Here is a 57,671-nt window from a genome sequence, read left to right as displayed (position 1 = left end):
GTAAAAAGTACACAAACCAATGAAAATACGATGAATAAGCTTTTTTTGAACATGATATTCGTATTAAATTTTAATATTTTGAGAGTATTTTTTCGAAAAATCACTAATTGACGCTGAACGAATAATTGCCAGAATTTACTTCTAAAATCAATTGTTTGCCTTCTGTTTTTACAAATTTGATTCCTTCAATTCCTACTATTTTCTTGCCTCCTTCTGTTACTTTTTCTAAAGAATTGGCAGGCAAGTAAACTAAAGATTTAGTATTAGCAGGAATACTGATATTCCATTGGAATTTGTTTCCGTCTTTTTTCCAATCTGATTTTATCGTTCCGTACATGGAATGATAAGATGCTTTTCCAGCATTTAAACCATCAATCATTTCAGGTTTCATGATTATTTTCTTAAAAGCCACGTCATCTTTTGCAGATTTAATACCTGCGATATTTTCATAATACCAAATAATCAAATCACCCAAAAGCATAACATGATTTCCAGAATTCATTTCAGGATTGGCTTTATCGCCATTCCAAAGCTCCCAAATCGTTGTAGCACCATTTTCTGCCATATAACCCCAACTTGGATAATCACGATTGGAAGAAATTTTATAGGCAATATCTGCACGACCATTTTGGCTCAAACCACGCATCAACCATTGCGTACCAATTACGCCAGTACTGATGTGACCTTTATTATCGACCAAAATCTTATTGACAATATTATTCCAAACTTTAGTTTTTTCATTCGCAGGAATCATCTCATAGACCAAAGGCAAAAGATTGGCTGTAACCGTTCCGTTGCTGTATTGTCCTTTTTGAGGATTCAAGAATTTTTGATTGAAAGCTTTTTTAATTTCCTCAGCAACTCTTGAATATGCTTTTACATCTGCTGGTTTATTCAACAAACGAGCAAATTGTTGCATTACATCCAATAGTCTCACATAAGTAGCCGATGCTAACAAAATGCCATCTGTTTGTAAAGCTGGGTCTTTTGCATGAATCAATTCTAAAGATTCTGGCGGAACGCACCAATCGCCATACTTATCTTTGGTAATCAAACCATCGACCAAGTATTTTTCTTGCATATAATCTATCCATTTTTTCATGGAAGGATAATGCTTTTTAATGGTTTCTTTATCGCCAAATTGGTGATATAACATATCAGCAATCGTGATATAAGTACCAGGCCAAGTAACATTATCGCCATAATATCGCCAAAAAGCTGGCGCAACATCTGGAATGCTTCCATCTGGTTTTTGGGCTTGTTCAATATCATTCAACCATTTTGAGTAGAGACGAACATTGTCGAAAATAAAACTTTCGCCATAAGCTCCTGTAGTTCTATCTCCCAACCACGGCTGACGTTCATTGCGTTGCGGGCAATCAACAGGCATTCCTTTATAATTACTCCTGATTCCCCAATACGCATTTTGATAGATTTGGTTGATGGTTTTATCAGACGTTTCAAATTCACCAATCGTAGCCATGTCGTCATAAACTACTCTTCCATCAAAATCATCAATCGTTGGAACAATCGGAAAACCCGTAATTTCAACATATCTAAAACCATGATATACAAATGATGGCTCCCAAATTTCTTGCCCTTCGCCTTTCAAAGTATAAACATCTGTTACTTTAGCATCTCGTAAATTTCTGACGAATAATTCTCCGTTACTTTGTAAAGTTTCGGAAAAACGTAAAGTAATCTTATCTCCTTTTTTTCCTTTTACTTTCAATCTTAACCAGCCAGCCATATTTTGTCCCATGTCCAAAATATAAGTATTCGCTTTCAGATTTTTAATTGACACAGGTTTGATGTTTTCCATTACTTTCATGTTCTCCGTCATCTGTGCTTCAAACATTCCTCCCGCTTCTTGCACCAATTGAGCTTTTAGCCAATTGCTATCAGAAAAACCAACTTTGTTCCAGTTGGGCATTTCTTTGGTTGCATCATACTCTTCACCATCATATTCATTATTGGTTCTGATTGGACCATCGGCTGTTACTTTCCAACTTTCATCAGTAGAAATCGTTTCTTTTGTCCCATCTGTATATTCTACATCCAAATTCAACAACATTTTCGGATAACCAAAAGTCTTGATTTTATATGGTTTATAATCTTGACGCATCGTATAAAAACGTCCATTTCCCAACACTGTTCCGATGGCATTATTGCCTGTTTGCAACAATTTTGTCACATCGAAAGTATTGTATTTTACTCCTTTTGTATAGTCTGTTGGCACAGGTGCTAATACTTGGTCGCCTACTTTTTGTCCGTTTAAATACAATTCGTACATGCCCAAGCCTACGATATAAACTGTTGCTTGTTTGATGGTCTTTTTCGCCTGAAATTCTTTTCTAAAATACCTTGCTGAAAGTCTTGAAAATTGTGTTTCATTATCCCATTCAAAAGAGCGGTCGAGCCCAATCCATCTGCCTTTCCAATCTACATAATTCAATAAACCGATACTCCAAAAAGCATTTTCCGACCAAGTAGATTCACCTTTGTTTGTCCAGATTTTTACTTTCCAAAATACTCTTTTTTTACTTTTCAAAGTCGTTCCAGCGTATTTTACATGAATTGATTCATCAGAATTTACTTTTCCAGAATTCCATAAATCAGCTTCGTTATTGGCTAATTTTTCTGGACTAGAAGCTACTAATATTTGATAAGCAATTTGCTGAACATTTCTTTGTGGACTAATAATTTCCCAGCTTAAACGTGGTTTTACAACATCAATTCCTTCTGGATTCACGAGCATTTCGCAACGCAAATTTTGTAATTGAATACCTTCCTCTTGCTTTTTAAATGAAGCAAAAAGTAAGATGGCGACCAAAAGGAAGATGTGTTTTGTAATTTTCATTCTTTTAAAATCAATTGATAAAAATCTTGTGGTTTTTATTTACAGATTAAACTAAACTACCTCCCCAAACAAAATCTCTGAAATCGTTAGGAGATTGATGTCTTCCAACTAAATAATACTCGTCTAATCCTAAACTTTTGGCTCTATTTTTCAATATTTGTTCATCGTGTGGTGTAGGTGTTTCTTTTACTTCTATTGCTTTTTTCCCTTCTAAAATAAAATCTATCTCTAACCCTGTTTTCTTCTGATAATACTGAATCAAGCCTAGATGACTTAATTGTAAAGCAATCGCATTTTCAAAAACTTGTCCGCTACTTACTTGTGCCAATGCTTGTAACAAACCTGTATCTGCTAAGTATATTTTCTCTTGTTTAGAAAATTCCTTATCTAAACTTTGAGTAAATGCTCCTACTGATTTTATAAAATATGTATGTTCTAATAAACTTATATACTCTTTTACTTTCGCACGGTTGATACCAAGTACAGCACCTAATTTGCTAAAATCTAACCTGCTCCCTGTTCTTACAGCCAACAACCTTACTAACCTATAAAGGTCATCTGATGCCGAAAAATCCGACAATAACCTTATGTCTAACTCAATGTAGGCATTAATTACATCTCTTAAATATGCCTTTTTATCCTCTTCTGTTTCTGCTAAAACAACTTCTGGAAATCCTCCAAAACTCAGAAAATTTTCATATAACGCCTTCCATTTAAGGTAAATACTAAGATGAAATGGTGCTTGAGCAAACTGCTTTAAAAGTGCTGGACTTTCTCCTTGAAAAGCAATAAATTCCGCAAAATCTAAAGGATACATCTCAAAAATTCGTTTTCTACCAGCCAAACTTTCTGAAAAATGATTCTTCAAATAAAATGAACTAGATCCTGTAACAATAAACTTTATGCCATAAGTATCATATAGAAACTTTATCACACTTGTACTTTGGTTTACCAATTGAATTTCATCTAGTGCAATCACTGCAGGTTTTGAAAGGTCAATACCTTCTATTGCCAAACCGATTTCAATATCTTTTGTATTTGTTTGATTGAGCAAATAACGGTTTTCTACCCTTTCCAAATCCAAATAAACCTTGTTGTTGTGTGGTACTTGTGTCAATAGATATTTCAAAGCTGTTGACTTTCCAACTCTTCTCATTCCTGTTATCACTGTGGCTTGAGGCTTTGATAAATGCTCTAATAATGCTGGGAATATATTTCTCTGTATCATAAATATGTCTTTTTGCTTCAAAACTTTACAAAAAACCATACTTTTTGTCGCATTTCCAATCAGATTTTCACATTTTCTACTTATTCCCAACAAAATCAAAGTACAAAATCAACTCTTTGGCTCTGGTTGGTTCTTTTTCGTAATCGTAATAAATATTTTTCATGCCCATTGGTCCAGAATTTTCGGTTTTATTGGTTTTCGAACCAATTCCTGCAATACCTTGTAGAAATGAAATATCTCCATTCGGGAAATTAATTTGATAGTTTTTATAAGGGTCTTGTTTAAACGCTGGCGTAAACAGGCGGAAGAAAATATCTTCATTTTCGGTAACCACTGTAAAAGCTTGCTCTTTCCCAATAAATTTACACCAGTACATATTTGAATGATAACCCTTAAATTCTGGATAAAGAAAAGGTATTTCCCCCGTTTCTGTAGTATTATATTCTTTTTGCCAAACCCCAAATTGATTTCCCTTCATTCTATTTTTCCAAACTCTGAAAGGGCCATTTCCCATATATTCCACACCTTTCATTTGGTTTTCAGGAAACGAAAAATTTACTCCAAAAAAAGTGGTGAAGTAATCTCCCGGAAAATAATTTACTTTCATTTTTACCCAACCTGATGGATAAATTGTCCATTCCAACGTATTATAGCTATTTTTTCTATCGAAAGTAGAAGTAATAATTACATTGCCGTTCTCAACACGTTGCGAGAAGTTTTTGAAATTGGTCGCTCCCTCTTGTACAATTGGCCCATTATTAAATGGAATTACTCCTTTTTCGTTCTGTACTTTCTGTAAAAGTCCAGTAAATTTGTTAATTGAAATCTGTAAACTTTTTACCGAAATAGTATAAAGTGAATCTACCATTGTAATTTTCACTTCATCGCTTCCGCTTTTCTTGACAATACTTTCAGCAATTTTATTGGGTAGAGAAATTTTAAAACTCCATGTAAAAATTTCTTGTTTGTTCGCATCTTTTGCAGTTACGTACAACACATCATAAGCTTGCCAGTCAGTTGGAAGTGATAATTTAATGCTTCCTTTTTCATTCGGCTTAATATTAGGAGAAACAACAGAGCCCGATTTTTCTAAAAGGTCTTTATTGCCAAATCTTTTCAATTTCCACGAAAAAGTACATTCATTAATGTTGGTAAACGAATAGCGATTTTCAATATTCAAGACTCCATCAAAATCTGGAGTAATTTCTTTGGCTTCAAATTTTATCGGACTCCAAACTTCCTTAATCGTAAAATAACTTCCCTCCTTTTCACGATATGGCCCAACGATTCCATCTGCCGCATGATTTCCGTCTGTATCTAATACTCCGTTTTTATCAGTTCTTACGATTCCTTGATCAACAAAATCCCAGAGAAAACCTCCAGCCGATAAAGGACTCACCCACATTTTTTCCCAATAATCTTCTAAACCCGCTCCGTGACCGCCATCGTACATTCCATGTAAAAATTCAGTTGGCATTACGATATTATGACCGTTGTCGTAATTCCCAATTCCATAATTATATTCACGATAATGTTGAGTATCAAAACCCGCAAAAGCTTCCCAAGCGTGAATTACATGGCGTTTTTGAATATCTTCTTGCGGAAAAATTGGGTCTAATTCATAATTATGACCGCCTTCATTGCCATTAATCCAGAAAATTACCGAAGGATGATTTTCATCATGCACCATCAATTCTTTCAATAATTTTGTACCTGTTGGCGTATCATAATTGCCATGCCAGCCTGCCAATTCATCCATCACATACAAACCCAAAGAATCACATACCTCCAAAAAGTGGTCATCTGGCGGATAATGTGACATTCTCACGGCATTCATGTTCATGTCTTTCATCAATTTTACATCCAAAAGACTGATTTCTTTACTGGTTGTTCTGCCAGAAGTTGGCCAAAAAGAATGACGATTTACGCCTTTGAATTTTATCTTTTTACCATTTACATAAACGCCATCTCTTTGTTTGACAAGTACAGAACGGAAACCAAATTTCTTTTCAATCGAATGAATTACTTTATTATTTTCCGACAAAGTAACGATTACTTTATAACGATTTGGTTTTTCAGACGACCATAATAATGGCGAATTCACTTGTGTTTTTAATCCTAAAACTTCATCTGTTTTACTTACTTTTTGTTGGATTGGCAAACCAATTTTCTTTCCATCAAGCGTATAAATTTGGGCTGAAATGAATTGCGAAACTTTAGCATTTTTTAAGTAAATATTTGCTTTGAAAACTCCTTTGGCATCAGCATCCAAAGCTACTCTTTCAATGTGTTGTGTTGGTAAAGCTTCTAAGTAAACAGGGCGAAAAATGCCTCCAAATATCCAAAAATCGCCTTTTCGCTCTGCTTCATTCACAGAAGCATTGGCTGAATGTTTAGCAACAGTTACTTCCAACAAATTATTTTCACCAACATTTACCAATGAAGTAATGTCATAACGAAAAGCGTAATAAGCACCTTCATGCGTAGTTCCAGCCGATTTTCCATTGATTTTCACGTCGGTATCAGTCATTACGCCTTCAAAAACAATGTTAATCGTTTTGCCTTTCCAAGTATTCGGTACTTTGAAAGTATGTTTGTACAAACCTTTTTCTTTTCCTCTCGAACTATCTTTCGAAAAACCATAATTGTACTTTCCAAAACCTTGTAATTCCCAGTTTGATGGTACAGGAATACTTGTCCATTTTCCTGAATTATTGCCCGCAGTACAGAAAAAATCCCAGTTAACGGTTTTGTCATTTCCAGTTCCTGACAAATACAGTTTCTGAGTTTCTTGAGCTTTCACAAACCAAGAAATCAGGCAAAAAAATATGATTAAAAAATTACGCTTCATTATAAATTTGTTCTAAAAGGTCGGGCTGGTAAGCCTTCTTGATTAAATAAGTTGGGTTGAGCGGCTTCGTCCCAAGCAAAGCGAAGTTTGACTGGTTTGGTAATTTGTGGTGACGACAATATTACTTTGTTATCTTTTAAAATCGCTTCGGCATTTACAAAATTTCCATCCTCGCCAGCAATCTGAAAATCACTTAATTTTTTTCCGTCTTTGCTGATTAAACCTGTTCCGATTTCATTAAAAGTTAAGAGGATTTCATTGCCTTTTACTTTTGCTTTTTTAAAAATAGGACCAGAAGCAACAATATTTTTCATGCCGTAATCCTGATTCAAAGCGACAAGTGCCAAGCGTCTTCCAATTTCCCATTTATAAGCAGGATGAATATCTCTAATACTATCGACCAAATCCGTCGTAATTATCATTCCAGTATTTGGAAGTTTCAACACATTGGTTTGTGCCTCTCTGAATTCTGGCAAAGTTTCTTTCGTCAATACCAATTTTCCTTTTGCATCCGAATAGTTATGGGGAGCAATTTGCACAAAATTGAAAGCCAATTTTTTATCGCCCCAAGCTTTTCTCCAACTGTTAATTAAGGTTGTTAATTTTTGTGTATATTCTGTGGTTTCTTTCAAAAAGCAATTAGTTTCGCCCTGATACCATAAAAATCCTTTCAAAGAAAATGGAACAAGTGGTTTAATCATTGGTGTATAAAATTTGGCAGGTTCGCCTTCTACTTTTTGCCCTTTGAAGTAAGGAGATTCGGCAAAAGCTTCTTCCGAAATCCACGGCTCAATTCTACTTCCTGGAATGGCAGAAGAAATCATTCCGATAGGAACATTCAAATTTTTGTGTAATTCTTTCGCAAAAAAATATGCTGCCGCAGAAAACGAACGCAAAGCTGAATCTTTAGCGATACTCCAACCACGATGCAGAGAATCTGGCTTGATTAATTCTTTACGATTCACTAAAAAAATACGAATTTTTGGGTTTTTAGCAAATTCCAATTCATCAACAGGATTTTCATTGGCTATATTTGGTCTTTTTACTTTACTATTTTTACGCATGGTATATTCCATGTTCGATTGTCCCGAACAAAGCCATACTTCTCCCACTAAAATATGCTCCAGTTTGATAACATTTTTTCCTGAAATAGTCATTTCCGCTTCTTTTGCAGAAGCTTTCAATGGTTTTAAGACAATCGCCCATTTCCCATTTTCATCAGCAAAAGTTGTTTTTTCTTGTCCTGCAAATTGTACATTTACTCTTTCGCCCACAGACGCTTTTCCCCAAATGGTAATTGGTTTATTTTGTTGCAAAACCATGTTATGTCCCAAAATTCTAGGCAACACAATTTGTGCTTGAACATTCAGCGAAAGCAACCCAAAAAGGAAAAATATGATACTTTTTTTGAACATCTTAATAAGGACTCGTTTTAAATGATTTGATGATATAAATCGCTTCTTTGTCTAATTCTCCAGCATTTTTCAAATCAAAATTTTGGTCGGTCGGTGTATCAGCATCAGGGAAACGGCGAATTTCTCCCGTTCTGAAAGTTACTCTTTTGAAAGAAGTAACGGGTGCAAAAAAGAGTTTTGTACCTTTACTTTGTCCGTTGACAAAAATGTTGAACATGCGTTTATGGCGGTCTAATTCAATACGAACATTATACTCTTTTCCAGCTTCATATTTCATAATACCAGAATTTCTGTAGCCTACTTTTGCTTTAAAAGAGGAGTCAGCATCAAAAATTAATCTGACAGCCGTTGTTCCTTTTCCATCCTGAAAATCAATGTATAGCAAACCTTTGTCCGCTTGTTGCGGGATAATGGTAAATTCTACTGCTACTTTTTTTGATTCAGGAATTACTCTTTCTGCTTTGGCAAAATCAAATTTATCTTTATCTCTCAAAACCAAAGCTTTCGTTCCATCAGCGATTTTCTCAATTGCCACAGGAGCATATATTGGACTAAAAATATTCCAATACTTTAGTTCTTCGCCATTTTTCATTTGTGCAAAAACTTCATTCGGATGACTTTTCACTTCATCACTTACTGGCACAGGCACTTTACTTACCCAAAGGTCTTCTTTGTTCATGCTGTAAGTAAGCCACATATTCCCATCAGGCACTACGCCATTTCCTTCAATAATTCCACGCACATATTGCGGGCCGTAAGATTTAAAATTTCCGCCATAACGCATGGTAGAAATTTCGCCATTTACCAATAGTAAGTTGGTGTAATTCAAGCCATCTTTACTGGTAGAAATAGCCAATGGCCAACGAAATTCTGAAGGATTATAAACAGTAGCATAATGTCCATCTGAAGTTTTTTGTCCCCAAATTTTAGCATTGCTATTCACAAAACCGGGTGCTCTCAAAGGATTATATTCCCAAGTTTTTCCTTCGTCATTACTGATAGAAGTCAGAGCATGTTTCCATAAACCAACCACTCTATTGTCTGGCAAATGATAATAACTAAAAGCTTTTGCTTCTCTTTTTAGAGGAATCAAAGGGTCGTTTCTATCGGCTTCTTCTACCCATTGTTGCATCATCAAAGGCGTTGCCAACAATTCTTCGCAAGCTTCGATAAAGCCTTTGTCTTTACTTGTGTTGTAAAAAGGATAAGCAGATTTGCTTTTATCCCAAGAGGTATTATTTCTGATAAAATAAATTTCTCCATATTTTCCATCAGCATAAACTTCTCTCACTACTCTTCCTATTCCCTTTCCATCATTTGGATCGTCTTTGGCATCCATCGCAATGCCATAATATGCTAAAGTCAACAATCGTTTTTTCTTCGATACAAAAAAGCCCATTCGTTGGTGCATTACGGCATATAAATCTTTGGCAATGCCTTGATAACCTTCTTTTTTCCAGCCGTCAGGAATTTTGTAGGGAGGAAAAATTACCGTTGGATTCGACCAATGATAACCATCTTTTGAGGTCAACAAAAGTGTTTGTCCAGGAGGAATATGCTCGCCAACGGGGTCGCTGAGGTATTGTAAGTAAAAAGTATTATTCCAGTAAGCCAACATTGGCGCATGATTGTAAGTCCAATTACTCCCGCCCGCCAATGAAGGGTTTTCTCTATTTGCGTGAAAAACCTGAATATTATGTACTCCAACCGCAGGACTTAATTGCCCATGATGATAATCAACATTTGAAAGGGTTTCTCCAGTATAACGCACCGTATCTTGAGCATTTGCAGTGACAAAACTCAAGATAAACGACAAAGAAGAAAGTATATATTTTAAATGGTTCATGTGTGTTTATTTCTTTGATTGAATCTCTTGCTGAATAGCCTTCAAGATTCGTTTTTTTACTTTGAAAATTGTTCCGTGCTTATGTCCTTCTGGAACTGATGTTTGGGCTGACACTTCTGTAAAAGTCTTAAAATCAGCCGTTTTCATGGCACCGTAAGTTTTATCTTGATAAGAATCATAATAAATCAGCCAATCTTTTCCTACCTTTTCAACACTGGGTCCTTCTGTAAAATTTTTAGTAAATGGTGCTGAAACATTTGTAAAAGGTCCAATTGCACTTTCGCCAAATGCTACTTTAATATTTCTATTTGGGCGAGTATTATCTTTTAAAACCAAGACATAATCTTTTGCTTTTCGCTTCACAATTACGGCATCAATTACACTGAAATTGGGGTCGATTAACAATTTTGTCGGCGAAAAATTATTAAAATCGGTGGTCGTTGTGTAATACATTCGATGATTATTGTCTTCGGCTTCCAAAGCTTTTGGAAAACGAAAAGGAATGCAGGAGGCCCAAATAATGACAAATTGTTTTGTTTCATCATCGTAAAATAATTCTGGCGCCCAAACATTTACCGTATTAGGTTCATGTTCCATGACGGGAATCATTTTTTGTGCCGACCAATGAATCAAATCTTTCGAACTCGCATAACCAAAACCTTTATCGCCTTTCCAGCTACTTGTCCAAACTAAGTGAAAAGTGCCATCAGGTCCTTGTACAATCGAAGGGTCACGCATTACTTTTTGATTACCGACATTGGGTTTCAAAAAAACATGATTTAGGTCTTTCCATTGATAGCCATTTTCGCTGTATAAAAATCTTAGTCCGTCAGTTGCTGGTTCGTGAAATGAACTAAACATATATACTTCTTTCGAACAAGCACTCAATAAAAGCGTAATTAATACTATTCCGAATAAACGTTTCATTTGATTTTAGGCTATTTTGAATCCAAGATTAATACCCAATCATTGCCATTTTTAGGTTCAGCTGGCGGATTAAATGCCTGTTCTCCTTTGTTATCGAATACTCCAATTTCAAGCGTTTTCCCATCTCTTGGACTATACCAAGAAGCTTTTACTTGCTCTCCAGCTATTTTTCCCATATTTACTTTAAAGTTTCTACCTGTATAAGTATAAATCAAAGCGGTGTTTTTCGCCTTTGTTACTATTAAATAATCATATCTTGAACCTTGGTCAAGTACTAAACTTTGGTCTGGTACAAAATCAAAAAATGGTTTTGAAAGCATCAGATTTTTTAAGTGAATCATTTGGCTTGAACCTAAAGCTTTTATTCCAACCGACCATTTTTCTATTGGGCCAAAAGAAGTAGAACTAGAGTAACCTTTGTGCATTTGCATTACTTCGTTTTGTCCGTAAGTATAACCAAATGCTCCTGCAAAAACAGACCAATATCCATATCGACGAACATCATCAGCTGTCCATCTTGTTGCTAAAGAATCATGCAAACCGTGTGGAATTCCTTCGTAAGAAGGTTCGCCATCAATGGTTGGTTTGATAGGATTCATGCGATAATCATCGTTGATAAACGTCCAATTGTCTTCTCCAAAATGACGAGTCTCATTGGCAGAAGTATCTTGTTCGTAGGATTTATGTCCTGATTGAACCATGTTGAAATCCAACCAATTTTCGTTGTGAAACCAATCAGATGAAGACGTTCTTCCTCTTGGATGAAAAGTAATTAAATGCTTTGTATCAATATCATTGATGGTTTTTCCAATCTTTTTCCAAACAGCCAATGAGTCACTTCCTTTAATATCTCCGCCATTTAGCCAAATAATATTTGATTGATTTTTGTAACGATTTGCTAAAAAAGACGCATATATTTCAGCCTGTTTTTGTGAAACATGACCAGCTTTTACATTGCCTCCCCAAACAGGAACTAATGCCATATAAATACCTTTTTCTTCTGCTTTTTTGATTACAAAATCTACATGATCCCAAAAATCATACTCCTCTTCATTGGTAAAAGTATTTCCTTCCGTAAGTTTTGGATTCGCCACATCATGTTTCACCAAAGCCGAATCTCCATAGGCATTTACGGCTTCAGTGGTATGCAAAACCATTACTTGAATGACGTTAAAACCTTTTTGTTTTCTGTCTTCAAGATATGTTTCGGTTTCTTCACGAGTCAATTTATTGAATAAAAGCCAACCTGTATCACCCAGCCAAAAGAATGGTTTTCCGTCTTTTGTCGCAATAAATCTTCCGTTTTCTGATACTTTTAAATCAGCTAATTTGGAAGAATTACAAGCCGAAAGCAGTATCAAACAGCTTAAAAGAATACTTATTTTTTTATGCAGAGAATTATTTATCATGATATTTTTCTAAGCCAAATGACTGTTGTTTCAGAGGATTTATTGTTTAGTTGAATCGTTTTACCGCCTTTTACTTTGTCTTCCTGTTTGCTAATTTCACCCGTTTTAGGATTGATATAACTTACTTTGAAAGTTGCTTTTTGTTGGGTTAAATCAAGTTTAACGGCATTTTGTCCTTCATTATAAATTAAAAAGCCTTTTTCAGGATTAGTCATTGCCCATTGATTGGCAGTTTTTTCAGTCAATTCAATAGGTTTCATTGTCGCTACATCTTGTAAAAATTGTGGATTTTGAACAACAGGAATATTTGGTAGAGAACCACCTGCCATTAAAACTGCCCAACCCATTGCATCAAAACTATCGGCAGAATACATCACTGCTTTCTCTGGAAATTTTTGTTTGTATTCATTTACGGCACGATATACTTGTTCGAACGAGCTTTTTTTAGGATTCAACAATCTTGCATGTTGGCGTGGGGCTAAATTTTGCCCTCCCAGCGGTTCATAAGTCTTTCCATTTGCTTGAAAATGCCAATAACGAATATCGATTACATCAATTACAGCTGCTCTTTCTTTATCGGCTAAAATGGAATCTTGTACATCTTTAGTAGTACTTAAACCAACAATTACTCTTTTGCCTGTTTCTTTTTCCCATTCTTTAATCACATCTATCCAAAACTGAACAAAGTGTAATGGCCCAGTGTATTCAGCGCCAATAAGCTGAATCACGCCAGAGTTTTCTTTAAAATTTTCAAGACATTTACGGATATAAGCTCTATGAATTTCTCGACGAACAGGATTCGAAACATCATAAAACTGTTCAGCCATAAAAATCCGCTTATCGCCCGCATAAGGTACTGGTTCTGGGAAACCAGTATTGTTAATATTATTGGCTGGTCGCCACGGGAAATCGGCATAATGTGCGCCAGCTTCAATAATATTGTGTTGAAAGTAATTTTGGTGTATTAGTAATAATCCTTTTTGGTCAGCTAAATCAGCAAATTGTTTCAGCCTATTCCAATACCATTTATTGTATTTTGTTAAATCGTATTTACTTAAGCCATCGTAAGCTGTTTCTTTCCCACTTCTAGCAAAAGGTAATTCATAAAATGGCGGCCAAACATCGCCATCAATTCTGCGGATTCGTTCATGGTCATCACGGCGGCGTTCATACCAAAGTCCATAATTATGGTCGATGGCACTTACGTTATTTTCCTTCATCCAATCCGTCAACGTTTCTAAATTATCCGTCAAACCTTTGCCCGTTTGTCCCGGAACGAAACGAGTAATATGTACTTTGACATTTTCTAAAGCATAAGGTCTGGCACTTCCAGACCACCAAGGTACTTCTTGCTTTCTACCTGAAACAAGAATATTACCACGAATTAGTTTGCCATTTTTAATTTGTAAAACGTCAGATTTTTTGATTGGATTTACTTTTTTGATGCCGATTTGGTCAATGGTTGATACATTGGCTTGCGTAGGAATGTTTTCTCTAGTCGCTGCTTGAGCGATGAATTCTTGAAGTGTTTGGGCTGGATTTTCTGCTTGTTTCGTCAAAGCCATTGCTACTTCTACTTTTGGACTACTTGAAGCTTCTGAAAGTACAGGTAATAAAATGGCTCTGTTGACTAATTTCGAACCAATTCTATCTTTCAACTGAGCATAATACAAACTTCTTGGATTGATATGTTCGTTAGACATATCCCAATAACCATTTCCAGTAAATTGCGACCAAGTACCAAATGCCCAATTTTGTGCGGTTGGTGCTTGAAAACAATCCACCCTTGAAGCTGAACATTGCCAAAAAACAGAGTTGGCGGCTGTCCAACCTGCACCTTGTCCGTCTTGTCCACGATTGGCGTAACTCAAAGCTTGTCCGTCGATATTGACAATATCAAACAGAACTCCTGAAGCCCAACTATCTATTGTTCCACTAAAGCTAAAAGGTAAATGTGCTTCGCATTGAACAAAAGCGTTTGGTCCAGCAGCACAAAAACCAACCGAAAAATCATGATACCCAAATTCGGAGTATAGTCTTTGGAAAAGCGTTTGCTGACCAGTAGTAAAGAAAGTAAAACGACGCTGACCGCCGATTTCAGAAATTGGAGCTAAAGATTGACAATCTTCAACGGTAATTCTTTTTGCCGTTTCCAACACATTTACGGCAGAACCTGCAAAATGTTTGAAAGTAACTTGTCGAACCCAAGCGTCAGTAATATTTTCAAAGGCAATCGCCACCCAACGATGGTCTTCATCTTTGGGATTTGTAGCATCAAAAGTTGATTCCAGACTAAGATTCTCTACACCAGACTGAGCTATTCTTCCATTCCATGTATATTTTGAAATAAATCCCCCACCATAATTTTCATCTAAAGCTGTGGTAAGAGGAACGTCTAAAGTAATTTCATTGCCGTCGATGGCGATAATGGTTCTATCCCAAAAAATATCTCGCTGACCAGCTTTCCAACCTAAAGCTGTTACGCCACCGCCAAAATGGTCAGCTCCTAATTTCTCAATCCATTCTTTTGTTGAAGGACGATGAATTATTACTTTATCTCCAATTTTATAATTGCTGGCAAGCTCAACCTTTACTTTAGCTGAATTAACAGGCACATAATTATTGATTATTTTCTCTTCGGCTTCTTTTACTTTATCATTTTTTCCTGCAATCGTAATCAAATTTTCACGACTTTCACCAGCACCAATAATAGTAGTTTCAGAGATTCCACTTCCACGTAAAACAATTCCTGAAGTATTTATTTTTAAACTGCCTGATACTTCAAATACTCCCTTTTCCAATAAAACTACTCCACGAAATCCATCTTTATCGGGAGTTAAAGTAGCTACATAATCTATTGCAGATTGAATTCGAAGTGTTGCATCACCCGCTTTGGCTGGAACAATTACTTTTATGTCAACTGTAGGAATGACTTGTTCGCCTGCCATATAACCACAATATGAAAAATCTGGGATTCGATTACCTTGGGCATCAGGAGTATAAGCCATTGTTGAATTAGCCCCAAGATAAACTGGCGGAAGAGGCTTTTCAACTTTTGGCTTTTGTGCAAAAAGTTGAAAGCTGCTCAATAAAATAGCAGTAAGGATAAATGATATTTTATATTTTAAACACGCCATATTGCTTGGGTAATTTCTACCAATCAATCTTTTTAACATTCGCTTACAATTAAGCAATAATTTAAGAATAGCCATAAGTTCGTCAAAGAATATAATTTATTTGATTTATTATTTTGCTATTTCTATACTTCAATACAAAATTAGAAAGAATCAATCTCATGTATTTATATCATTTTCTCAAGCTATTATACAATATTATCAAATCTTTTCTTATAAAATCACCCTACAAATCAGGTCAAAGGAAGTAAAAGAAACCTGCTTTTTCTAAATTTTTTACCTATAATTTCTCAAAATACTACCATATCACCTGAAAACCAGTAATCTATTATCATTTTTAACTGTAGAATGTCTAGGGTTATCATCAAAAAATAGTATTCATATTTTAGCTAATTTCTTACAGAATATTCAAAAAAATAAAAGGGAGACTGATTTAACAATCTCCCTCCTACTCTTTCAGGACACGCTATTATGGTTTTACTGATTTTAAGCTCACAACACTGTTTAAATATTCTTCGATATTGGTATAACCATCTTTGTTTCTGTCTTTTGCAGCATCAGAAGCATCTTTCGGGTTCAATCCATTTTTCAATTCCCAAGCATCTGGCATTCCATCGCTGTCTGAATCTTTATAAGGCGTTCCTTTATAAACTGGGTATCCTCCTACTTGGTTAATATCAGTAATGATACCATTTTTGTAAGAATCAATTGGTAAACGACGATGCTTAAATTGTGTTTCTGGCAATTTAACATCTTCTTTATAAGTGATTTTACCTGTACGAACTTGTTCGATAACACGAGTATCAACAGCATCTCTGATAGGTAAAGTTGCTCCAGCATTTGCCAATACATAATCACGAGCTTGAGTAGCGGGAAGAATCGTTAATTTAGGCATTGGTAATGGTTCATTCCATTTCATATCTACCGTATATTTATCTGCGTTCGGGAAATTTTCTACTTGTACTCCACCATCCCAGTTATCTTTCGTAACTCGTTCGTTGCCTTCCATGATATTTCCATTCACATAAGCACGACCAAATGTTAAATAACCTAATTTACTTCTTCCAGCTTCTGGTTTCAGAATACGATAACCAATTGGAGAATCCTTCGGAGTAAGCGGCCCTGGTTTGTAATAGTTATTGATAATATTGTACATTGCTCGGTAATCTCCGCCATCTGTTGAACGATGTACCCAGTTAAACATCACGTTGTTTACAAAGTTGAAAATACCAAACCAACCAATTGATGGATTACGTCCTGCATTATCTGCCCAAAGGTTTCTCATGAATGTACAGTTTTCACCACCCAAAGTACTTCCAAAAGCGTGATTCCAAGTATCTAAAGCTTCGGAGAAAATTGAGTTTTGGATGGTAATATTTACGGTTGGCAATTTATCTTCAATTTTTCCTGTGCTATCATTATACATGTGGCGATACATCGACATATTTTCATCTAAACCCCAACTTGCTGAAACGTGGTCAATCATGATATTTCCGATTGGGTTTCCGCCGATTGAATCATCACGACGACCAACAGCTGTTTCGCCTCTTCTGAAACGCATAAAACGAATTATAACATCGTGCGTATTAATCCAAACTGATTCCCCAGCTACACAAATTCCATCACCTGGCGCTGTTTGACCAGCAATCGTAATATAAGGAGCACGAATAATTAGGGGTGTTTTTAATCGGATAATACCTGAAACGTTGAATACAATTGTTCTTGCACCACCTTTTTCACAAGCTTCACGCAATGAACCTGGACCATTATCTTCAAGACTTGTTACCACATATACTTTACCACCACGACCGCCAAAAGAGTAAGCACCACCGCCTTCAGCACCTGGGAAAGCAGGAATGTTAGCCTGTGGTAAATCTATAGGACGAGCCGCCCAAGGAATATACGGTTTACCTTCACGAGATTCTTTTTGAATAATTGGCAAAGCCTGTTGCCAAGCAATATCAGATTGTTTTCTAGCTGCATTGAGCAACGAGTCACTTTGTTTTTGGACATCGGCAGGAATCTGTGGATACTGTGCCACAACCGATTGCTGTACTGTTAACAAAACCAATACTACTCGGAGTATCGTTGAGAAAGACATTTTTTTCATGAATGATTATTAATAAATTTAGTCTTGATTATCAGCCAAAAAACTACTTTTTAGACCATCAAAACTAAGCATGTTACGTTTATGAAAACTTTTGCTAGACCAATAACGACAATTAGCTAAAAAAGTATATTATTTCCAAAATTAGTACTAATTATTGAGATTAATATATAAAAAATTTTCAATTTTATGTAGGATATTATCTCAAATAAATGTTCTTTTTTTATGATAAAAGCAAGATAGAACAGGACAAGTAAAACAAAAAATGAAGGCTTCAAATGAAGCCTTCATTAAAATATAATATCAAAAGATTTAATCAAATTTATTGTAAAGGGTCAAACGAACCACCCCAAGTATTATTTTGTATAATCAATGGATTATTATTCAATGCTCCTGTTGGAATTGGGAAAAAATAATACTCTGGTTTCCAAGCAATTGCTGGTCTTGACATTAATCCGTTTGGCGTTAATGTTACTGTAAAGTAGTTTGTATAGACATCGTCCAACTTCATTCCATCACGAGTAGCTGTGAAATCAGAAGGGACTCCTGTCGTTTTAAGTTTGATTTCAACCTTAGTCCCTTTAGTTCCGTTGAATGTTTTTTCAAGCAATTTCCAACGTCTTAAATCCCAGAAACGTTTTCCTTCAAAAGCAAATTCTACTTGTCTTTCATCTAAAATGGCAGAAAACATTTCGGCACGAGTCATATTTGCTTTTAAACCATACAATCCATCTGTTCCTGCTTCAATTCCTGCTCTAGCACGAACTGCTTTTAATTGCGTATAAGCTTCGTCTAATCTTCCCACTCCAGTCGCTGCTTCAGCTAAGTTTAATAATACTTCTGCAAAACGAATTTCCATCCAGTCTGTTCCAGAATAAATAGTATTTGAAGCATCAATAGGTGAAGTTGCAACATCAGAAGTTTGTAAAGCTTTACGACAATAAAAACCTGTATTACTTACATTGATTGAACCATTTTCTACTGAAAAGTATTTATTTGTTTGTGTATTTAATTGAATGTAAGTCCATAATCTATTGTTTGTAACATTAGTCATAGGCCAAGTACAGCCATTGTAAGCAATTGTTTTTTCAAATCTTGGATCACGATCTTTATAGAATAATTGGTCTGAATAAGTATATTTTGTAGAAGCTCCAGGTTTTTTACCATCTTTCATCGGATATGCTTTCACTAAATCCCATGAAGGGATGTTAGAACCACCGCCAGAACCTGTTGAGTATTTTGGGCGAGTACTTGCTTCCCAACCATTGTTTCTTCTTTGCTGATCACCTTGCGAATTATTAAAACCTGTAATAAAAACAGCCTCAGTGTTTCCTACTTCTGTGAACCACATTTTTCCATAGTCAGCAAAAAGCTTTGAACCACTGGCAGTAAGAATATCAAAAGCTTGCTTGTTTGCATCATAAGCTGTTTGCCATTTTGCAGCAACATCATTAGGATTAAATTGTGGACTTGCAGCATACAATAATACTCTTCCTTTCAAAGCAGCAGCTGCACCTTTTGTAATTCTACCCCAGTTTGCCGATGGCGTTTGCCAAACAGATGGCAGATATTTAATGGCAGTATCTAAATCTGCTGCCATTTGTGTGTAACACTGAGTTGTTGAATTTCTTGGGATAAAAGTTGCATCACGAGCTTCGTCACCAACTGCATCTTGTGGTGTTAATACTAAAGGAACACCGCCATACAGTTTCACTAATTCAAAATATCGCCAAGCTCTAAAAAAGTATGCTTGAGCCAATAATCTATTTTTAGCACCATTATCCATTAATTTATCAGACCCTAAATCATAAATAAAAGAATTGATGGTTCTTATTTTTCCATAATTATTGGTTGCATTCAAAGAAGTTCCAAAATCAGTAACGTCTGTTGCAGTAATTGTTCCTTCTAAGTATTTATTCGCTGAACTTCCCTGATTAAATGATTCTTCAGAATAGACACTACCACCTAAACCAGTTACATCTGTTACACCACCCCAGTTAGGTAAATTTTGGTTGTACACATAATTTAGTGCAATATTGGCTAATACAGAATCCCCTGAGATTAAATCAGGCGAGGCGCCCCCTAAGTCTGTTTTATCTAACACACTTTCGCAACTTGCCAAAGCAAGCATAGAACAAAGTGCCGACCATAAAATATATTTCTTTTTCATTTTTCTGTAATAATTAAGTTTTCAGTATCATTGATAGTGCTAGACCATCTTTTGAATTAGAAAATTGGCTATTGATTATAGATTCAAGTTTAGTCCCATTGAGAATGAACGTAAAGTTGGATACACATCAAAAGCTCCTGAATATTGTTTATAAGTATATGGATTATACAAATTCAAGGGATTTGTTGAAGTAAGATATACTCTTGCCCCACTCACGTTCAATTTCTTAAGTAGATTAGCTGGAAGTTCATAAGAAACGTTTAATGTTCTTACTGACATTTGGAATGAACTAACAAACCAGAAATCTGAATCTAAACTATTTTGACCTCTATAGTTTGGTGCTGGATATTTTGCATTTGGATTTTCAGGAGTCCAATGGTCTGTCAAATGCTGCGGTAAGTTTGTTTTTGCATTCACTTGTGCTGAAGTTCCCCAACCTCTTGCTCCAGATTCTAGCATACTTTGCCCACCAAAAGAACCACCCATCGCAAAAGAGAATGATAAGCGTTTGTAACTAGTCGAGAAGTTCAAACCAAAACCATAGTGATTGTCTTGCTTGTTAGTCAAGTATTGTCTATCGTTAATATCAATTTTACCATCAGGCTCAGCATAAGAATATGTACCGTCTGCATTTGGTGTTGCATTTTTCGTTCCACGAACGTCTTCATAATATAGCATTCCCGGAAGTGGTTTCACTCCGTCAATTGTATAGTTAGGGTACTTAGCTAAAAGTGCATCCACATCGGCTTGTGTTCTTAACATTCCCAAACATTTATATCCTAACAAACCCATATCTGTAGATCTACCTGTTGGATCTTGATACGTTCCTGTTAAACCTTTGTCAAAGTCCACTTTCACTTGCTTATTATCACTCCAAGCAAAGAAACCTCTTACTTTGTACGACCAGTCTTTATTAATTTTGCTTGTCCATCCCAACGAAACTTCTGTACCAAAACCATCTACAGTAGCAAAGTTTTCAGAAGGTAATGCTGCCCCAACCGTTAAAGGAACTGAAGATGCTAACGTAACTAGCATGTCATAACGATGGTCATAGAAGGCATCAATACCTAACGATAAACGATTTTGAAGGAAGTTAGCATCAATACCAGCATTTAACTTGGTATCACTATCCCATCTTACTTCTCTGTTAGGCATTGCATTTTTTAGGCGGAAAATACCTGCACGGTCAAGATTACCCCCAAATACTGGACCATTACCTGTTTGAATCAAGTTATAACTTTTCAACCAGTTATATGCTCTGGTATTATCCATCCCTGTTAAACCACCTGACAAACGTAACTTCAAGAAATCAACAAAACGTACATTATTTTTAAAGAAAGGTTCTTCAGAAATAACCCAACCAACAGATAAAGAAGGGAATGTTCCCCAACGATTTTCAGGAGCAAAGTTTGTTGAAGCATCTCTACGAACAGCAAATTCAGCTAAATACTTTCCAGCATAAGCATAATTTAAACGACCAGCAAATGATAATCTTCCAGATTCAGATTCAGATTCATTAATTACTCCAACACCAGCACCTGAAGCCGTTCCTCCTAAAGCATAACCTGCATTGTCTAAAGCACCATCAACCAAATTATCTAAATATGAAGTAATACCATCAGAATAGGTTTCACTTTGTTCAAACAAAGCAATTGCTGAAATTGAATGCTTTCCGAATGTTTTATCATAATTCAGGTAACCATTTAGCTGATACGAATCTGAATAATTTGGAGCAAAATAAATTCTATTACTATTACTGATGTTTGTAGGAGTACCTCTAACACCTCCCCCAAAAATATGCTTGTTTGTACCGAGCATATTAAAGTTGTAAAGCAAATATCGTGTACCAAATTCTTTTCCAAAGTTATTCTCGAAAGTTCTGTTGTAAGCTATTTTTGCTTTCAGACCTTTCAAAAATGGAATATCGTATTCTACATAAGCATTAATATTCAAACCATTATTTTTTGCTAATAAGTAGTTATTTGATTTTTGAGCTTCAAAAAAATGAAAGTTTTCACTTGTTGAACCGCCACCAGTTGTGTTTACTGGTAAACCATCAATGTAAGCAGGGATAAATGGTGCTGCATAAATTAATGATTTATAATCCTTTTCGTTATCGGAACCACCTTGTTTTAATAAATATCTGTCTTTTTTTGACATATCTCCAGATAAACCTAAACCAACTTTTACATTATTAGATACTTTTATATCTGTACTTGCACGGAAAGTCCATCTATCAAAATTGATTTTTTCAAAATTTCCATCCTGCTGATTGTAAGTAATCCCTGCAAAATAAGTAGCTTTTTCTGTACCCCCACTTACGTTAAGCGCATGACGAGTTACACTTGATGATTTCCAAGCTTGGCTTAACCAATCTTGGCTATTTGCTTTAAAGTAATCAAGCTCATCTTGTGAATAAAGAATACTTGGATTTGTCGTTTTGAAGTTGTAATCATTAACATAAGTAGCCAATTCATAGCCATTCATCATTTTTGGCAATTCGGCATTGGAAGTACCATAAGATGTACTGTAAGAGAATTTCGGAGCTCCTGTTTTTCCTCTTTTTGTAGTAACAACTACAACGCCATAAGCACCTCTAGCACCATAAATAGCCGCTGCCGCATCTTTTAGAATTGAAATATTCTCAACTTCCGAAACATCCATTACGTTGAAATCATCTTCTGTTCTAACGATGTTATCAATAACGTACAACGGACGCAAAGAACCTCCATCTTTAGAAAGTAAAATTGGATTACGAATTGTAATGGAAGCATTATCCCCTGGACGACTTGTTCCACCTGAAACACCTACACCTGGTTGTTGACTTACCAAGGCAGCTGATAAACTACCTACAGCTAAATCTTCAATTGATTTCATATCAATTGTTGCAACAGCACCCGTTAAATTTATTTTTTTCTGTTGACCATAACCTACAAATACTACTTCATCTAATGCCGAAACATCATCTTCCATCGTTAAATTAATTTCTGAACGACCATTAACTGCTACTTCTTGTGTTTTAAGACCAACCGAAGTAAACACTAACGTTTCATTTCCTTTTGGAAGATCTAAACTAAATGCTCCTTTTGCATCTGTTACAGTTCCTAATTTTCCTCCTTTTACTCTTACACTTACTCCTGCGATGGCTTCTCCTGATGCATCTTTCACAATTCCTTTTATAGGAGTATTTGCTTTTTTGATGACTGAAACCGCTTGTTTCGAGGATGCAACCTCTTTATGCTTTGTTGCAAAGGATGTTCCTGAGAACAAAAGTACAGCCAAAATTGGCGAGCAAGCCAGTAATGACTTCTTTACCAAATTGGGCTGGGTTTGTAAAAATAATTCCATAATTACTTGGTATCTTAAAATTTAAAAATGAGATTAAATCAATGGTTACTAAAAAGCGGAATATTTAAAACTATATTTTATGTGGTTTTTTCTCTAAATATTTATATTTCAAAAATGGCAAAAAATGCCTTCTATGAACATAATTACTACGCATCAAAATTAGGATAATATAAGCCCAATTTTGTATATAATTTTTTCAAGATATTATAAGATATTATCATGCAACACTATTTCTATGATAATATAAAGCATATTTTACCTTTATTTGGTACAATTACTTTTGTTTTGCAGCTTTGGCTGCAGCTATTCTTTGCTCCCATTCTAAGCCTGCTTTTTTCATATCAATCCCTGCAGCAGACAAGTAATTATTGATTTTACCTTTGTACTTTCCGAACCAAGCATGCTTTTTTTCTGATGATTCAGCATCCATTGCATGTTCACGTGCTTCTGTCAAGTATGCTAATATCTGCGTCTTTTGGATTTCGCTAAGGTTTGGAAGCATTTCTTGATAGCCTTTATAAGTAATCGGTAAAACACCATAAGTCATTCCGTCTTTTACTTTTTCTACTTGACTATCAGACAGTTTTTTTGATAGATTTTTCAAGTATTTTTTATGCAATTTATTCATTGCTAATTCAGCTTCAGATTCCGCTTGTTTTACTTCGGCTTCGCTTTTCTCTTTATCTTCTTTCGCTTTTTCCTTCGCAAGCTTCAGCTTTTCTTTTCTCAAATCATGGATTTCACTTAAATCACGATACTGTTTACTAATAATATCTCTTACTTCAATACTTGTTTCTGCATCGCTAATATCTAACGATGTTACAATTTTCGCCGCTCTGTCTGTAATCATTTTGGTATAATTTGCTTCTTTTTGCTCTTTCGTTTGAACATCCTGAGCCCAAAGCATTTTTGATGATACAATCATCAAAATCAATAATACCAATACTCTTTTCACTACTTTTTCCATAATAATATTTGATAATGCTATGCTGTTTATTGTATTAATTTATCATTTCTAAAAGCTATCAATAAAAACACTTGGTCTTTTATCTAAGTAATACTACTCTTGATATTTTTTACTCGTCTTTCTTCAAATACAATCAGTATATTTTTAAGTTTTCTTACTTATATCTTTTACTGAGAAAATTTACTAAAACCTGCAAAACCTAAATTGATTATAATATCTTATCTTTTTCTATTGTATCATAATACATGACTAGCATACAAATTTCATCAATCAAAAAGGTATTTTAATATAAATTTTTACCAACTTAGTATATGATATTGTCATAATTAAACTAAGAATCGTTACATTTGATGCTTCGTAGCATAATTTGATAGAATTTTTGTTCTTTTTATGAATCATTATTATAGTCCAACTCTTTATCAGAAAATTTATTTTAAATAAAAAATATAGCAGAAATGAAGCCACTTTTTCATAAAGTTCCTGTAAAACCAGAGAGTTCATTCAGTATTCGCCATGATATAAGACCCAATTTTGATACCATCTGGCATTATCATCCAGAATTAGAATTGCATTATATCATTAAAGGAGAGGGCGTTCGCTTTATTGGAGATAATATCAGCAACTTTTCTTATGGAGAAATCATTTTGATGGGCGAAAACTTACCACACACTTGGCGTTGTAAAGAAGAATATTTTGAAAATAATCCTGACCTCGGCGTTGAAGCAATTGTGATTCACTTTTTGCCAGATTGCTTAGGAAAATACTTATTGACTTTACCAGAAGCTTACATGATTCCTAAATTGTATGAAAAAGCAAAATCTGGAATGGTTATCAATGGTGAAGCTCGTGAAAAAGTGGCAAAACTCATGCACGAAGTAACCAAAGCAAGTAATTTAGAAAGAATCATTTTACTTTTATCAATTTTAAATATCCTTGCTGAAACAGATGAATACACCACAATTGCTACCGACCATAGTTTTTATCAATCAAATGAATCTGATACCATTCGTTTGAATAAGGTTTGTACTTATACGCTTTCTAATTATAAAAAGGATATTACTTTAGAAGAAATTTCTGCCATCAGTAATCTTAGTGTTACTTCGTTTTGTCGATATTTTAAATTAATGACGAAAAAAACCTATTATGATTTTCTGATTGAAATCAGAATTAGCCATGCTTGTAGGGCTTTGGTAGAAGATAAACTGCCTACAGAAGTAATCTGTTTCGATTGTGGATTCAACAATGTTTCAAATTTTTATCGACACTTCAAAAAAGTAACGGGCATCACTCCTTTAGAATATAAAAGAAAATATTTGACTCAATAAGCAATTTTTCATTTCATCTAGCAGTTTAAAAAATCAATAAAGCTTTTTTTAAACTGCTAATTATCAAACACTTATATACAGGTAAGTCTCAAAACAGTGGCTTGAGATTTCTTCAAAAAAAAATATTAAGATTTCTGACCAATATTTTCTTTCTACAAAGCAAAAAGAAATCATTATTATCCCTTTTGTCTCAATTTGCTTCCCTCCTACCCTCTGGTTTTTCTTTTTCTGAAAATTCTTTTGGCTTTTTCGAGCAAGTTTTCATCAAAATGCTTTTGGATAAAAAAAGTTATTTTTACATTTACAAAAGATAATTTTTTATCCCTCCTAAAAAATGATTACACAAGAAAAGGTTGTTAAGTTTTTACGCTCAAAGCAGGCTCTTAACTTAACTCAAATTGAAAAAGAAGCTGGGATTCCTTCCAAAACTTTACATAAAGCATTAGCTGAACAAAAAGATATTCCAACCAAACATTTACCTGCCATCGACGAAGCCCTTAGACAATACGGTTATTCTGAAACAATGTTTGATAAAGCGGTCGTTATTTCAATCGTAAACCATAAAGGCGGCGTCGGAAAAACGACCACAACTATCAATGTTGGCAAAGCATTAAGCTTATTGGGAAATAAAGTATTGATGGTGGATATGGATTCTCAGGGAAATTTATCACAATGTTTTGGCGTGCATGAACCCCAAAATCAGGTGATTGATGCTTTATTGAGCAATACAGAATTACCCATTATTCCCTTAACAGATAGTATGTTCTTGGCTCCTTCTGACATCAGAATGGCTTACAAAGAATCTGAATTGGCAAATGCAATTGGTGCTGACAGAAGACTTTCTTTGAAGCTTGATGAAGTAAAAGGAATGTTTGATTATATTTTAATTGACTGCCCACCAAGTTTAGGTATTTGTACTACTTGTTCATTGGTGGCTTCTAATTACTGTGTAGTGCCGATTCAGCCAGAAGCGAGTGCTTATCATGGTGTAGAAAGTCTGTTTAATAGAATTGCAGAAGTGCGTGCTTACATTAATCCAACTTTAACAGTAAAAGGAATTGTGTTTACGATGGTTCATAAAAATCAAAGTGTACACAAAAGTATGATGACGCACATCGAAGAAAAATTCAAGAGTTTTAATATTTATAATACTGTTATTGAAGGCTCAACAGTGATTAAGCAGTCGCAAGTAGCGAAAGAAGATTTGTTTACTTATGCCCCAAAATCTTCTTCATGGCAACAATATCACAATTTAGCAACTGAAATAATGGTTCTTTAATATGGCAAAGAAAGATTTTATGAATATCATGAAAGAGAAAACTAGCGAGCTTCGCCCCTCTCTTTTATCGTCTGAAGAAAATATAAAAAGTCAAATTGTAATACTTGACCAACTCCGAGCGTTAATCCCACCGCTTACAGCCGATGAATTACATCAATTAGAACTCAATATTCTAAAACATGGCGTAAAAGACCCTCTCTCTATTTGGGAAACTACCGCTTCAATTGCTCAAATTGACGATAGTAATACGCCTGTATATGTGTTAATCGACGGACACAATCGTTATGATATTTGTAAAAAAAATCGTTTAGACTATCGTATTAATTTGTTGAAATTTACCTCTTTGGATGAGGTAAAAGACTACATGATTGATTTTCAATTGGGGCGTAGAAACTTATCTCCTGAACAAGCTTCTTATTTAAGAGGCTTACGATATCTCCAACAAAAATCAATGCGTGGTGGTGATAAATTCTCAACAGAAGGTCAGCAAGATGTATCTATTGCTTTAGGAACTGAATATGGAGTAAGTAGCCGAACAATTAAAAGAGACGGAGAATTTGCATCTGGTTTGAATAAATTATCGACTAGTTTAAAACAAGAAATCCTGACTGGAAAGCAAAAACTACCGAAAGCAACAATCAATGCTATTTCTAAATTAGAAACATCTGAACCATTAGAAAGTATTGAACAAATCACCAACGAACTATCAAAAAACAGTCAAGTTTATCCTACTACTTCTGAAAACCCGCAAGGTAATCAAGTAATTAAATTACAAAGTGAGATTAGAGAAATTGCCAAAGGAAATTTAAGCAAATACGATTGTGAATTAATACTTAGTAGAATTCATCAATTGTTAGAAATATTATAGCAAAGTGACACGTTGTCACTTTGGTTTTGTCCAACAAAAACCAAAACAAAAAAACCAAAGTGACAGGCTGTCACTTTGGTTTTTTTGTTGAGAATAAATTAAGATTAGATTAATTGTATTCCTAAACGATTGGCTGTTTTTTCAAATTGCGTTTTTACAGCCATAATATCTGGAAATTCTGATGTCATCGCATTCATTACTCCTGCAAAAAAAGAAGCATCATCGGTGAAGTATTGAATAAACGATTCGTTAGAAACGCTTTTTTTGCAGTAATTCATATAACTATTGTAATTCATTTGACCCAATAAACTTCCTTGCAATTTATTCAATACCAATAAATACAATTCTGGGTTTGATAATAAAATCTTCAAAGCTACTTCTCTTTTTGCGTTTGAAAACGCTACTTTCAATTCTTCTCTTTTCGCTTCTAGCTTTTTAGCATCATCTTTCTTTTTCTGTTCATCTTTATTCTGCTGTTTTTTCTTTAATGTCTCGCTTTTTATTAGTGTACTCTTTTCAAACAAAATCGGATTCCTAACCATCTGATTCAAATAACCACCAACGTTTGTGATTTTCTTTCCTGTTTTTACTTCATTCAATACATAATTTATTCCAAGCATTATTTGTTCTTCTGGAATTTCTTTCAACCAATTTTCAACTGTTTTCAAGGTAATTTCATAATCTTTCACCATTGAAAAAATTTGATTGACATTTGATGTTAAATCTGTTGTATTTTCTGAACTTTCTTCAAAATCTGTATTTTTAATAATCGAAATCGTTTGAACGTCGTCATTAATAATTACATTTTTCTTGATGAGAAATTCTATGCTTTCTACTTTTTTACCATTTTTGATTTCTTGATATTCAAAATAGATTTCTGCATTGAGCGAAAGTTCTTTCTTTGCCTGTTCAATTACTTTTTTCTTAAAATCGAAATAATTTTTATACCTAGCCGACAATCCTAAAGTAGCTTTCAATTCATCAACATCAAACCTGAATTTTCCGAAACGTTCATACTCTTTACAGAATTCATAAAAACGCATGGCATAAACGCTGTCAAGCCTCAAAATATTTCGAATATCTAATACAGTAAAATTTTCTTTAATCTGTAACAGAAAGGGGTGGAGTGCCTGCGGAATTTCTAAGGTGAAATATCCTTCATCTTTGTAATAGACGAACGCACTGATAAGGTTGGCATCAAAGGTGATTTTATTGTTCGAGAAAAAAATACGTTTTTCTCTCATCTTCATTGCTTCTTTTTCTACGTGTGCGTAAATATTATTGCTATTGATGCCTGTAAGTCGCTGAAAATCTTTTACGGTAATTTTGATGATAGGGATGGAATCTTTTGCTTGGTCGATACTGGCAATCATGTGCAAGAAGATTTTCATTTGAATCGCCGAAATATCAAATTTCGCATTGATAATCGGGTTACCTTTGATAATTCTATAAGGATCTTTCGAAATTGCGTTGATTGCTTTGTCTCTTTTATCGTTTTTCTCGTTACTCATTCGCTTGCCAACAGTTTGAGATGAAAAATAGCATGTACGACTGATACTTTTTTAAAGTCGTTTTACAAAAAAAATACTTTAATTGCTAAAAACAAAATAAAACGACGACAAATAAAACATAGTCGTTTGTTCAACCCCATAGGAGTCGTTTTAATCAGCCCATAAAAGTCGTGATAGACCCCATAAAGGTCGTTGATGCACCCCATAGGAGTCGTTATTAAACCCCATAAAGGTCGTTGTTAAACCCCATAAAAGTCGTCGATATACCCCATAAAGGTCGTTATAAGCATAGTTAAAATGCTTTATTACAATAACTTATGAAGCCTGAAAGACAAAAGATATAAATAATAAGAAATACAACAAAGAATAACATTTGTTGAGTGAATATTATTTATTTGAAACGATTTAAGAAATCTTTACTAAAAAAACTACTATCAATTTCTATAAAAAGAAAAGTATTTAGCCCATAAAAGTCGTTTTTACATTTTTGTTTTTCTATTTCATAATTATATTGGTTCAACTCACATTTCTAAAAGTAAAATAATCGGCAAGCCCATAAAAGTCGTTATTGTACATGCTATACGTCCTGATTTTTAAGCCCATAAAAGTCGTTTTTAGAAAAGTATATTTCGTTCTCTATCACTTTCTTGTAGAATTGTATCATTTTCAAAAAAGTCAATATTCTTTACTATTAAATCATTGTAAAATTTATACTTACAAATAAATTGCAAGCCCCATAAAAGTCGTTTTTACATTTTGTCGTTCAACATTTTTACTGGACATTAAATGAAAATAGAGGAATATATTAGTACCCCATAAAAGTCGTTTTTCGGTTTTCAAGATCGAGAATATTAAACAAGGTGCTATGCTTAAATCGTTTAAGGTACGTCACCCCATAAAGGTCGTTTTTAGAAATATAGAGTAAGTGTTACTTTTAATCAAAAGGAATAGACCCCATAAAAGTCGTTTTTATTCAAAAAATTAACCTTTGATATTTCACCCCACAAAAGTCGTTTTTAGGAAAATGGCTAAAATTTAAAAAAGTAAATAGAAAATAATGGAGTAATAAGACTTTAATAGCGTTGGAAAATTGAAAGGAGCATTTGATGAAATGTTTCAAACTTTATTCAATATGTCTCAAAATAGATGTTTTCAAGGTTTTTTAAGACTAATCCAAGAAAATTGGCTTTCCTATCATACCTTTTCAAACTATCTTTACGAACGCATTATCTTAGTAAAGTTCAAATTTATTACCACTAAAGTATAATTCGATTTGCTTGAGTAAATACTTTTGGCACTCAAGCCTTGATTCTTTTAAAAATAAAAGATAAAACCAGCATTTAACTTGATATTAAACTTAAGATGAATCAAATCACGGAAGAATCAAATAAAGAACAGGAAATGTGGGAAGCTTTTCTATTAGGAGATGAAGAGGCTTATACTGAACTGTACCGATTACATGTAAAAGCAATGTATCGATATGGCATGAGCCTTGTTGCTGCTTCGGAGGCTTTTGTATTCGATTGTATTCATGATGTTTTTACTGAAATTTGGATTAAAAGAAATAGATTGATTGTGCCGGATAACGTTCGATATTACTTATTAAAAGCGTTAAAAAATAGAATTTTACATTTATTAAGTAGAAAAGAACGCTCGCATCAAACATTTAACGAAGAATTTGAAGACTTTTTAGTAGAACCTTCAGCAGAAGAAATTTTTACACAGAAAGAAGAAGCAACTAATAGGCAAGAAATGATTACCAAATTAGTAAGTCAGCTTTCGCATCGACAACAAGAAGCTTTACGTTTGAGATTTGCCGAAAATATGAACTATGAACAAATTGCTGAAATCATGTTGGTCAATAAACAGTCGGCACAAAATATCGTTTTCAGAGCCGTTGAAAAATTAAGAACTTGGCTATCAATTTTATTTTTTGTCTTTTTTCAAGAATAATTTGATTTTAGTGAGTATGAAAAATAGCTTTATGTCATCTACTGTTAAAATATCATAATCCGTGAATATACACTACGAACAATTTAGTTCTTCTGACTTTGTGACAGATGATGCTTTTCTAAATCATTATTTATCACCAACTGATTCTTCAAAAGCTTTTTGGGAAAGCTGGTTGAGTAATCATCCAGAAAAGAAAGAAGAGTGGTTAGCGGCTCAGAAATTGATTGAAGCCGTTCAGCTTGGTCTTAGTGAATATGTTCGTACCTATTTATCAAAAGAAGCCGAGGAAAGTTTATTACAAAGAATTTTAATTACCAATGCAGAAAGTGATGAAAAAGAAGTAAAGCCAATACCAATTTGGCGACAGTCGTGGTTTCAAGTAATGGCTGCATGTTTTATCCTTTTTTTAGGCTTAAAAGTACTTTATTTTAATAAAAGTGTTCAGTCGGAATCGGTTTATGAAAAACAAATGGCAGTATTTGCAGAAGAGAAGCTTACCGAAAAGATAAATGATAAAACGACTGTAGATACTCTAAAACTTCCTGATGGTTCATTAATTTATCTTTCGCCAAATAGTAAAATTAGTTACGTCAATAGTTTTGGAAAAGAAAATAGAACGGTTTACTTATCAGGAAAGGCAATTTTTGATGTAGTTAAAATACCTTCCAAACCATTTTATGTATATGCTAATGAATTGGTTACTAAAGTATTAGGTACAAAATTTGAAGTTTTTTCATTTGATAACGATAAAGACGTGATTGTTAAAGTATTAAGTGGAAAAGTAAGCGTATATAAAAATCCGAAGTTTGATAAAGTGACCGTCTCTAATATTGAAAAGCTAGGCGTTTTATTGAAACCAAACCAACAAGTTACTTTTTCAAGAGAAAAAGAATTCTTTAAGAAAGCCATTGTTGAACAACCTATATTATTAATTGCCCAACACATTTCTAAACCGACTTTTATTTATGATGAAGCACCCGTTGTGGCAGTATTGGATGAAATTTCGAAAGCTTATGGAGTAGAAATCATTTTTAATCGAGAAATGATGCAATCATGCCAATTAACCTCTTCTATGGAAGAAGAATCGTTGCAAGATAAACTCAATATTATTTGCAAATCTATCGGAGCAACTTATGAAATAATTGATGCTCAGATAATTATTAATTCAAAAATGTGTCAATCAAATTAACTTAAATAAATAATTGTACCTTTTAACTCCCTCTGTTTAACAAATGAAAACATAATTACTTATCACTTCTGATTAATTTAAAAAAGAAAAAAGCCAACGATGTTCGTACCATCATTGGCTTGTAAATCCAAGAAACAGCTTAAAATGATTTAGGCTGGCAGGGACTTCTTTTGCTCGAAAATTTAGTCATTACGATCAAAACAATCAAAAGTATGAAACAATTAAGAATTTTACTATTCCAATGTATGAAAATTTCGTTGGTGCAACTCTTTATTGCTTGTTTCTTCATTAGCGTATCTTGGGCAAGAGAATTATCTGCTCAGGAATTATTAAATCGCAAAGTGACTTTACAAGTATCCGACAAAAAGATAAAGGCTGTCTTGAAGGATATAGAAACCGTGGCAGGCGTCAGGTTTTCTTATAGTCCGCAAATTATTCAATCAAGTCGCACTGTATCTTTAAACCTTCCTAATGTTACTTTAGGAGAAGTGTTAGAAAGGCTATTAAAGCCCTTAAATTTACAATACGACGTAGCTGGAAGCCAGATTATTCTGAGTGCCCAAGCTGCTAAAACCACACAAATACTCTTAAAGGAAGAGTCAACCAAAATAGCGCCTCAAAGCCTAGAATTTTCAATAAAAGGTAAGGTTACCGACGAAAATAATGTTGGTTTGCCAGGGGTTAATATTTTGGTAAAAGGCTCAACAAACAAGGGAACTACCACCAATAATAATGGTGAGTATGGTTTTTCTTTGCCAAATGGCAATGCAGTTCTTATTTTTTCATCTGTTGGCTATGTATCACAAGAGATTTCGGTAAATGGGCGTTCGATTGTAGATGTTAAATTGACACCTGATAATCAAGGACTCGACGAAGTAGTTGTTGTTGGCTATAGTACACAAAAGAAAGAATCTTTAACTGGTGCAATTGCCATTGTTACAAGCAAAGATTTAGAGAGAGTACACGGTGGTTCAACAGTTAGTTCTGGTTTAGCAGGTAAAATTCCAGGAGTTTCTTTCAGAATGGCTGATGGTCGTCCAGGAGCAAGTGCGAATATTCAAATTCGTAATATGGGAAGCCCGCTTTTCGTTATTGATGGTATTCAGCAAGATGCTGGTCAGTTCAATAACTTAGCACCAAACGATATCGAGAGTATTTCTGTACTTAAAGACGCTTCTGCGGCTATTTATGGGGTACGTGCAGCCAACGGAGTAGTGGTTGTTACTACCAAAAGAGGAAAAGCAGGAAGTAAAAACACAGTAAATATCGACGCTTATACTGGCTGGCAAAATTGGTCGAGATTCCCAGACGTTGTGAATAATTCTTACGAATGGCAATTAGGAAAGGCTGATGCTGAGATTAACCAATTCGGAAGAACAGCCATTACTCAAGCTGAATTAGATAAGTATAAAGCTGGAACAGAGCCTGGTTATCAGTCATTTAACTGGAAAGACTTTATCATCAAAGGAAATTCTCCACTAAGTTCAATCAACATTAATACTTCTGGTGGTTCAGATAAAATTAGTTATTATATTTCTGCTACTCGTTTGAGTCAAAATTCAGTATTAGGTCGTGAATTTACTTTTGCAAGAAGTAACATTCAAAGTAATGTTGATGCGAAGATTTCTAATAATTTAAAAGTGGGCGTTCAAATTAATGGTAGAATCGAAACAAGAGATCAGCCTGGCGTTCCAGGAGGTGATGATTACTGGCTTCCACGTTTTGCAATTTTAAGAAACCGTCCGTTCGAAAGTCCTTATGCCAACGATAACCCATTGTATTTGAACGACATTAAGCACAACGAAACAAACTGGGCTTATAACAACAAAAAACTAGGTGGTTATTGGCGTGAAGATTGGAGAGTATTACAAACAAACTTTAATGCAGAGTACCAAGTTCCGGGAATTAAAGGATTGATGTTGAAAGGAATGTATTCGTATTATATTGCTGATAGAGTAATGAATGGACACGAATACACTTATCAAGCTTATACTTACAATCCAGCGAACGATACTTATACTGTTACTGGTGGTAGTACAAATCCTTGGCGTGAACGTGGTACAAGAAAAGTAATGCGTAATATTTATCAAGGACAATTGAATTACAATAATACTTTTGGCAAACATACTGTAGGTGGAGTATTCGTAGCGGAAAGACAAGAACAGCGTGTTCAAGACCAATGGGTACACTCTGTACCTAAAACAAACGTATTGCCTTTGATTTATTTCCCAACGGTTGATACTTATAACGATGCGGACGACCAAGAAGCACGTATAGGTTATATCGGTAGATTCAATTACAATTATTCGAACAAATATTACTTTGAAGTTTCTGCTCGTAGAGATGCTTCTTGGAAGTTTGCTCCAGATAGACGTTCAGGTGTTTTCCCTTCAGCATCTATTGGTTGGAGAATCACTGAAGAAAACTTTGCAAAGAATCTTTTGGGTGGTGGTTCAATCTTGGATGATTTAAAATTCAGAGCTTCTTACGGTATCTTGGGTGATGATAACGTTGGTATTGGAGCGTATGACTATCTTTCTGGCTATAATTACAATGTAGGAAACGTAATTTTAAGTGGAACCCCAGTTGTTACTTCAAGAGATAAAGGACAAGTAATTACGAATATTTCTTGGTTCAAAAGTAAGATTACCGATGTTGGAGCTGATTTCTCGCTCTTAGGAACGAAATTAACGGGTAGTGTAGATTACTTCTACCGTTTGAGAACGGGTTTGAGAGGTCGTAAATACGATTTATTGGTACCAAGTGAATTAGGTTATAGCTTACCTGACGAAAACGTTAACAGCGATGCACAGTTCGGAGGTGAATTCTCTTTAAGTTACAATGGCAAATCTGGAGACTTCACGTATTCGATTGGTGGAAATATGTCTTATGCTAGAAGTAAATTTATTTCTTCTTACAAACCAATTTTCAACAACTCGTGGGATTATTACAGAAACTCTGCTGAAGGTCGTTACAGTAATATTTTCTGGGGTTATGAAACAATTGGACAATTTCAATCAAGAGATCAAATCAATGAATATCCTGTAAATATTGACGGACAAGGTAACAGAACGCTAAATCCAGGAGATTTGATTTATAAAGATATAAATGGCGACGGTAGAATTGATGGATATGACCAACGCCCAATCGGCTACACAACGACTGGTCAGCCAAATGTAAACTTTGGTTTGAACTTTATGCTAGGTTGGAAAGGCTTTACTTTCAGTGCAGATTTCTCTGGTGGCGGAATGTACTCTTGGAACCAAAACTGGGAACAACGGTGGGCTTATCAAAACGATGGTGCTTTGAACAAATTGTTAACAGACAGATGGCACAGAGCTGATGTATTTGATGTAAACAGCGAGTGGATTCCGGGTAGATTCCCAGCTTTCCGTTATAACGATGGTGGTCATAGTAATTACAACAAGAACTCTACTTTCTGGTTGCAAAATGTGAAATACTTGAGGGCAAGAACATTAGAAGTTTCTTACTCTTTGCCTAAAACATTACTTGATAAACTGAAAATTCAAAAGGCAAGAGTATATGTGAATGGTTATAACTTGTTTTCAGTGGATAATCTAAAAGAGTACGGAGTAGATCCAGAAATTGCCGACGACAACGGCTTGCAATACCCACAAAATAAGTTTGTGAATATTGGAATCAATCTTTCTCTTTAAAATATAAAAATAATAGGCAATGAAAAAGATTTTATTGATAAAACTATTGGTCTTACTAGCGATAAGCTGGGGATGTAATGACGATGAATTTTTGGATAGACAACCTACCAATATTCTTACAAATGAAGTGATTTGGAGTAATCCAGAACAAATATTATCAGTATTAGGTGATTTGTACAATCGTTATAACGATTATTCAACAGTAAAAAGTTGGACTTCAACGGCTGATTTTAATGAAGCTTTCTGGTCGGAAGCGGGTCAATATGGTAATTTCCAAAATAATGGTTATGATTATGGTGCATGGGGAATTTGGGATTATGGCTATATTCGTGACATCAATTTATTCATTCAAAAATGTACTGCTGCTGATAAGCTAGACGTAGCTACCAAAGATAGATTTTTGGCAGAAGCTCGATTCTTGCGTGCAGCATATTATTTCGAATTAGTAAAACGCATGGGTGGTGTTCCATTGATTACCGAACCATTAACGTACGATTTCAGTGGAGACCCAAGTTATTTGCGTAATCCAAGAGCAAAGGAATCAGAAGTGTACGATTTTATCATTAAAGAGGTTGATGAAATTAAAGCAAAATTGCCTGTCGATGCAGCTGAAAAATCAAGAGCAACACTTGGTGCAGTATTAGCAATGCAAAGCCGTGCGGCACTTTATGCAGGTTCTATTGCTAAATATGGAAGTACAACACCTTCAGTAATTTTACAAGGTGGTGAAGTAGGAATTCCAGCAAATTTAGCGACAGGATACTACACAAAAGCTTTAAGTGCAGCAAAGGAAATCATTGAAGGTAAGGCAGGTGCTTATGCTTTATACAATAAAAAACCTGATTTGTCAGAAAACTTCTCTAGTATTTTTTATGATAAAGCCAATAATCCAGAAGCGATTTTTGTAGAAGATTTTAAATTACAAAGCGGGAAAGTACATGGTTTTACGATAGCGAATCAGCCAAGATATGGAGCTGAGGAAGAAGAAGGCGGAAGAATTAATCCATCATTGAATTTAGTACAATCTTTCGAAAAATTAGATAATACTTTTGCTCCGCTTGAAACAAATACTTCGTCTGGTGCTTACAATTATTATACAAATATCACTGATATTTTTGCCAACCGTGATGCACGTTTAGCTGGAACAGTCATGTTGCCAGGAACAAGATTTAAAGGCAGAACGGTTGATATTTGGGCAGGTTTTCAGTTAGCGAATGGAAGTATTATCAGTGGTGATGACCGTGGTGCGCAAAAAACTTTACCGGGTAAAACAACTCGTGAACAAGTAGTAGGTTTTGATGGTCCAATTGATGGTTTTGAGTTTACAGCTCAATCGGGTTTTTATTTACGTAAATACTTGGATCCAGTTACAGGTTCTGGTCAGCGTGGTGTTCAAAGTGAAGTTTGGTTTATTCGTTACCGTTTCTCTGAAGTATTGTTGAATGCCGCAGAAGCTGCTTTTGAACTAGGTCAACCAGCCGTAGCAGCAACTTATATGAACCAAGTGCGTGCTAGAGCAGGCTTAGTAAAACCTTTGACAAGTAGCGAAATTACTTTTGATAGAATCGCTCATGAAAGAAGAGCTGAATTAGCTTTTGAAGGACATTACTTCTACGACATGAAACGTTGGAGGATTGCTCACTTAGTACTTGATGGCGGAACAATTACTCCTACAGATTTAGTACAAGATATTGAGAAGGCAACCAAGAGAAGTACACAACCTTATGCTTTATGGCCTTATAAAATTTACGACCCAAGTTCAGAAAATGATGGAAAGTGGATTTTTAAAATCGTAAAACTAAGCCGTGTAACAGGTGCTGATAGATTCCAGTTTGGGAATTATTACTCAAGAATCGGAGACGATATTATCAATAACAATCCGAAAATTATTAGAAATCCAAATCAATAGATACGATAACATCTAAACGATATATATCATGAGATTGTCAATTTATTCTTTATTTATCGCCGCTCTAGGTGTTTTTATGGCATCTTGTTCGATGGACAACTACGTGGCGCCAAACAGCGATTTTAAAGGTCGGATTGTTTATAAAGGCGAACCGATTAATGTTGAAGCCAATCAAGTGCGTTTCCAATTATGGGAGCCGGGTTGGGGGAAACTCGCTCCAATTGATGTAGCTATTACGCAAGAAGGAAACTATTCAGCAGTACTTTTTACAGGAAAATACAAAATGTTATTTCCTAAAGGCGAAGGGCCATTTATGACTAATGTTATCAATACAACCGTAAAAGATACACTTTACATTGATTTGAAAGGTAGCCAAACAATGGATATTGAAGTAATGCCTTATTATATGCTAAGAAATGCAAGTTTTTCTAAAGGTGAAAATAAAGTAGCGGCTTCTTGTAAAATCGATAAAATCATTACGGATGCCAATGCTAAAAACATCGAAAGAGTATCATTATACATTAACAAAACGCAATTTGTTTCTGGTGCGAATAATATTGCCACAACTAACATTGCTGGAAGTGCTATTACCGATTTGAGTAATGTAAATCTTACTGTTGATATTCCTACGATTTCACCTGCCCAAAATTATGTATTTGCTAGAATTGGCGTAAAAATTAGCGGTGTCGAAGACATGATTTTCTCGCCAGTTCAGAAAATTCAGTACAAGTAGTCTTTTTTGATTTATTATCCAATTTATGAAAATTCCCCTTCTCAGTTCTTGAGAAGGGGTTATTAGACGCTTGTCTTTTCTTTAATCAAGAATAATATTTTATTCTGAGTATAACTATGAATTCACTTAACAAACTAGAAAACAATTCTCAAGCTGATACTGCCCATCAACGTTTATTTTGGGGTTGTTTTATGGTATTAGTTGCCTCGGCGTTTGGTTTTGTTTTTCGTGCTTTTTTAATGGCACAATGGGGAACACAATTTGGACTAAGTAAAACCCAACAAGGCGAAATTTTTGGCGTAAGCTTTTGGCCTTTCGGAATTAGCATTGTTTTCTTTAGTCTTATAATCGACCAAGTCGGCTATAAAAAATCAATGATTTTTGCCTTTATCTGTCATTCGCTTTCAGTAGTCATCACCATTTTTGCAGATGGTTACTGGATGCTTTACATTGGCACACTCTTGTTTGCATTGGGAAACGGTGCCGCCGAAGCGGTGGTAAATCCTGTAGTAGCAAGTATGTTCCCAAAAGAGAAGACAAAATGGTTGAATATTTTACACGCTGGCTGGCCAACAGGAATGGTTCTGGCAGGTTTGCTTGGTATTGGAATGTTACATTTCGAGTTCAATTGGAATATTATCATTGCTTTTATCATGTTGCCGACGCTGATTTATGCGTGGTTGATTTTTAATCAAGAATTTCCTGTTAACGAACGTGTAAAGGCTGGCGTTAGCTATTTAGAAATGCTAGAGGAAGTCGGAATTCTAGGCGCTTTAATCATCGTTTCTTTATGTGTTTTCCAATTGGGTAGTCTTTTTAACTGGTCAATAACGACAAACCTAATCACTATTGCTATTTTAACCAGTATTTTTGGATATTTTGTCCGTTCACTTGGGAGACCACTCTTTATTTTATTACTCTTAATTATGATTCCACTGGCTACTACCGAACTAGGCACAGATAGCTGGATTACGGATTTAATGACGCCCGAGATGAAAAAAGTAGGGTTACAAGGCGGTTGGGTTTTGATTTACACTTCATTAATCATGGCGATTTTAAGGTTTTATTCTGGACCAATCGTACACAAATTTTCACCTTTGGGTTTGTTGGCAGTTAGTGCATTAACAGCCTCAATTGGTTTGCAGTTTCTCTCATTTTCTACAGGTTTTGTCATCATTATTGCAGCCACCATTTATGCACTTGGTAAAACCTTTTTTTGGGGAACAATGCTTGGTGTGGTTTCTGAACAATTTCCCAAAGGCGGAGCTTTAGCTTTGAATTTTACAGGAGCTGTTGGGCAAGTAGGAGTAGGGGTAATCGGAGCAGTAATTCTTGGTTTTGTTCAAGATAAAGAATTTGATAAAAATCTTTATCTACATCATACAGAAATACATTCAAGTTACGTGAATAAAGAAAAAACAGGTTTGTTTGGTACTTATAAAGTACTTGATATTGATAAGTTCAATCAAGCAAATCCAAGAATAGTACAAACGATTGTACAAACTCAAGAAAACGCAAAAAAAGATGCTTTAAAGACCGTCTCACTCTTTCCAATCTTGATGTTGCTTTGCTATATCGCCTTAATATTTTACTTCAAATTCAAAGGTGGTTATAAGCCAGTTTTGTTGATTGATGAGGAATAATTCTTCACTGATTTTAAACCTATCCGAAGATTTAATTTTAACATTCAGTAAATATGAGAAAATGTATTTTACTGGTATTGGTTGGACTATTTTTCCAAACCTGTACCAATAATAAAAACTTGTCTGGAAAATCCGCAAGCAATGAAATTGCACAGCAAAAAGGAGCGAGAAGAGCAGAAGTATTATTTTTAGGACATAACAGTAAGCATCACGATTCAGGAAAGTATGCTCCTTGGCTTGCCATTAAGTTGTTTAAAAGTGGAATAAACTTAACCTATACCACCACCGTTAGCGATTTGAATGCCGAGAATCTCAGTAAATATGATGCTTTGATTATTTATGCAAATCACGATTCGCTTTCATCGTCGCAAGAATTAGCCTTGAAGAATTTTGTAGAAGGTGGAAAAGGGCTAATTCCTTTGCACTCTGCGGCAGGCTGTTTTAAAAATTCAGAATGGTATATTAAAACCATTGGCGGACAATTCAAATCGCATGAAGTAGGAACGTTTGCTACTACAATTGTAAATGCTTCTCATCCAATCATGAAAGGTATTACAGATTTCAGTACTTGGGATGAAACATACGTACATAAAAATACGAATCCTGACAGAAAAATCCTGACAGAAAGAGTGGAAAATGGCATTCACGAAGCTTATACTTGGGTAAGAAACCAAGGCAAAGGACGTGTTTTTTATACAGCTTATGGTCACAACGATAGCACTTGGACGAACCGAGGATTCTTGAATTTGCTAAGAAACGGCGTACTTTGGGCAATGGGTGATGATGTGAAAAAACGCATTACTCAATTGAACATTCCTGATGTTGATATTTATAATTCAGATTCAATTACAAATTATGCGGTTCGTCATAATGTGCCAAAAATTCAAGAAGCTTTATCGCCTGAACAATCACAAAAATTAACACAAGTAGCGGTTGATTTTGACGTAAAACTTTTTGCCTCTGAACCTGATATTATTAACCCAATCGCAATGGCTTGGGACGAAAAAGGGCGGTTATGGATTGTTGAATCTGTAGATTATCCGAATACTTTTAAAGAAACTGACGGAGTAGCCAATGACAGAATCAAGATTTGTGAAGATACCGACGGCGATGGTAAAGCAGATAAATTTACCGTTTTTGCTGACGATTTGAATATTCCGACCAGTATGGTTTTTGCGAATGGTGGCGTAATTGTTTCGATGGCACCGCATTTTGTGTTCTTGAAAGATACCAATGGCGACGATAAAGCCGATGTGCGAGAAATCATCATGTCGGGCTGGGGAAAAAATGATACGCACGCAGGCCCATCAAATTTACAATATGGTTTTGACAATAAAATTTGGGGAGTTTTGGGCTTTTCGGGTTTCAATGCCCTTGTGGATGGAAAAAAACAAAGCTTCGGACAAGGAGTATATCGTTTCAGTCCGAATGGTAAAAATCTTGAATACTTGTCTTCAACCAGCAATAATACTTGGGGTTTAGGTTTTTCGGAAGATAATAACGTCTTTATTTCAACTGCCAATAATACGCACAGTGCCTATTATTCAATGCCAACCAAGCTTACACAGCGTACTTTTCAAGGCGGTATTCAGCCAGTACAAAAAATTGATGGACATTATGACGTTCACGTAATGACGCCAAATTTACGCCAAGTAGATGTGGTTGGAGGTTTCACGGCTGCCGCAGGACATCATTTATACACGGCAAGAAACTTCCCGAAAGAGTATTGGAACAGAATTGCTTTGGTGACAGAACCAACGGTGAGATTAATTCATAATGCCATTATTGAGCCAGATGGTGCGGGTTTTAAAGAAAAAGATGGCTGGAATTTAATGGCAAGTTCGGATGAATGGTTTGGACCGGTACATGCTGAAGTTGGTCCAGACGGAGCGGTTTGGGTAGCCGATTGGTATAATTTTATCATTCAGCACAATGTTTTTGTGCCAGCACAAGCACCTTCTGGAACAATTTTACCGCCAAATACCAACCAACCACACGGAAAAGGAAATGCTTTTTCAAGTCCTTTAAGAGATACCAATCATGGGAGAATCTACCGAGTAGTGTATAAAAATGCTAAAAAAGAGGTAAATCTGAAATTATCGAAAGAGGATATTCCAGGCTTATTGACAGCTTTAGAAAACGATAATATGTTTTGGAGAATGACTGCTCAACGTTTATTGGTTGAAAGTAACAATACTTCGGTTGCTCCAGCATTATACGCTATCATCAATAAAACGAACGTAGATGAAATTGGCTTAAATAGTCCAGCTGTTCATGCACTTTGGACACTCCACGGATTAAATCTTTTGGATGGCTCAAATCCAGAAGCATTACAAGTAGTTTTCAAAGCGATGTCGCATCCAGCAGCAGGTGTTCGTAAAGCTGCCATTGAAGTATTGCCAAAAAATCAGCAAGTATTCGAGAATATGCTGAAAAGTGGTGCTTTGTTTGACAAAAATCTGAATGTTCGTAAATCAGTTTTGTTGGCTATGGCAGAAGCTCCTGCTTCTGAAAGCTTAGGAGAAGTACTTTATAGTGCTTCGAAAGATGAGAAAAATGCGAAAGACGAATGGCTTTCAAAAGCATTATTTGCTGCTGCCATTACGCATGAAGATGGATTTATCAAAGCATTTAACAAAAACAGTGGCTCAGAGATCCAAGAATCTGCTTTTACAAAAAGTATCGTTGAAGCCATCAACAAAGAAGTATATACTTTGGGAAGAAGAAATGTGATGCAATACTCACCAAACGTAACGGGCAAAGAAATCATCATCAAAGCCAATATTGCTAAACCCAATAATAAAATTTTAGAAGGAGTAGTTTTGGCACAAGGCGATAAAAACAATGGCTACGCTTTATTTATTCAAGACGGAAAAGTTAAGCTAGTTTTCAATAAAGATGGTAAATCTGTTCAAACGGAAAGTACAGAAGCTTTACCCGAAAAATTTGAGTTAATCGCTGAAATTTCTGCCAACAAAGGTGCGACGATTAAAATTGATGGCAAAGTTGTGGCAAATACTAAAGGCGTGACTTTGTTCGAAAAACCATTAACAACCGCTCTGAGAACAGGGTTTGATTTTGAAGATGAAACCAAAATAAGTATTTATCAAGGAGCATTTAATCTAAATGGAAATCTTCAAAATGTTACGTTAGAACTTAAAAAGCCTAAAGTAATGGAAGCCAATCATGAGCATCATCATTCAAATAATGCTACCGAAGAAACAGAAATAAAAGCAGTTTCAACAGCTTCGACGATTGATTTGAAAATTGAAAAAGAATTGATGCAATTCGACCAAAAATTGATTCAAGTAAAAGCTGGTCAGAAAATTACTATCAACATCGAAAATCCAGATGGCATGCAACACAATTTTGTCATCATCAAACCGAATACGTTGAATAAAGTAGGAGCTGCGGCTGATTTATTAGCTCGTGACCCAAAAGGAGCAGAAAAGAATTATGTTCCCAAAATGCCAGAAGTACTATTTGCAACCAAATTAATTAATACTGACGAAACGGTAACGCTAGAATTCACCGCACCAAGCCAAGCAGGGGACTATACTTTTGTTTGTACTTTCCCGGGGCATTGGCGAGGTATGAACGGTATTTTAAGAATCGTAAAATAGCTTTTAAAGAATCATTTTAAAATAGATTGAACATGAAAATTTACAATTCATTTTTTTCTCGAATAGTCAAAAAAGGCACTTTATTGATGTTATTACTTTCAATAATTAGTCTTTCGTCAAGCTTGGCAAATCAGCCCAATTCCAAGAAAAAGAGTAAAAGTATTCGGGTTTTAATGGTAGGTGGTGGTTCCTCGCACGATTTTGACAAATGGTACAAAACCGCTGATGTTGAAACGCTTGAAAAAGATGGTTTAGCAAAAGTTACTTACACCAACGACCCGAAATCTATCTTGACAACATTGCCCGAAATCGACGTATTGATTTTGTGCAATAATCAGCCAATTGCTGATGAAGCAACCAGAAAAGCCATTTTTGATTTTGTAGAAGCTGGCAAAGGGTTGATTTTATGTCATGCCGCACTTTGGTACAACTGGGCTGATTGGTCGGCATACAATCAAAACTTGGTGAGTGGCGGTACACGTAACCACGACCGTTATGGGGCGTTTGATGTAAAAGTTGTGAATCCAAAGCATCCAATTACGAAGAAAACACAAATGCAATTTACCTTGAAAGATGAACTATATCATTTTCAAATTGACCCAAATGGACCGGGAATAGAAGTATTGGCAACAGGAAATGTGGCAGGTTCGGATAAAGTATATCCACTTTTATTCGTGGTAAAGCATCCGAAAGCAAAAATTGTTGGCTTTACATTAGGGCATGATGCTGAATCGCATAATTACTTGCCCTATCAAACTTTACTCAGAAATACCTTGAAATGGGTTGCGAAAAAGTAAAGATAAATATTGAGTGTTAGCTCTTTTTCAAATAGTTAAATAATAGAATAGTCGTTTATTCATAATTTCTTAAATAGTTTAGTCATGAGTCAGAAAAAAATTACGGTGGTTATTGTAGGAATGGGTTTTGGGAAAGAATTTATTCCTATTTATCAAAATCATCCCAATATCAAAGCGGTTGGTATTTGTACAAGAAATCCTAAAACGATAGATGAATTGGCAACAAAATTCAATTTAGACCGAAACTTATGTTTTGAAAATTTTGAAGATGTACCCCAAAGAGATGACGTCGATGCGATTCATATCGTAACGCCCGTGCCAGAACATGCACAGATGACACTCGCTTCGTTGAATGCCAATAAACACACGGCTTGTACGATTCCGATGGCGATGACGGTAGAAGATTGTAAAGCCATTGTTGATGCAAAACGCAAAGCCAACAAAGTATATATGATGATGGAAACAGCACTTTATACTCGTGAGTTTTTGTATGGTTTGAAGTTAGCTGAAACGGGTCAATTGGGTAGAATTCAGTTTGTTAGAGGTTCTCATATTCAAGATATGAGTATGGATGGTTGGGGAGAATATTGGAAAGGTTTCCCGCCGATGTTGAACGGTACGCACGCTATTTCACCTTTATTGCGTATCAATAATACTAAAGCAGAATCTGTGGTTTGTCACGGTTCAGGAAGATTGGGCGAAGATTTAACCAAACGTTATGGTTCGCCATTTGCGGTTGAAACAGCAACTTTTACTTTGAAAAATTCGAATGTTGTGGCAGAAGCTACTCGTTCTTTATTCGATGTAGTGCGTCAATATCGTGAAAGTTATGATGTTTATGGCGATAAAATGTCTTTCGAATGGGAGCAATTGCAAGATGAATCACATGTGATTTTTGATGGGGGAGAAAACGCTGTAAGAATTGATGTGCCTGATACCGACGAATTATTGATTGATGAAATTGCACATTTTACCAAAAGAGAAAAAATAGATGACCCAAATCACGTTTCCTTTTTACAAGGTGCTGGTCATGGTGGTTCTCATCCACATTTGGTACAGGAATTTGTGGCGGCAATCATCGAGAATAGAAACTCAGCGGTTGATGCCGACGTAGCAGCCAACTATACTTGTGCAGGGATTTGTGCGCATGAATCAGCGATGAATGGTGGGAAAAGAGTGTTTATCCCAGATTTTGAGCTAAAATAATAATTTAAAATAGGATTGAATATTAGGTTTTTTTTAACAGGAGAGTACTTTATTCTCCTGTTTTTATCATTTAAAATGAATTGAATATGCAATTTGGAGCAAGTACTTTTGTTTGGGCTTCACCCTTCACAACCGAAACTTTCGACATTGTTCATAAAGTTAAAAAAATGGGCTATGATATTATTGAAGTAGCCGTTGAAGATGCCGATAGAATAGATTGGCTAAAACTTAGAGAAATAGTTCGAGACATCGACTTAAAAGTAACCATCAGTGGAGCTTTTGGTGCAGACCGTGATATTTCGAGTACAGATGCTAAGGTTCGTGAGCAAGGGAAAAAGTACATCATTGACTGTATTAAAATTGCTGATTTTATGGGAAGTCCCATTTTTGGCGGACCAGTTTATTCGGCCGTTGGCAAAACTCGTTTGGTTGCCAAAGAACAAAAAAAGCAAGAAAGAACATGGTGTATTGAAACGCTACAAGAAGTAGGTAAAATTGCCCAAGATTATGGAATTGTGGTAGGAGTAGAGCCTTTGAATCGTTTTGAAACCGATATGATTAATACGGTTGACCAAGTGATTTCTTTGGTAAAAGAAGTATCAAATCCTAATATTCAAATTGTCATGGATACCTTTCATGCCAACATTGAAGAGAAAAATATTCCAAATGCCATTCGAAAAATTGGTAAAGATTTACTCTGTCATGTACAAGGAAATGAAAGCGACCGTGGAACACCCGGAACAGGTCATTTAGATTGGCAAGGAATTAAAGAAGCATTGTTAGAAATTGATTATCAAGGAGCTATCGTGGTAGAAACTTTTGGTGCACCGTCTAAAGAATTAGCCAGAGCTGCGTCCATTTGGCGACCATTGGCAAACAGTGCCGACGAATTAGCCCAGGAAGGACTAGATTTTTATCAAGCAATGTTTAGGTAAAAATGTTATTAGTTGTAGATAGAAAACATTAACCATTTGATTTTATAATAGGAAGTCTGATAAGGCACAGTTTATAGCTGTGAATTATCAGACTTTTTTTGTAGCTATGCAGTAGCTAAAAGAACAAAGTTTATTATGCACAAATTGTACAATATTTCTCTATCTGTTAAAGATAAAATTGTATAATACATTGAGAAAATGGTACAAATATGTACTTTTAGCTATTATTACCTTTGTAAGCTGTAAAATCTATTCCTAAAAGTTAACATAAAATAGAAAATCATTCTTATTAATCTCAGCCATCAGCATACCTTTTTATATGAAAAAAATTATATTCATTCTTTGCTGTTTGTTATCATTTGGAGCAATAGCACAAGACTTACAAATCAGTCATTTACGTTGCGAATATCGCTTGAATCCGCTTGGTGTTCAAACGAAGACACCAAACCTTAGCTGGCAAATTCAATCTTCACAAAGAAATGTTTTACAAATTGCTTATCAAATTTTAGTAGCTGATAGTCCCGAAACATTGGCTAAAAACCAAGGTAACGTTTGGGATTCTGGTAAAACCTTATCTGATAATTCTATCCAAGTAAAGTATGAAGGAAAGCCTTTGTTAGCCACCAAAACCTATTTTTGGAAAGTAAAAATCTGGGATAACCAACAACATACAACAGCTTGGAGTAAAGCATATTTCTGGCAAATGGGCTTATTGAACAAAGCCGATTGGAAAGGTGCGAATTGGATTGCTTATGAAAAATTAGCTGATACTTTGGTCAACAATTTACCGACGGATGGCAAAAAAGACAAAGTACAAGGAAGTAATATTTTACCTATTTTTAGAAAAAGCTTTACTGTGGCAAAAACAGTAAAAAAAGCGACGATGTTTATTGCTGGTTTAGGACATTTTGAAATGAGTTTAAACGGCAAAAAAGTTGGTGACCATTTTTTAGATGCAGGTTGGACAAAGTACGACAAACAAGCACAGTATGTAACCTTTGATTTAACGAAAGAAATTCAACAAGGTAAGAATGCCATTGGAGTAATGTTGGGAAACGGCTTTTATTATATTCCGCCTGTAAAAGACCGTTATAGAAAATTAAAAGTGACTTTTGGTTTTCCAAAAATGATTTGCCGATTGGCTTTAGAGTATTCAGATGGTTCTACAGCCACAATTTTAAGTGATAATACTTGGAAAATGTCGCCAAGTCCAATCACTTTTTCAAGCATTTATGGAGGCGAAAATTACAATGCCAATTTAGAACAAAAAGGTTGGGATAAACCAACTTTCAACGACCAATCTTGGAAATCAGCCATGATTGTTGACGGTGATATTGAGCTTGTTGCTCAAATGCAAGACCCCATAAAAGTCTTCGATAATTTTTCTGCAAAAAGTATTAAAAAGCTTACTTCAGGCAATTGGGTTTATGATTTAGGACAAAATGCTTCTGGCATTATTCAGTTGAAAGTAAAAGGAACAATGGGCGACACCGTGCGTGTTATTCCTGCGGAATTGCTTAATGCAGATGGTTCAGCCAATCAAAAAGCTTCTGGAAGTCCTTATTATTTTGAATACATTTTAAAAGGAGATGGCATAGAAACTTGGCAACCGAGATTTTCTTATTATGGTTTCAGGTATTTAGAAGTAAAAGGTGCTGTACCACAAGGCGAAGAAAATCCACAAAATAAAGTCGCTTTACTTGATTTAAAAGGTTTGCACATCCGAAATGCCGCTGAAACCGCTGGAGATTTTAGCAGTTCTAATGAATTGTTCAATAAAACTAAAGAATTGATAGATTGGGGTATCAAGAGTAATATGGTTTCTGTGTTTACAGATTGCCCGCATCGTGAAAAATTGGGTTGGTTAGAAGAATTGCATTTGGTAGGAAGTTCAGTTCGCTATAATTATCAAGCTCAAAATTTATTCAAAAAAGGTATTCAGGATATGAAGCATTCGCAAACTGCCGAAGGACTCATTCCAGAAATCGCCCCAGAATATGTAAAATTTGAATGGGGCGGTGGTATGTTTAGAGATTCGCCTGAATGGGGGAGTAGCGGAATCATCGTGCCTTGGTATTTATATGAATGGTATGGCGAAAAAAGAGAACTGGAAGAAAGTTACCCAATGATGAAACGCTATGTAGATTATTTGATTACAAAAGGTAAAAATAATATTCTATCACAAGGTTTGGGCGATTGGTACGACCTTGGACCAAAGCCACCGGGCGTTTCGCAATTAACGCCAATGGGCGTTACAGGTACGGCAATTTTCTATTATGATTTAACCATTATGGAAAAAATCGCCAATATTTTAGGTAAATCAGAAGATGCAAAGCAATACAAAACCTTATCAATTGAAGTAAAAAATGCTTTCAATAAAACCTTTTTCAATCCAATAACCAAACAATATGCTACTGGCAGTCAGACCGCCAATGCGATGGCAGTTTATATGAAATTGGTTGAGCCTGAATACAAAGAAGCAGTCATTGAAAACTTAATTCAAGAAATAAAAGGTAGAAATAATAGCCTAACGGCTGGAGATATTGGCTATCGTTATGTGCTAAGAGTATTAGAAAATGCTGGTCGTTCAGATGTGATTTTTGACATGAACAATCGCTCTGATGTGCCGGGTTATGGTTATCAATTAGCCAAAGGTGCTACGGCTTTGACGGAATCTTGGCAAGCACTTCCAACGGTTTCAAACAATCATTTTATGTTGGGACATTTAATGGAATGGTTTTATGCGGGCGTTTTAGGCATCAAACAGCCAGAAAATTCTCAGGCTTTTAAACAGATTGAAATCAATCCACAAGTAGTAGGCGACCTTACTTTTGCGAAAGGTTATTATGATTCACCTTTTGGGAAAATACAATCGGAATGGAAAAAGGACGCAAATACTTTTGAATTAAAAGTAAGTATTCCAGCCAATACTTCTGCCAAAATTTATTTGCCTTCAAAAGCGAATACAAGTATTAAAGAACTCATTACTAATAAAAATATCAAACCACTAAAATTTGAAAAAGGTAAATCAATCGTGGAAATCGGTTCAGGGAATTATCATTTTATGGTAGAAAATTAAGCAATAATCTTATGAAAATTAGTAGTATAACTTTTATTGTAATTTCTCTTTTTTCAATATCTATACTTGCTCAAAAGGCAAATACTGATGTTACAGAAAGTGAAATGAAAGCCATTTACGAAGCAGTAAAAACACCTCATAAATATGGTTTGGTATTAACGCCAACAGATAATACTCAGAAAATGGATTGTCCGACGGTCTTTAAAAAAGCCAAAAAATGGTACATGAGTTACATTATTTACGGAGGAAGAGGTTATGAAACTTGGTTGGCAAAAAGTAATGATTTATTGCATTGGGAAAATGTTGGGAAGATAATGTCTTTCACAGATACTACCCAATGGGATAGCAATCAAAAAGCAGGTTACGTGGCTTTGCAAGATACCAAATGGGCTGGGAGTTATGCCTTGAAAAAGTATGATGGAAAATACTGGATGTCGTATTTTGGTGGAAATACTCGTGGTTATGAAGCTGGAGATTTATCAGCAGGAATGGCTTTTACTTCAGAAGACCCAACTGTGGCACACGAATGGCAACGAAAACCTGCACCAATTTTAACCGCTAAAGATGCTGATGTAAGATGGTGGGAAAATAGAAAACTTTTTAAAAGTACAGTCATTGAAGACAAAAAACGTTTGACAGGTCATCAATTCGTGATGTATTATAATGCCAATGGTGATTCTGCAAAAAATAATATTAAAACTCGTTGGTACGAGCGCATCGGAATGGCGGTTTCTGATAATATGTTGGATTGGAAACGCATGATTAATGAGCCAGTCGTTCATCATCCCGTTGGAATTACGGGCGACCCACAACTTCAAAAAATCGGCGATACTTGGGTAATGTTTTATTTTGGAGCGTTCTGGAAAGATAGAAAAGGAGCATTTAATCGTTTTGCTGCTTCCAAAGATTTAATTCATTGGACAGATTGGAACGGTGCAAATTTGGTTGAATCGTCTGAACCTTATGATGAATTGTATGCGCATAAATCCTATGTGATGAAGTACAAAGGCGTAGTCTATCATTTTTACTGTGCCGTCAACAAAAATGACCAAAGAGGTATTGCCGTGGCTACTTCTAAAGATTTAGGGAAAAGTATCTTGAATTTTGTGGCTCATTAAGGTTTTTACTTTAATCCTTGCATTTATTAGCATTTGTAAAATAAATAAAGGCTGATTACTGGAATTTTTTCTAATTGTAGTGGCAACTCTTGCAGTTGCCGTTTAATCCAGGCAACTGCAAGAGTTGCCGCTACATATTATTTTGGATAAAGTATTATGTATCAATTTTTAACTCACAATTCATCATTATAACATTCAGACATTGTTTGAATCATGTCAATTTCAATGAAGAAATACTTTTATATATTATTACTTATTACCATTTCGGTTGATTGTTTTGCTCAACCGAAAAGTAGAGAAATCATCGATTTTAATAAATCTTGGAAATTTTCATTTGACAATAATGAAAAGGCAATTACGAATCAGTTCAATGATGCGAATTGGCGAGTACTGAATCTTCCCCACGATTGGAGTATTGAAGGGCAATTTAGCGAACAACATTTATCAACAACACAAGGCGGTGCATTGCCTACTGGTTTGGCGTGGTACAGAAAAAGTTTTTCATTGCCAGCGACTGCTCAAAATAAAGTAGTTTGGATAGAGTTTGATGGCGTGTATCGCAACAGCGAAGTTTGGATTAATGGACATTATTTAGGCAAACGTCCAAGTGGTTATACTTCTTTCCGTTATGAATTATCGAAATTTTTAAAATTTGGGAAAGAAAAAAACGTCATTGCCGTAAAAGTTGATAATTCAGAACAACCGAATTCTCGTTGGTACACTGGTTCAGGAATTTATAGAAATGTGCGTTTAGTTATTACTTCAAAAATTGCCATCAACCAATGGGGCGTTTTTGCGACGACTCCCAAATTAAGTGAAGATGAAGCTGAAATAAAGGTTGAAGTAAATTTGCTAAATCGTATAAATGGAAGTCAAATTGTTGATATTCAGAATATTATTGTCGATTCAGAAGGAAAAGTAATTGTTAGTGAACAGACTAAAAACCTATCTTTAAAAGACAGCACTGGAAAGTATTTTCAATTGTTGAAAATCAAAAAACCTCAATTGTGGTCGATTGAAAAACCATATTTGTACAAAGTAATTACCAAAGTTTTCCAGCAAAACCATGAAGTAGATGTTTATGAAACATCTTTAGGAATTCGTTTTTTCAATTTTGAAACAGAAAAAGGGTTTTCATTAAATGGAAAACCAACCAAAATACAAGGTGTTTGTATGCACCATGATTTGGGTGCTTTGGGTGCGGCTGTGAATGTAAGAGCGATGGAACGTCAGCTTGAGATTTTAAAAGCGATGGGCTGTAATGGTATCAGAACGGCACATAATCCTCCTGCACCAGAGTTTTTAGATTTATGCGACAAGATGGGCTTTATCGTCATGGATGAAGCTTTTGATATGTGGAAGAAAAGAAAATCTAAAAAAGATTACTCTTCAGATTGGACGGCTTGGCATCAAAAAGATTTGGAAGATTTTATCAAAAGAGACCGAAATCATCCTTCGATTTTTATGTGGAGTATCGGAAATGAAATCAGAGAACAATTTGACAGTACGGGTATCACGATTACCAGAGAGCTTGCTCAAATCGTCAAGAAATTAGATAATACTCGTTTAGTTACTTCTGCTTTGACAGAAAATGTTCCTGATAAAAATTTCATTTTTCAGTCGGGTGCCTTGGATTTATTAGGCTTTAATTATAAACACGAAGGCTACACAGATTTTCTCAAGAATTTCCCGAAGCAAAAATTTATTGCTTCTGAAACTGCCTCAGCTTTGGAATCGAGAGGACGTTATGAAATGCCTCAAGAAAATATTCAATTTTCATCCAGAGACGTAAAAACGCAAGTCAGAAATACCGATTGGACTACCTCAGCCTATGATAATGTAGCCGCTTATTGGGGAACGACGCACGAAGAAGCTTGGAAAGCAGTAAAAAATGCACCTTACATCGCAGGTACTTATGTGTGGACGGGTTTTGATTATTTAGGCGAACCACATCCATATCCGTGGCCAGCACGCAGTTCTTATTTTGGAATTATAGATTTAGCGGGCTTCCCGAAAGACGTTTACTATATGTATCAAAGTGAGTGGACCGAAAAACCTGTACTTCATTTATTGCCACATTGGAATTGGGAAAAAGGCAAAACGGTAGAAGTATGGGCATATTATTCGCAAGCGGATGAAGTAGAGCTGTTTTTGAACGATAAATCTTTAGGTATTAGAAAAAAAGGCATCAATGATTTTCATGTAAAGTGGTCGGTTAATTACGAAGCAGGTACTTTAAAAGCCGTTTCAAGAAAAGATGGAAAAATCGTACTCACGGAAGAAGTAAAAACAGCAGGCAAAGCTTTTAAAATTAAATTATCAGCAGACCGCCAAAGTATCAAAGCCAATGGTGAAGATTTATCATTTATCAGAGTAAGTATTGTGGATGAAAACGGCAATTTAGTGCCAGAAGCTAATCATTTGGTGAATTTTAGCTTGGAAGGACAAGGTTCAATAGCGGGCGTTGATAATGGTTATCAAGCAAGTTTAGAACCTTTCAAAGCAAATTATCGAAGAGCATTCAATGGACTTTGTTTGGCGATTGTTCAGGCTTCTGAAAAAGCAGGAAAGATTACATTGAAAGCCAGTGCAGAAGGTTTACAGTCGGATACGATTATGATAGAAACTATAAAATGAGCAAAGTGAAATTTCAAATAAATAGGAGGGAAGCCAGTTTCGGAAGGCTTTTTGTATTGATTTTTACGTTTTTTATTTTCAATAAAAACCTTTCTTTGGCACAAAAACAAAAAGGTTTAAGTATCATTATTCCTCAAACTGAAAAGAGTATCAAAGATTCAAAACCGTGGGTATTTTGGTATTGGATGCAAGCCGCTGTTTCTAAAGAAGGCATTACTGCTGATTTGGAAGCCATGAAAAAAGCAGGCATCGGTGGTGCATACTTAATGCCGATAAAAGGGGCGACGAATCCGCCAATTTTTACGCCAGTGGTTGAACAACTTAGTCCGCTTTGGTGGGAAATGGTGAAACACGCAATGAGCGAAGCTGCCCGACTAAACTTAGAAATGGGCATGCACGTAAGTGATGGTTTTGCCTTGGCGGGTGGACCTTGGATTACGCCAGCACTTTCCATGCAAAAAGTTGTTTCGTCCAAACTAAATATTAAAGGAAGTCAATACCTTGATATTCAATTACCTCAGCCTGAAAAAAATGAAAACTATTATGAAGATATTGCTGTTTATGCTTTTCCTTCTTTAACAGGAACTGGGCAATCTACTAAAACCATTGTTCCAATTGTTACTTCCAATAAAGCAGACATCAATCCTCAGTTTTTGGTAAAAGAAGGCAATAAAGAAGGGTTTAAAAGTGATGAACCTTGCTGGATTCAGTACGCTTTTGAAAAGCCATTTACTTGTAGAACCATCGTAGTAAAAACAGGCGGGAACAATTACCAAGCTCAACGTTTATTGATTGAAGTAAGTGATGATGGCAAAAACTTTCGTTCAATTGGAAGGTTAGAATCTCCTAGACATGGCTGGCAAGATACAGATGCCGACATTACGCATTCAATAGTCCCAACTACAGCAAAGTATTTCCGATTTGTTTATGATAAAACTGGAACAGAACCGGGAGCAGAAGATTTAGATGCAGCTAAGTGGAAACCAAGTTTCAAAACTATTGGCATTGAACTTTCTGCTGAACCTTTTCTTCATCAATTTGAAGGAAAAGCTGCCGAAGTTTGGCGGATAAGTAAGGCTTCAACAAGCGAGCAATTGGCAGATAGTATTTGTGTTCCTCAACAAAAAATTATTAATATTTCGGATAAAGTATCAGCAGATGGACGATTAGTTTGGGATGTTCCAGCAGGTTCATGGACGATTGTTAGAATCGGACATACTTCTACGGGGCATACTAATGCAACTGGTGGTGCTGGAAAAGGACTGGAGTGCGATAAATTTAATCCCGAAGCCATTAAATTACAATTCGATAAATGGTATGGCGAAGCGCAACGTCAACTTGGTTCGGAGTTGAGTAAAAAAGCTTTAAAGGTTTTTCATGTAGATAGTTGGGAATGTGGAAGTCAGAACTGGTCGCCTGTTTTCAGAGAGGAATTTAAGCAAAGAAGAGGTTACGATTTGTTGCCTTATTTGCCAATCGTTGCAGGAATTCCAGTTGAAAATGCGGAATTTTCAGAGCAATTTTTATACGATTTTCGCCAAACAGTTTCAGAATTAGTTGTTGATACTTTTTATAAAACCTTAGCTGATTTAGCAAAAGAAAATGGCGTAAAATTCACGGCTGAAAGTGTAGCACCAACCATGACAAGTGATGGATTAGCACATTATAAATTAGTCGATGTGCCAATGGGAGAATTTTGGTTGAATAGTCCTACTCACGATAAACCAAATGATATGTTGGATGCTATTTCAGCAGGACATATTTATGGAAAACCCATCATTCAAGCAGAAGCATTTACTACTTTGCGAATGACTTGGAACGAACATCCAGCCATGTTGAAAACACTCCAAGACCGAAATTATGCTTTGGGAATCAATAAATTAGTGTATCATGTTTTCATGCACAATCCTTGGTTAGACAGAAAACCTGGAATGACTTTAGATGGAGTAGGTTTATATTTTCAACGAGACCAAACTTGGTGGAAAGCAGGAAAAGCTTGGGTTGACTATGCACAGCGTTGTCAGTCATTATTACAAAAAGGCTTTCCTGTAACCGATTTAGCCGTTTTTATTGGAGATGAAATTCCAAGACGTTCTGTTTTACCAGATAGATTAGTACCAACATTAACGGGACTTTTTGGGAAAGAAGTAATGGAGCAAGAAGTAAAACGATTGAAAAATGAAGGTCAGCCTTTAAGACAAATTCCTACAAGTGTAACGCATTCAGCTAATATGGCTGACCCAGAAAATTGGGTAAATGCTTTGCGTGGTTATGCTTATGATTCATTCAATCCTGATGCTTTATTGAATACTGCTAAAGTAAAAAATGGGAAAGTGATTTTTGGCGATGGCACCAGTTACAGTGCCTTGATTTTACCTAAAAAACACGCAATGACTCCCAATGCTAATACAATGTCGGCACAAACGGCTGAAAAATTATTAGCCTTGGTGAACGAAGGTGCAACATTGATTATTGGTGATAAGCCAGAATTTGAAGCAGGAACAAAAAGAAATAAAGCCCTTGAAAACTTTGCGAAACAATGTTGGGAAGGAGATTTTGAGGTAATGATGGATGGTTCTGACAAAATTTTCTATAAAAATGTAGGTAAAGGAAAAGTGGTAAAAAGTCCTTTTGAAGCTAATACTTTAGCGAAATTGGGCATCGAACAAGATGTAATTGTGAAAGATGAACAAGGAAATTATGCCAAAGGAATTGCTTGGACACACAGAAAAGCATCAGATTTAGAATTATACTTTCTTGCAAATCAGCAAAATACTGAAAGAGTATTAAGTTTCTCTTTAAGAGCGAATGGAAAATGTATTCAATTGTACGATGCCGTGAGCGATAAAACTTTTACGCCAACATCATGGAAAGTTGAAAATGGCAGAACGATTTTAACCCTGAAGTTAGAAGCCAATGCTTCTGTTTTTGTGATTTTTAAAAACAGCTTTGTCAACTTTTCGAAAGTTGTCAAAGTTAAAGTAAACACTGGTAAAGCTAAAAACTGGCAAGAATTTAAAGCTATCCAAACGTTAGATAAAGCTTGGAAAGTAGATTTTGAAAATTCAAAAACGAATCAAAAAATCACAAAAACTTTTGAAAAGCTAAACGATTGGACAGTAAGTTCAGATTCTTTGATTCGTTATTATGCTGGTACGGCTAATTATCATCAAAATTTTGAAGTAAGTACTTTACCTAAGAAAAATCAAGAAATTTGGTTGGATTTAGGCAAAGTAGCCAATCTTGCCGAAGTAAAAGTAAATGGAATTGCTTGCGGAATTGTTTGGACAGCACCTTACCGAGTGGATATCAGCAAAGCTTTAAAATTGGGTAAAAACGAACTCAGCATCGAAGTAACCAATACTTGGGCAAATCGATTAATTGGAGATACGCTTTTGCCAGAAAGCCAAAGAACAACAAATACAACTGCCCCGATGAAATATTTAAACACCAAAACATTATATGAATCAGGCTTGATTGGACCAGTTAAGCTTTTACAAAGTGAAGAAAACTGATAATTCAATTGTGTATTTTACTCTAAAAAAAGTTGTTGCGAATTTTAAAATCGAAGAAAAGCGGTCAAAATTAGTTTTTTGACCGCTTTTCTTCGATTGGTGGACAACGAATTCCTACTGTTTGAGCGGAGCGAGTTTAGGAATTCTTGATTTTCTTTTGCGGTCCGCCGCTGCGGTTACTTTTCTTTCATCAAGGAAAGAAAAGTAAGGACTAGATGATAATAAATAAGGAGACATCTCAATCTGTCCAATAAAGAGACTATTATCTGAAAATTCGAGATGAATCATTTTTCGGTAGTGTAAAACAAGTAATGTTCTCTATCATTTTAGATTAACTTTGGTATAACTTTGTGTAAAAAGAGTTATTTACTCAAACTTGTATTATTCTATGTTATCGTGTCCTAGTTGTAAA

Annotated in this window: 32 protein-coding genes (1 of these 32 running past the window's edge); 17 read left to right on the top strand and 15 right to left on the bottom strand. The window is 35.3% G+C overall.

Going from position 1 to position 57,671, the window contains the following annotated elements:
• From VB776_RS18130 to VB776_RS18070, 13 genes are all read right to left on the bottom strand, one after another.
• Positions 1-53 carry the 5' end (the start) of a sialidase family protein gene (locus tag VB776_RS18130; protein ID WP_323698292.1) on the bottom strand. It extends 1,078 nt beyond the left edge of the window, so the window shows 53 of its 1,131 coding nt (coding positions 1-53); the start codon lies at positions 51-53; its stop codon lies off the left edge, out of view.
• A gap of 50 nt (positions 54-103) precedes the next feature.
• Positions 104-2,860, bottom strand: coding sequence for an alpha-L-rhamnosidase (locus VB776_RS18125; RefSeq protein WP_323698291.1), 2,757 nt, complete (start codon positions 2,858-2,860; stop codon positions 104-106).
• A gap of 46 nt (positions 2,861-2,906) precedes the next feature.
• Positions 2,907-4,088, bottom strand: a complete 1,182-nt coding sequence (locus VB776_RS18120; protein WP_323698290.1) for an ATP-binding protein — start codon at positions 4,086-4,088, stop codon at positions 2,907-2,909.
• Positions 4,089-4,164: 76 nt separating this feature from the next.
• A complete protein-coding gene (locus VB776_RS18115; RefSeq protein ID WP_323698289.1) occupies positions 4,165-6,939 on the bottom strand; it encodes a glycoside hydrolase family 2 protein in 2,775 nt (924 codons plus the stop codon).
• Entirely contained in the window at positions 6,939-8,354 is a 1,416-nt protein-coding gene (locus tag VB776_RS18110; RefSeq protein ID WP_323698288.1) for a sialate O-acetylesterase, read from the bottom strand. Before VB776_RS18110 ends, VB776_RS18115 begins: the two co-directional genes overlap by 1 nt.
• A gap of 1 nt (position 8,355) precedes the next feature.
• Positions 8,356-10,200 (bottom strand): six-hairpin glycosidase, encoded by a 1,845-nt coding sequence (locus VB776_RS18105; RefSeq protein ID WP_323698287.1) that lies wholly within the window; start codon positions 10,198-10,200, stop codon positions 8,356-8,358.
• A gap of 6 nt (positions 10,201-10,206) precedes the next feature.
• Positions 10,207-11,127: a glycoside hydrolase family 43 protein gene (locus VB776_RS18100; protein WP_323698286.1), complete on the bottom strand. Its 921-nt coding sequence runs from the start codon at positions 11,125-11,127 to the stop codon at positions 10,207-10,209.
• An 11-nt stretch (positions 11,128-11,138) separates the two neighbouring features.
• Entirely contained in the window at positions 11,139-12,536 is a 1,398-nt protein-coding gene (locus VB776_RS18095; RefSeq protein WP_323698285.1) for a glycoside hydrolase family 140 protein, read from the bottom strand.
• A complete protein-coding gene (locus tag VB776_RS18090; protein ID WP_323698284.1) occupies positions 12,533-15,712 on the bottom strand; it encodes a DUF6298 domain-containing protein in 3,180 nt (1,059 codons plus the stop codon). Before VB776_RS18090 ends, VB776_RS18095 begins: the two co-directional genes overlap by 4 nt.
• A gap of 427 nt (positions 15,713-16,139) precedes the next feature.
• The gene (locus VB776_RS18085; protein WP_323698283.1) at positions 16,140-17,780 is read right to left on the bottom strand and encodes a pectate lyase family protein; all 1,641 of its coding nucleotides are present in this window, start codon (positions 17,778-17,780) and stop codon (positions 16,140-16,142) included.
• A 319-nt stretch (positions 17,781-18,099) separates the two neighbouring features.
• Positions 18,100-19,947: a RagB/SusD family nutrient uptake outer membrane protein gene (locus VB776_RS18080; RefSeq protein ID WP_323698282.1), complete on the bottom strand. Its 1,848-nt coding sequence runs from the start codon at positions 19,945-19,947 to the stop codon at positions 18,100-18,102.
• A 75-nt stretch (positions 19,948-20,022) separates the two neighbouring features.
• The gene (locus tag VB776_RS18075; RefSeq protein ID WP_323698281.1) at positions 20,023-23,295 is read right to left on the bottom strand and encodes a SusC/RagA family TonB-linked outer membrane protein; all 3,273 of its coding nucleotides are present in this window, start codon (positions 23,293-23,295) and stop codon (positions 20,023-20,025) included.
• A 274-nt stretch (positions 23,296-23,569) separates the two neighbouring features.
• The gene (locus tag VB776_RS18070; protein ID WP_323698280.1) at positions 23,570-24,262 is read right to left on the bottom strand and encodes a DUF3826 domain-containing protein; all 693 of its coding nucleotides are present in this window, start codon (positions 24,260-24,262) and stop codon (positions 23,570-23,572) included.
• A gap of 455 nt (positions 24,263-24,717) precedes the next feature.
• On the opposite strand from VB776_RS18070, the gene VB776_RS18065 reads away from it, so the two are divergent.
• The 3 genes from VB776_RS18065 to VB776_RS18055 all read left to right on the top strand — a co-directional run bounded on the left by VB776_RS18065 (position 24,718) and on the right by VB776_RS18055 (position 27,734).
• Complete coding sequence (locus tag VB776_RS18065; protein WP_323698279.1) at positions 24,718-25,587, top strand: AraC family transcriptional regulator; 870 nt, start codon at positions 24,718-24,720, stop codon at positions 25,585-25,587.
• 334 nt (positions 25,588-25,921) lie between these two features.
• A complete protein-coding gene (locus tag VB776_RS18060) occupies positions 25,922-26,866 on the top strand; it encodes a ParA family protein (protein WP_323698278.1) in 945 nt (314 codons plus the stop codon).
• A 1-nt stretch (position 26,867) separates the two neighbouring features.
• The gene (locus tag VB776_RS18055; protein ID WP_323698277.1) at positions 26,868-27,734 is read left to right on the top strand and encodes a ParB N-terminal domain-containing protein; all 867 of its coding nucleotides are present in this window, start codon (positions 26,868-26,870) and stop codon (positions 27,732-27,734) included.
• Between the two features lie 104 nt (positions 27,735-27,838).
• Here VB776_RS18055 and VB776_RS18050 read toward each other — a convergent pair whose 3' ends face one another.
• On the bottom strand, positions 27,839-29,245 hold the full coding sequence (locus VB776_RS18050) for a replication initiation protein (protein ID WP_323698276.1): 1,407 nt from the start codon (positions 29,243-29,245) through the stop codon (positions 27,839-27,841).
• A 1,362-nt stretch (positions 29,246-30,607) separates the two neighbouring features.
• Between VB776_RS18050 and VB776_RS18045 the strand changes: the two genes are divergently transcribed.
• The 14 genes from VB776_RS18045 (at position 30,608) to VB776_RS17980 (ending at position 57,259) form a co-directional block, all read left to right on the top strand.
• The gene (locus VB776_RS18045) at positions 30,608-31,198 is read left to right on the top strand and encodes an RNA polymerase sigma factor (protein ID WP_323698275.1); all 591 of its coding nucleotides are present in this window, start codon (positions 30,608-30,610) and stop codon (positions 31,196-31,198) included.
• 61 nt (positions 31,199-31,259) lie between these two features.
• The gene (locus VB776_RS18040) at positions 31,260-32,387 is read left to right on the top strand and encodes a FecR family protein (RefSeq protein ID WP_323698274.1); all 1,128 of its coding nucleotides are present in this window, start codon (positions 31,260-31,262) and stop codon (positions 32,385-32,387) included.
• A gap of 212 nt (positions 32,388-32,599) precedes the next feature.
• A complete protein-coding gene (locus VB776_RS18035) occupies positions 32,600-36,064 on the top strand; it encodes a TonB-dependent receptor (protein WP_323698273.1) in 3,465 nt (1,154 codons plus the stop codon).
• A gap of 19 nt (positions 36,065-36,083) precedes the next feature.
• Positions 36,084-37,973 carry a RagB/SusD family nutrient uptake outer membrane protein gene (locus VB776_RS18030; RefSeq protein ID WP_323698272.1) on the top strand — a complete coding sequence of 630 codons (1,890 nt, stop codon included), beginning with the start codon at positions 36,084-36,086 and terminating at the stop codon, positions 37,971-37,973.
• A gap of 28 nt (positions 37,974-38,001) precedes the next feature.
• On the top strand, positions 38,002-38,706 hold the full coding sequence (locus VB776_RS18025; RefSeq protein ID WP_323698271.1) for a DUF3823 domain-containing protein: 705 nt from the start codon (positions 38,002-38,004) through the stop codon (positions 38,704-38,706).
• A gap of 116 nt (positions 38,707-38,822) precedes the next feature.
• Entirely contained in the window at positions 38,823-40,349 is a 1,527-nt protein-coding gene (locus tag VB776_RS18020; protein WP_323698270.1) for an MFS transporter, read from the top strand.
• A 53-nt stretch (positions 40,350-40,402) separates the two neighbouring features.
• Complete coding sequence (locus tag VB776_RS18015; RefSeq protein ID WP_323698269.1) at positions 40,403-43,972, top strand: PVC-type heme-binding CxxCH protein; 3,570 nt, start codon at positions 40,403-40,405, stop codon at positions 43,970-43,972.
• 32 nt (positions 43,973-44,004) lie between these two features.
• Positions 44,005-44,769 (top strand): ThuA domain-containing protein, encoded by a 765-nt coding sequence (locus VB776_RS18010; RefSeq protein ID WP_323698268.1) that lies wholly within the window; start codon positions 44,005-44,007, stop codon positions 44,767-44,769.
• 84 nt (positions 44,770-44,853) lie between these two features.
• A complete protein-coding gene (locus VB776_RS18005) occupies positions 44,854-45,975 on the top strand; it encodes a Gfo/Idh/MocA family protein (protein WP_323698267.1) in 1,122 nt (373 codons plus the stop codon).
• A gap of 86 nt (positions 45,976-46,061) precedes the next feature.
• Positions 46,062-46,910, top strand: a complete 849-nt coding sequence (locus tag VB776_RS18000) for a sugar phosphate isomerase/epimerase family protein (RefSeq protein WP_323698266.1) — start codon at positions 46,062-46,064, stop codon at positions 46,908-46,910.
• 319 nt (positions 46,911-47,229) lie between these two features.
• Positions 47,230-49,989, top strand: a complete 2,760-nt coding sequence (locus tag VB776_RS17995) for a family 78 glycoside hydrolase catalytic domain (RefSeq protein ID WP_323698265.1) — start codon at positions 47,230-47,232, stop codon at positions 49,987-49,989.
• Positions 49,990-50,000: 11 nt separating this feature from the next.
• Positions 50,001-51,107, top strand: coding sequence for a glycoside hydrolase family protein (locus tag VB776_RS17990; RefSeq protein WP_323698264.1), 1,107 nt, complete (start codon positions 50,001-50,003; stop codon positions 51,105-51,107).
• Positions 51,108-51,332: 225 nt separating this feature from the next.
• A complete protein-coding gene (gene galB, locus VB776_RS17985; RefSeq protein WP_323698263.1) occupies positions 51,333-53,744 on the top strand; it encodes a beta-galactosidase GalB in 2,412 nt (803 codons plus the stop codon).
• Between the two features lie 5 nt (positions 53,745-53,749).
• Positions 53,750-57,259, top strand: coding sequence for a glycosyl hydrolase (locus VB776_RS17980; RefSeq protein ID WP_323698262.1), 3,510 nt, complete (start codon positions 53,750-53,752; stop codon positions 57,257-57,259).
• Between the two features lie 114 nt (positions 57,260-57,373).
• Here the strand turns inward: VB776_RS17980 and VB776_RS17975 are convergent, their stop codons facing one another.
• Positions 57,374-57,547 (bottom strand): hypothetical protein, encoded by a 174-nt coding sequence (locus VB776_RS17975; RefSeq protein ID WP_323698261.1) that lies wholly within the window; start codon positions 57,545-57,547, stop codon positions 57,374-57,376.
• Positions 57,548-57,671: the final 124 nt, after the last annotated feature.

This window comes from Arcicella gelida (assembly GCF_034931025.1).
GTDB classification, from domain to species: Bacteria; Bacteroidota; Bacteroidia; order Cytophagales; family Spirosomataceae; genus Arcicella; species Arcicella gelida.
The sequence above is the reverse complement of the archived record's forward strand: the minus strand, read 5'-3'. Positions and strand labels throughout refer to the sequence as shown.

Excerpts from the sequence above, each read along its gene's own strand:
- VB776_RS18125 (WP_323698291.1), bottom strand. The coding sequence starts at position 2,860 with ATGAAAATTACAAAACACATCTTCCTTTTGGTCGCCATCTTACTTTTT.
- VB776_RS18120 (WP_323698290.1), bottom strand. The coding sequence starts at position 4,088 with ATGATACAGAGAAATATATTCCCAGCATTATTAGAGCATTTATCAAAG.
- VB776_RS18115 (WP_323698289.1), bottom strand. The coding sequence starts at position 6,939 with ATGAAGCGTAATTTTTTAATCATATTTTTTTGCCTGATTTCTTGGTTT.
- VB776_RS18110 (WP_323698288.1), bottom strand. The coding sequence starts at position 8,354 with ATGTTCAAAAAAAGTATCATATTTTTCCTTTTTGGGTTGCTTTCGCTG.
- VB776_RS18105 (WP_323698287.1), bottom strand. The coding sequence starts at position 10,200 with ATGAACCATTTAAAATATATACTTTCTTCTTTGTCGTTTATCTTGAGT.
- VB776_RS18100 (WP_323698286.1), bottom strand. The coding sequence starts at position 11,127 with ATGAAACGTTTATTCGGAATAGTATTAATTACGCTTTTATTGAGTGCT.
- VB776_RS18095 (WP_323698285.1), bottom strand. The coding sequence starts at position 12,536 with ATGATAAATAATTCTCTGCATAAAAAAATAAGTATTCTTTTAAGCTGT.
- VB776_RS18090 (WP_323698284.1), bottom strand. The coding sequence starts at position 15,712 with ATGTTAAAAAGATTGATTGGTAGAAATTACCCAAGCAATATGGCGTGT.
- VB776_RS18085 (WP_323698283.1), bottom strand. The coding sequence starts at position 17,780 with ATGAAAAAAATGTCTTTCTCAACGATACTCCGAGTAGTATTGGTTTTG.
- VB776_RS18080 (WP_323698282.1), bottom strand. The coding sequence starts at position 19,947 with ATGAAAAAGAAATATATTTTATGGTCGGCACTTTGTTCTATGCTTGCT.
- VB776_RS18075 (WP_323698281.1), bottom strand. The coding sequence starts at position 23,295 with ATGGAATTATTTTTACAAACCCAGCCCAATTTGGTAAAGAAGTCATTA.
- VB776_RS18070 (WP_323698280.1), bottom strand. The coding sequence starts at position 24,262 with ATGGAAAAAGTAGTGAAAAGAGTATTGGTATTATTGATTTTGATGATT.
- VB776_RS18065 (WP_323698279.1), top strand. The coding sequence starts at position 24,718 with ATGAAGCCACTTTTTCATAAAGTTCCTGTAAAACCAGAGAGTTCATTC.
- VB776_RS18060 (WP_323698278.1), top strand. The coding sequence starts at position 25,922 with ATGATTACACAAGAAAAGGTTGTTAAGTTTTTACGCTCAAAGCAGGCT.
- VB776_RS18055 (WP_323698277.1), top strand. The coding sequence starts at position 26,868 with ATGGCAAAGAAAGATTTTATGAATATCATGAAAGAGAAAACTAGCGAG.
- VB776_RS18050 (WP_323698276.1), bottom strand. The coding sequence starts at position 29,245 with ATGAGTAACGAGAAAAACGATAAAAGAGACAAAGCAATCAACGCAATT.
- VB776_RS18045 (WP_323698275.1), top strand. The coding sequence starts at position 30,608 with ATGAATCAAATCACGGAAGAATCAAATAAAGAACAGGAAATGTGGGAA.
- VB776_RS18035 (WP_323698273.1), top strand. The coding sequence starts at position 32,600 with ATGAAACAATTAAGAATTTTACTATTCCAATGTATGAAAATTTCGTTG.
- VB776_RS18030 (WP_323698272.1), top strand. The coding sequence starts at position 36,084 with ATGAAAAAGATTTTATTGATAAAACTATTGGTCTTACTAGCGATAAGC.
- VB776_RS18025 (WP_323698271.1), top strand. The coding sequence starts at position 38,002 with ATGAGATTGTCAATTTATTCTTTATTTATCGCCGCTCTAGGTGTTTTT.
- VB776_RS18020 (WP_323698270.1), top strand. The coding sequence starts at position 38,823 with ATGAATTCACTTAACAAACTAGAAAACAATTCTCAAGCTGATACTGCC.
- VB776_RS18015 (WP_323698269.1), top strand. The coding sequence starts at position 40,403 with ATGAGAAAATGTATTTTACTGGTATTGGTTGGACTATTTTTCCAAACC.
- VB776_RS18010 (WP_323698268.1), top strand. The coding sequence starts at position 44,005 with ATGAAAATTTACAATTCATTTTTTTCTCGAATAGTCAAAAAAGGCACT.
- VB776_RS18005 (WP_323698267.1), top strand. The coding sequence starts at position 44,854 with ATGAGTCAGAAAAAAATTACGGTGGTTATTGTAGGAATGGGTTTTGGG.
- VB776_RS18000 (WP_323698266.1), top strand. The coding sequence starts at position 46,062 with ATGCAATTTGGAGCAAGTACTTTTGTTTGGGCTTCACCCTTCACAACC.
- VB776_RS17995 (WP_323698265.1), top strand. The coding sequence starts at position 47,230 with ATGAAAAAAATTATATTCATTCTTTGCTGTTTGTTATCATTTGGAGCA.
- VB776_RS17990 (WP_323698264.1), top strand. The coding sequence starts at position 50,001 with ATGAAAATTAGTAGTATAACTTTTATTGTAATTTCTCTTTTTTCAATA.
- galB (WP_323698263.1), top strand. The coding sequence starts at position 51,333 with ATGAAGAAATACTTTTATATATTATTACTTATTACCATTTCGGTTGAT.
- VB776_RS17975 (WP_323698261.1), bottom strand. The coding sequence starts at position 57,547 with ATGATTCATCTCGAATTTTCAGATAATAGTCTCTTTATTGGACAGATT.